This is a genomic window from Plantactinospora solaniradicis (assembly GCF_042658085.1).
Taxonomy (GTDB): domain Bacteria; phylum Actinomycetota; class Actinomycetes; order Mycobacteriales; family Micromonosporaceae; genus Plantactinospora; species Plantactinospora solaniradicis.
Window position 1 is genome coordinate 600789 of the sequence record NZ_JBHSPR010000001.1, and the last position, 56381, is coordinate 657169.

A 56381-nucleotide genomic window follows, 5' to 3' on the forward strand; every position below is an offset into this window, starting at 1 on the left:
CCCAAAGTCGTCCCGGCGGCCGGGGCGGTGGCACCCGGCCGGCGAGGAGGACGGTACCCGCGCGCCTGCGGCACCGCGTAGGGTCTCCAACCGATGAGCGCGTTGACGAGGCGGGGCCGGAGCATCCGGGTGGGCCTCACGGTGCTGGTCGGCGCGTTGGTGCTGGTCGGCACGCTGTGGGGCCAGGACGACCATTTCCCGTTCGGCCCCTTCCGGATGTACGCCGGTTCCAACCCGCCGAACGATCCGGCCCCGGACACCCGGGTCGAGGGAGTCGACACCACCGGCGCGGTCGTCGGACTGGGCGAGACGAGCACCGGCATCCGGCGGGCCGAGATCGAGGGCCAGCAGGGCCGCTACGTCGCCGACCCGACGCTGCTGCGCCAGGTCGCCGACGCGTACGCCGAACGGAATCCCGAAGCGCCCGCGCTGGTCGAGGTGCGCATCGTGATCCGCTGGTACGGCATCCGCAACGGGAGACCGACCGGCACCTCGGCCGACGAGACGGTGGTCCGGTGGCGAGCACCGTGACCGCGTTGAGAAGGGTGCTGGCCGCCGTGCCGCGCTGGCTGACCGAGCCGGTGCCCCGGGGACGGGTGGCCGCCTTCCGTACCCTGGTCTACCTCTTCGTCGCGGCGGACCTGCTGTTCTTCACTCCCTGGGTCCGCGACAAGGCCAGCATTCCGGGCGAGCTGTACCAGCCGCTCTTCGTCGGCCGGCTGCTGCCGTTGCCCACCCCGACGCCGCTGCTGGTCACCGTCATCTTCTGGGCGCTGCTGCTGCTCGCTCTGGCCGCCGCCACCGGGCGGGCGCCCCGGGCGCTGGGCTGGCCGGTCTTCCTGCTCTATTTCGAGTGGATGATCATCGCGATGAGCTACGGGAAGGTGGACCACGACCGGTTCGGCTTCCTGGTCGCGCTCGCTGTCCTGCCGACCGCCGGACGGGCCCGGCACGGCGACCGCGAGAAGACCGAGGCCGGCGGCTGGGCCCTGCGGGTCACCCAGATCGCCGTGGTCTGCACCTACTTCCTGGCCGCCTGGGCCAAGCTCCGGTTCGGCGGGATCGAGTGGACGACCGGATCGGTGCTGGCCCGGGCGATCATCCGACGCGGTACCGACCTGGCCGACCTGATCGCCCAGGTGCCGTACCTGCTGATCGCGGCGCAGTTCGGCATCATCGCGTTCGAGCTGCTCAGCCCGCTGGTGTTCGTGGTCTCCGCGCGCTGGCGGCAGGCGGTGGTCGCGTTCTTCTACTCGTTCCACCTGGTCACCATCGCCACCATCACGATCTCGTTCGCCCCGCACCTGGTGGCGATGACCAGCTTCCTGGAGCTGGAACGGCTCCGTCCGATCGAGCGGCTACGCCGGCTGGTCCGCCGACGCGGCGGGGACACCGGGCCGCCGGAGGAGCCAGCGGCGGCGCCGGAGACTCCGTCGGCTCAGCCGTCCCCCGCCGTGCCGTGAATCAGCCGTCCCCCGCCGTGCCGTAGAGCCGCTCCCGGGTCGCCTGGGGCAGCGAGCAGGCGGCGGTACCGCCCGGCAGCCGGTGCCGGTTGCGGGCCACCCAGCGGTACCCGGGCCAGGCAACCGCCCGGACCGGCGGCAGCCGCAGCGCGGCACCGAGCACCCGCCAGCCCGGCCGGCTGGCGCCGAGCAGCCGGGCTATCGCGTCCGGCCCGGCCGCGCGTACGCCGTCGGTGCCGATCCACCAGACGGCCTCCTCGCACTGGGCGACGGTCAGCCCGAGCGCGTCGAGGTCGGCGAACTGCCAGGGCACCACCTTGGCCCCGGTCGGGATCCGCCGGCCGATGAAGTCGGCGCACGTGGTGCAGAAGGCGCAGTCGCCGTCGTACACGAAGGTGGGCTGGTCCATGCGATCCATCCTCCCCCGTGCCGGGCGGTGCCGGCCAATCCCCGCTAGTCCACGTGGGCGAGATAACCGGCCAGGGTGCGTTCCAGGATCTCCGGGCCGGGCCGGGCCCAGACGTCGGCGTTGAAGACCTCGACCTCGATCGGACCCCGGTAACCGGCGGCCTCGACCGCCAGGCGGAACCGGCGCAGCTCCACGCAGCCGTCGCCGGGCAGCGCCCGACCCAGCAGGACCCCCTCGGGCAGCGGGGTGGCCCAGTCGGCGACCTGGAAGGAGGCGATCCGGTCCTCCCGGCCGGCCCGGGCGATCTGCGCCCAGACCTGGTCGTCCCACCAGATGTGGTAGGTGTCCACCACCACACCGACCGTGTCGCTCGGATACGGCGCGGCCAGGTCCAGCGCCTGACCGAGGCTGGACACCACACACCGGTCGGAGCAGAACATCGGGTGCAGCGGCTCGATCGCCAGCCGTACCCCGGCGGCACGGGCGTACGGCACGAGTGATCCGATCGCGTCACCGACGTGGGCCCGGGCCGCGTCCACGTCCCGACTGCCCTCGGGCAGCCCACCGGAGACCAGGACCAGCACCGGCGCCCCGAGGGTGGCGGCCTCGTCGATGGCGCGGCGGTTCTCGTCGTACCAGTCGGGGGTGTTGAAGAAGCCACCCCGGCACAGTGAGGTGACCGCGAGGCCGGCGTCGCGGACCAGCGCCGCCGTCTTGTCCAGGCCGTGTGCGGCGGTCTCCTCCCGCCACAGCCCGACGGCGGGCACCCCGGCCGCCACGCAGCCGGCGACCAGGTCCGGGATCGGCCAGTACTTGGCGGTGGCCTGGTTGAAGGAGAACCGCGCCGGAACTCCCGCCATCAGGCCGCCCCACCGTCGAGGTCGGGGATCTCGATCCGCCGGCCCTCGCGGGCGGAACGCAGGCCCAGCTCGGCGAGCTGCACGCCCCGGGCGCCGGCCCACAGGTCCCAGCTGTACGGCTCGTCGAGCACCACGTGCCGCAGGAACAGCTCCCACTGGGCCTTGAAGCCGTTGTCGAACTCCTCGTTGTCCGGCACCACCTGCCACTGGTTCCGGAAGTCCTCGGTCGCCGGCAGGTCCGGGTTCCACACCGGCTTCGGCGTGGTGGCGCGGTGCTGGATCCGGCAGTTGCGCAGCCCGGCCACGGCGCTGCCCTCGGTGCCGTCCACCTGGAACTCCACCAGCTCGTCCCGGTAGACCCGGACCGACCAGGACGAGTTGATCTGTGCCACGATCCGGCCGTCCTGCCCGGGTCGCTCGATTTCGAAGATGCCGTACGCGGCGTCGTCGGCGGTCGCGTCGTAGCGTTCGCCGGCCTCGTCCCACCGGTGCGGCACGTGCGTGGTGACGTGCGCGGCCACCGTCGCCACCCGGCCGAAGATCTGTTCGAGCACGTAGTGCCAGTGCGGGAACATGTCGACGGTGATGCCGCCGCCGTCGGCCGCCCGGTAGTTCCAGGACGGACGCTGTGCCGCCTGCCAGTCGCCCTCGAAGACCCAGTACCCGAACTCGCCGCGTACGGAGAGGATCCGGCCGAAGAAGCCGCCCCGGACCAGCCGGTCGAGTTTGCGCAGGCCGGGCAGGAAGAGCTTGTCCTGCACCACCCCGTGCTTGATGCCGGCCGCGTCGGCCAGCCGGGCCAGCTCGACCGCGCCGGCCAGGTCCTCGGCGGTCGGTTTCTCGGTGTAGATGTGCTTGCCGGCCTCGATCGCCAGCCGCAGCGCCTTCTCCCGCTGGGCGGTGACCTGGGAGTCGAAGTAGATCTGTACGTCCGGCCGGGCCAGCGCGGCGGGCAGGTCGGTGGTCCACTCGGTCAGCCCGTGCCGCTGCGCGATCTCCCGTAGCTTGGTCTCGCTCCGGCCGACCAGCACCGGCTCGGGCCAGAGCCGGCGCCCGTCGGGCAGCGGCAGTCCGCCCTGTTCACGGATGGCGAGCAGGGACCGGACCAGATGCTGCCGGTAGCCCATCCGGCCGGTCACGCCATTGAGCACGATGCCGATCGTGGTACGGGCCATACGTCGCCTCCTCAGGCTGGCTGATCCGCGGATGCCGCTCGTCGAGGCGGTACGCCGATCGTGCGTTGGGGTGGTCATGAGGCGCGATGGTGGAGGTGGAACACGCCGCACGCCGGTAAGCGCTTTCCCGATTACGCTACCGACTCGGTTCCGATTCCGGCAAGGCCCTCACCCCCTCCCGACGGTCGCCACCAGCGATCCATGCCGGTCTCGGCCCTGGAGTACCGCGCCGCGACGACGGCCGATGAAGCGCGGTACGGCACCGCGATATCCTCACCTGCAACCGACCACCGGGCGGTCGGGGAAGGACTTGAGGGAATGGCCACTCTGGCGGACGTCGCGCGACGGGCCGGTGTGTCACCCGCCACCGCGTCCCGGATCATCAACGGCAGCCCCAAACCCGTCACGGACGCGCTCCGGGAGCGGGTCCTGGCCGCCGTCGAGGAACTCCAGTACGTACCCAACGCGCACGCCCAGCAGCTCGCCCGCAACCATCGCAGCGCGGTCGGCGTCATCGTGCACGACGTCTCCGACCCGTACTTCGCGGAGATCACCCGAGGGCTGCAACGGGTCGCGACCGAGCACGGCCGGCTCGTCATCATCTGCAACACGTACCGGGATCCGGACAAGGAACTCGAGTACGTCGAACTGCTCCGGGCCAACCAGGCCGCCGCGATCATCCTCGCCGGCTCCGGCTACCACGACGAGCAGTTCACCCACACCCTGGACGCCAAACTGCGGGTGTACCAGGCCACCGGCGGGCACGTGGCGGTCATCGGCCGGCACGAACACACCGGGCACGCCGTGATCCCGGCGAACGAGGCGGGCGGCCACCTGGTCGGCGCCGAACTGTTCGGCCTCGGGCACACCAGGGTCGGCGTCGTCGCCGGTCCACGGCACCTCACCACCACCACGGACCGGCTCGCCGGGCTCCGCCGGGCCGCCCGCGAACACGGGCAGAAGTTCTCCGCCCGGCAGATCGTCTACGCCGACTTCGAGCGGGCCGGCGGTGCCGCCGCCACCGCGGCACTGCTCGACGCCCATCCGCAGCTCACCGCCATCGCCGCGCTGAACGACTCGATGGCGATCGGTGCGCTCGCCCTGCTCCGCGAACGCGGCATCGACGTTCCCGGACAGATCAGCGTGGTCGGCTTCGACGACATGCCGATCGCCGGTGACGTCATGCCCGCACTCACCACGATCCGACTGCCACTGGCCGACATGGGCGCCCGGGCCATGAGCCTCGCGCTACAACCGCCGGAGCCGCTGAACACCCCGCAGATCGAACACGTCGACGCCGTGCTGGTCCGGCGGGAGAGCAGCGGCCCGCCCCCGCCCGGCCCGTGACGATCGGGGTGTCCCGACCAACCGCCTGAGGCGTGGCGAGTTGCGCGAGCTATCGTACGCATGTTCGAATAGGCCCCATGCGCTGGGAAAACCTGTCGTCGGCTCCCCCCGACACCGGACCCCCTACCGGGGCGGCGCCAGCGGCTCCACCCCTGCCGCTGGCGCTTCCCGGCGCTGTCGTACGCACCTTCGACACGCCCGCGTTCGCCGGCATGACGTTCTACGAGGTGCAGGCCAAGTCGATCCTCAACCGGGTGCCGGGCGCCTCGCGGGTGCCGTTCGAGTGGACGATCAACCCCTACCGGGGATGCAGCCACGCCTGCGCGTACTGCCTGGCCGGGGAGACCGAGATCCTGCTCGCCGACGGCGGCACCCGACCGCTGGCGCGGTTGCGGATCGGCGACCAGATCTACGGGACCGTCGCGCAGGGCAACCACCGGCGCTACGTGCGTACCGAGGTGCTGGCGCACTGGTCGACGGTCAAGCCGGCGTACCGGATCACGTTGGAGGACGGCACCGAGCTGACCGCGAGCGGCGACCACCGGTTCCTCACCCCGCGCGGCTGGAAGCACGTCGTCGGCTCGCCACCCGGCGACGCGCCCCGGCCCTATCTCGCGCTCACCGACAGCCTGGTCGGCACCGGCCGGTCGGCGTCGACGCCCGACTCGCGCCCCGGCGGTCCGGGTGGCCGGCTCGACGGGACGATCCTCGGCAGCCGGGCGGCGGTGCGGATCCGTGGAATCGAGCCGCTGGAGCGCGAACTCCGGCTCTACGACATCACGACCGGGACCGGTGACTTCATCGCCAACGGGGTGGTGAGTCACAACTGTTTCGCCCGGAACACCCACACCTATCTCGACCTCGACGCGGGACGCGACTTCGACAGCAAGGTGATCGTCAAGGTCAACGCGGGCGAGTTGGTCCGCCGCGAGCTGGCGGCGCCGAAGTGGCGTGGCGATCACATCGCGATGGGCACCAATGTGGACTGCTACCAGCGAGCCGAGGGGCGTTACCGGCTGATGCCGCCGATCCTGACGGCGCTGCGCGACTTCGCCAACCCCTTCTCGATCCTGACCAAGGGCACGCTGATCCTGCGCGACCTGCCGCTGCTGCGCCAGGCCGCCACGGTGACCCGGGTCAGCATCTCGCTGTCGGTCGGCTTCGTGGACGAGCCGATGTGGCGCTCCGTCGAGTCGGGGACACCGAGCCCGCGCCGCCGGCTCGACGCCGTACGGGAGCTGACCGACGCCGGCTTCCAGGTCGGCGTACTGATGGCGCCGATCCTGCCCGGACTGACCGACACCGAAGAGTCGATCGAGGCGACGGTGGCCGCGATCGCCGCCGCCGGAGCGGTCAGCGTCACGCCGTTGCCACTGCACCTGCGTCCCGGCGCCAGGGAGTGGTACGCGGCCTGGCTGGGCCGGGAGTTTCCGCAGCTCGTCCCGCGCTACCGGGCACTCTTCGGCAAGGGCTCCTACCTGCCGCAGGCGTACCAGCGGGAGGTGACGGCCCGGGTCCGGATGGCAGCCCGCCGGCACGGCCTGCATCGCGCCGAGTCGGGCGAGGCCCGGCAGGTCACGCCGACGGACGTTCCGGCGCCCGTCGTCGAACAGCTCACCCTGTTGTGATCGTCGCCGCCGGATCGACAGAGCTACAGTCGCGTGGTGCGTAGTGCTCAGCAGATCCTGGCCGAGGCCGGCGTGATCGCCGTGGTCGGCGCCTCCCGTGACCCCCGGAAGCCGGCGCACAGCGTGCCGTTGCAGATGCAGCGGTACGGCTGGCGGATCATCCCGGTCAACCCGCAGGCGGACGAACTCTTCGGCGAGCCCGTCTACCGGTCGCTGGCCGAGATCCCGCATCCGGTCGACCTCGTCGACGTGTTCCGACCGGCCGAGGACGCCGCCGAGGTGGTCCGGGAGGCGGTGGCGATCGGTGCCCCGGCGGTCTGGTTGCAGCTCGGCATCGTCTCCGCGCAGGCTCGGCAGATCGCCCAGGAGGCCGGCATCGACTACGTCGAGGACCGCTGCCTCGCGGTCGAACGCGCCGTCGGAGGGCTGTCCCGCCGTCCCTCCTGAATCCGGAGGACTAGTTTCTCGGTGAATACCGGACTATTTTCTCGGTGAATAGTTGACGCGACTATTCGCTGAGTGAATAGTGAGGTGGTGTCCGCCTCATTCGTGCTGCTCGGCCTCCTGTCGTCCGGGCCCAAACACGGCTACGAGCTCAAACGCGCCTACGACCACAGCCTGCCCAGCGCGAAACCGCTGGCGTTCGGGCAGGTGTACTCGACGATCGGCCGGCTCGAACGCGACGGCCTCGTCGAACGCGCCGGCCAGGAGCGGGATGGCGGGCCCGACCGGGTCAGCTACGCGCTGACCGAGCTCGGCCGGCAGACCCTCGACGAGTGGCTCGGCACGGTGGAGCCACCAGCCCCGTACGTCAGCAGCGTGCTGCTGGCGAAGGTGGTCGTCGCCCTCCTCACCGCCGAGCCCGAGCGCGCCGGCAGCTACCTGGCCGACCAGCGCGCCGCCCACACCGCCCGGTTACGCGAACTGACCCGGTCGAAGCACGAGTCGACCGCCAACATCGGCGACATGATCACCGCCGACTTCGCCATCGCCCATCTCGACGCGGAGCTGCGCTGGCTACGGACCACGCTGGACCGCGTCGCCGAGATGCACCAGGAGACGCAGCCATGACGATCCTCCAGGCACGAGGGGTCGTGCGCTTCTACGGTCAGACACCCGCGCTGCGAGGGGTGACCCTCGACGTCCAGGAGGGCGAGATCCTCGCCGTCACCGGACCCAGCGGATGCGGCAAGTCGACGCTGCTGCACTGCCTCGCCGGCATCATGCGCCCGCAGGAGGGCGAGATCCACTATCGCGGCCAACGCATCGACACCGGGTCGGAGAGCATGCGGTCCAAGCTGCGCCGCACCGAGTTCGGCGTGCTCTTCCAGTTCGGGCAGCTCGTCATGGAGCTGACCGCGGCCGAGAACGTCGCATTGCCATTGCTGCTCGCCGGCACGGGGCGGCGGGAGGCACGGACGGCGGCCCTGACCTGGCTCGACCGGGTCGGGGTCGCCGACGTGGCGGACAGCCGGCCGGGCCAGATGTCCGGCGGCCAGCAGCAGCGGTGCGCCCTGGCCCGCGCTCTCGTCACCGAACCCCGGGTGCTGTTCGCCGACGAGCCGACGGGCGCGCTGGACACGTTGTCCGGAGAGCAGGTGCTCGGCCAACTCGTCCGGGTGGCGCACGAACAGCAGACCACGGTGGTGCTGGTGACCCACGAGCCACGCGTCGCCGGTTACGCCGACCGCGAGCTCACGATGCACGACGGCGTGCTGGACGAGACCGGCGCCGGCATCGCCGTCCCGTCCGGAAGGCACGGCCGATGAAGGTGACGACCGCGATCCGGCTCGCCCTGGTCGGGACCCGTGCCGACGCGGTCCGGGTCGTACTCACCGCGTGCAGTGCGGCGCTGGCGACGTTCGCGCTGCTCGCCGCGCTGACGGTGCTGGCGATCCGCACGCCGCCCGGCGCCGACTCCCGCTCCGCGTCGTGGTCCGAGCAGTACGGCAACGCCCTGCTCCGTGAGCCCGGGCTCCGGCCGGGCCTGACGCTCGCGCTGATCCTGCTCATGGTGCCGGTGCTGGCGTTGGCCGGCCAGTGCACCCGGCTCGGCGCCCCGGCCCGGGACCGCCGTCTCGCCGCGATCCGCCTCGCCGGGGCGACCCCGCGCCAGACCGCCGCCATCGCGGTCACCGAGACCGGTCTCGCCGCCGTCACCGGAACCGCCGTCGCCTTCGTCGGCTACTTCGTCGCGCACGACGTCCTGCACCGGCCGGGACCCGACGGCACGCTACCGCTGCCGACCGACGTCCTGCCGAGTGTGCCGGCCCTCGTCGCCGCCGCTATCGGCCTGCCGCTGCTCGCCGCGCTCGCCGCCGCGGTCGTACTGCGCCGCGTCACCATCAGCCCGTTCGGCCTCGTACGCCGCCAGGGGCGTAACCGCGCGCCATGGCCCTGGCCGGGCATCCTCATCGTGCTCGGGGTGCTGCTGTTCAGCGGCTTCGGACCACTGCTACGTGCCGAGATCGACCTGCCGGACTGGATCGGCCGGATGCCCAGCTGGCTGGCCCTGATTCCGCTCTTCGGGGGCGCGTTCCTCACCTCGGTCGGCGTGGTGCTCGGCGCGGGCTGGATCTCGTACACCACCGGGCGGCTCCTGCGCCGGTTCGCGCGCCGGCCGGCGGCCCTGCTCGCCGGTAGCCGGCTGATGGCCGACCCCTGGGCCGGCAGTCGCAACCTGGCCGCCCTGCTGGCCTGTGTGCTGTTCGCCGCCGGCGCGGCGGGAGTGCGTTCCTGGTTCACGGCGCAGGACGCGCTACAGGCCGAGGCGGACCGGCTGACGGGTGGTCCCGGGGCGTTCGTCGAACCCTCCGGTGACTCGTTCTACCTCCAGACGATGGACCTGGTGAACCTGGCCGTCCTCGTGGCGCTCGTCATCGCCGCCGGTGGGCTCGTCGTCGCGATCGTCGAGGGCATCGTCACCAATCGCCGCACGTACGCGGCCCTCGTCGCGACCGGCGTTCCCCGACCGGTGCTCGGCCGGGCCATCCTGTGGCAGTCCCTGGCTCCGGCGGTGCCGGCGATCCTGCTCGCCGTGACCGTCGGCGTGCTGCTGCCCCGGAGCCTGCAGTCGGAGGCGAGCACGGGCGACAGCAGTTGGGCGGTCTGCGACGCGAGCCAGGCGCTGTGCGACGATCCCGCCACCCGGGAGCAGTACACCCGGATCGTCGAGGAGCCGGGCCTCGTCCGGTCGATCCCGGTGCCGTTCGACGAGCTCGCGCTCGCCGCCGGGGTCGGCCTCGCCGCGGTACTCGCCACCGTCGCGATCGGCCTGCTCTTCCTGCGTTCCAGCACCGACCTCGAGGAACTGCGCGTCGGCTGACCGCCGGTCGTCCTCCGCTCGCCGGAAGCGCGCAACACTCCCGCCCGCGAAGGCGAACTATCCCGACATTCACTCAGATAGCGGCGCCGACCGGTACGTTTCTGGGTGAGGAGGGCGAAAGCATGAGCTACCCAGGGCCGGGCCAGTACGGCCAACCCGGCCAGTACGGCCAACCGTCCGGCGGCCTGAACGTGATGGCGATCCTGTCGCTCGTCTTCGCCTTCGTCTTCGCTCCGGCCGGCATCGTGCTCGGCCACCTGGCCCGGCGACAGATCAGCCGCACCGGCGAGCAGGGCGGCCAGTTGGCTCTCTGGGGGCTGATCCTCAGCTACCTCTTCACCGCGCTGTACGTGATCGGCTGCTGCGGCTGGCTGGCCCTGGTCAGCTGGGCCGGGTCGGAGGGCAGCGGTGGCGCCTACTGAGACGGCAGGAAAGCGCCACCGCCGCCACTGCGGAAGACCGTGGAAACCAGGTTCTAGCGGAACTCCGCCTCGCGCACGCTGTTGCCACCGTCGACCACGAGCATCTGCCCGGTGATGTACGACGCGGCCGGAGAGCAGAGGAAGGCGATCGCGGCGGCCACCTCGTCCGGCGTACCGGGCCGACCGACCGGGGTACCCAGACCCTGCTTCAGCTCCGCCATCGTCGATGCCGCGGTGTAGATCGTTCCTGGCGCCACCGCGTTGACGGTCACCCCGTCGGCGATCATCTCCATCGCGAGCGCCCGGGTCAGCCCGACCACGCCGGCCTTCGCCGCGGCGTACGCCGCCTCGGTGGGCAGTGCGTTGACCGGACCCGCGGTGGCGGAGAGGTTGACGATCCGACCCCAGCCCCGCTCGGCCATGCCGCCGATGAACGCCCGGCTACACAGGAAGGCGGTGCTCAGGTTCCGCTCGATCTCCCGGTGCCACTCGTCGTAGCTGAGCTGCACCACCGGGCGAAGCACCTCGGGACTCGCCCGACTCGCCAGCCCCGCGTTGTTGACCAGCACCTCGACCTCGCCGAGCTGCTCGACGATGGCGTCCGCCAGCGCCCCCACCTCGGCCTCGTCGGTCAGGTCCGCCACGAAGCCCGTCACGCCCAGTTCGGTCGCCCGCTCGTGGATCCGCCGGGTGGTCGAGACGATCGCCACCCGGGCGCCCAGTCCGCAGAGCCGGCGCGCGGTGGCATACCCGATCCCGTCCGGGCTACCGGCCCCGGTGACCAACGCCACCCTTCCGTCGAGGCGCATCGTCACCGGCTCGGCGTCACCACCCGGCGCACCACTTCGGGCCGGGTCGATGCTCTGCGAGACGGTGCCCTGCGAGCCGGAACGGGTCCGGCGGGCCAATGTGGGGCGCGTAGCGTCCCGGCGGGGCCGGTTACCGGCTCTGTCCCCGGCGCGCGCGTCGAATACCATGCCGCGATCCTGCCCCGTCCGGACGATACGGGCAACGGCGCACCGCCGTAGCGCGCCGCCGAAGGCTGTGCTGGCGGCCGGGCCGGGCGAAACCAGGGACCCCAATCTGGCGGGCGCCGACTACCCTGGCGGGGCGCCCCGGACAGATGGAGTGAGAGACCCAGATGAGCGACCCCCAGCAGAGCGGCTACTCCAGCGACCCGTCGTGGCAGGCGCAGCCGCCGCCGCAACCACCGGCACAGCCGACCTACCAGGATCCGACCTACCAACCCACCCTCTCCGACCAGGGCTACCAGGCCGGCTATCCGGATCCGACGCAACAGCAGGGTTATCCGGCCGAGCAGGCGTACCCGGCCGCGGCCTACCCGACGAGCGCGGATCCGTACGGCCAGCCGCCTGCGGCGGCGGGCTACCCTCCGCCCGGCTACCCCGTCATCGTCGCCGCGCCACCGGTCAACGGACTGTCGATCGCCGCCCTGGTGGTCTCGATCGTCGGCGTGCTCGGCCTGTGCGGCTACGGCCTCGGCGGTTACATCGGCATCGTCGGCGCGATCCTCGGACACGTGTCGCGCAAGCAGATCCGCGAGCGGGGCGAGGGCGGCGCGGGAATGGCCACCGCCGGAATCATCGTCGGCTGGATCGCCGGTGCCATCGCGGTGCTCGCCACCATCGCCATCGTCGGGCTCATCATCTGGGCGGCGCAGCAACCGTCCGGCTACGACAGCGGATACTGAGCCGTTCCAGACACCAGGAGCCGTCGTGAACCCAGCTACTCCTGACACCCCATCCGAGCCGGGCGGAACTGGCCTGAACCCGTACGACGCCGAGGCCGGTCAGCAGTCCGCACCCCCCGTCGGTGGTCCACAACCGGCCTGGGCGCCCGGTTACCCCGGATACCCCGGCTACCAGATACGCCGGCCGACGAACAGCATGGCGATAGCCGCGATGATCACCGGGATCGTGTCGCTGTTCAGTTGCCAACTGATCGGCGTGGTCGCCGTCTATCTCGCCAAGCGCGCCCGCGAGGAGATCCAGGCCAGTGGCGAGGAAGGTGCCGGCTTCGCCACCGCCGGCCTGGTCCTCGGCTGGATCGCCGTCGGGCTGGCCGCGCTGACCATCGTCGCCATGCTCGCCTACTTCGGCCTGATCGGGCTGATCTTCGCGACCAATTCGAACACCTCCTGACGTCCCGCCACGCCAGGAAGGCGGCCCGGCCGGTCGTGACCCCGGCCGGGCCTGCCACCCGTTCGCGCTAGCTGGCCGTCGGCAGCCCTGTCGGCGCCGGACGCAGCGGCCGGCCATGAAGTTCGGTCTCGCCCGCGAGACCCCACCACAGTCGGTTGTCGACGGTCAGGTACGGAACCCGGCGTCTGACCTCGCCACCGCTCGCGAGCACCTCGGCGGTCTCCGCCAGATAGGCCCCGAGCGACGGCCACGCGCCGTCGAACGTGCCCCGGTCGTCGTGGATCGCCCAGCCGAGCCGTCCGTAACCCGGCCCGGGCCGCAGGTCGATCACCTGTGAGTCACCGTCGGACTCCGCGAACGGCAGCCACAGCTCGTGCCACCACGGCTCGTCGTCCCTCTCCTCCGGCGGAAACCCGGCTTCGGCAAACGCCTCGTCGTCGTCGTCGAATTCGTCGATCTCCATGCACATCTGCCGATGTTCGACGATGCGGGCGACGGAGAGCGGGACCCGCTCGGGGAACATGTTGGCCCACTCGACGAGACCGTTGTGCCGGCGCAGCGACTCGACCAGCTCCGGCGGAAAGGACAACCCGAGCGTCGCCTCGGCGGCGACGATCTCGGCCGGGTCCGCGGGCGGGGCGAGGAGCGCCGCATCGTCGGGCGCGTATCGCGCCAACCAGCCGTCGATACGTCGCCACGACTCGGTCACGGTGGTCACGCCGGCAGCCTAGTCGCCGAACGGTACGGCCGCCGATGTCCGCGGCACCACCCTGCTCGGGCGCACCGGTCAGTCGAACCGGTGCGTACCGTCACCCAGCGGGCCGGACCGCGACACCGGACCGGGCTGCGGCAGTGGACCGGGCTGCGGCAGTGGACCGGCCTCCGGCGGCGCCGGTACCGGATCCGCTCGGGCATTCCGCCCGGCCCGGGTACGCCGGCCGGCGCGGGCCTCCGCGTGCAGTACGACGGCGACTCCGGCCAGCAGCAGCGCCAACCCGGGCAGGGCCGTCGACCGGGGCACCTGGTCCAGCCAGGCCCAGGCGATCAACGCGGCGCCGGGCGCTTCGAGCAGGAAGAGCACGCTGATCGTGGTAGCCGAGATCCGGCGTAGCGCGTAGTTGAACATCGAGTGGCCGAGCAGTTGGGCGCCCGCCACCAGCCCGAGTACGGCGAGCCAGGTCGCGGTGTCGAAGCCGGTGATCGGTACGCCCCCGACCAGGCACACCACCAGCAACGCGCCCGCGCAGACCCCGTAGCAGATGGTGGTGTAGGTGACGGTGCTGGTCGTCGTCCTGGCCCGCTCGCCCAGCGCGGTGTAGACGGCCGCCGCCATGCCACCGGCGACCGCGAGCAGGTCACCGGCCACGGCCCGGCCGGACACCCCGAAGTCGGCACCCACCGCCCAGATCGCGCCGAGCACGGTCAACCCGATCCCGACCCAGGCGGCGACGGGCAGTCGACGGCCCTGCCCGTGGGCGATCAGTCCCTGCCAGACCGGTTGGGTGACCACCAGCGCGGTGGCCGCGGCCACCGAGGTCAGTTGGGCGCTGGGCATCCAGGTCGCGAAGTGCACGGCGAGGGCGAGGCCAGCCAGCGCGCAGTATCCGGCCTCCCGGCGCCCGGCGCCCCGGACCAGCGCCCGGACCTCGGCCCGGCGGCGGGCCAGCGCGAACGGCCCGAGCACCCCGACCGCGAGGATGTTGCGCCAGAACGCGATCGCCAGGGCTGGCGCGGCAGCGAACGCGATCAACGGCGCGGACGACGACACCGCCGCGACGGCGACGACGACGGCGCCGATGCTCAGTGGGTCGATCGAGCTCCGGGGTGGCGGAACGGCGGAAGACACGGAAAAATCCTCACATGTCACTCCTGGCCACCACCTGATCGACAAACGGTTAACATCGCCCTCCCCCGTCTCGCCCCACCTGGTCCTGGAGGCTGCTCTCCCGTGCCCACATACCGGTCCCCCTCCCCCGCAGACCGGTCCCATCCCCCCACAGACCAGTCCCCTTCCCCCACAAACCGGTCCCAGGCAACCGCAGGCCAAGCAGGCCAGGCACCCGCACCCGCACCCGTGACCCAGCCCCGGCCTGCCGCGTACCAGGCCGTGCTCTTCGACTTCTTCGGCACCCTCACCTGCGCCGTCCGGCGTGGCCCGCAGCACGCCGCCGTCGCCGCCCTGCTCGGCTGCGCGGTGGAGCCGCTGGTCGACGTCCTCGACCGGTCCTTCTACCTCCGGGCCAGCGGGGCGCTCGGCGACGCCACCGACACCCTGCGCTGGGTCGGCGAGCAGGCCGGCGGCCGACCGTCCGCCGCCGGCCTCCGCGCTGCGGTCACGGCCAGGATCGAGGCGGTACGGGCGGACACCCGGTTGCGCCCCGAGGCGGTGACGGTGCTGCGTGCCCTACGGCACCGGGGCGCACGCATCGCACTGGTCAGTGACTGTACCCACGAACTGCCCGCCTTCCTGCCACAACTACCGGTCGCGCCGCTGCTCGACGTACGGGTGTTCTCCGTGGAGGTGGGCCGCTGCAAACCCGACCCGGCGATCTACCTGGCCGCCTGCCGAGGGCTGGGCGTGGCCCCGGTCGACTGCCTGTACGTCGGCGACGGCGGCAGCCAGGAACTCACCGGCGCGGTCCGGGCCGGGATGAGCGCCGTCCGGCTGGCCGCCGCCGACCTCGACGGCCACCTCGCCTTCGACAGCGAGCCCAACTGGACCGGCCCCGCCCTCACCTCCCTCACCCAACTCCCCGCCCTACTCGACGCCCCCATGTAAGGAAGGGCCCCTTCTTATCGCTTTTTGTATAAGAAGGGCCCCTTCCTAACACTCGCCGGCCCGGCGCGGGTACCGGGTCGGTGCCGGGTGCGGCAGTATGCGGGATGTGACCGACGAGGTGGACGACCGTGCCGTGTCGCCGTTGGTGACCGAGGCGATGAAGAAGGCCGCCGTGGCATGGGTGGCCGTCGAGGACCAACCGGCCGTCGCGCTGTGGTGTGTACCGCTCGACGGCGGCCTGTACGTGGTGAGTGGTCCCGGCGAGCAGTCCGCGCCCGGCCTCGCCGAGGCCCGTACCGCGGTGGTGACGCTGCGCGGCGACCACGGCGGACGGATCGTCAGCTGGCCAGCCGAGGTCAGCCGGGTGGCGCCGGACAGCGAGGAGTGGGCGACGGTGGCGCCCCAGGTGGCTGCCAAGCGGCTCAACGCCTCCGGGGGTCCGGCCGAGTTGGCCGTCCGCTGGGCGTCCACGTGCGTACTCACCCGGCTGACGCCGAGCGGTGGGCCGACGGCGGCCGGTGCGACGCTGCCCGACGGCTCCCTCGCCGCCCCGCCCCGGGAAACCACCGCCGTCCGGCAGACCCGCAAGCCGTTCCGGCTGCACCGGGTACGCCGCCGCTGACGACAGGGGCCACGCCGCGAAGCGGACAGAACCTGCCGGTTGACGCGACACCCCGACAAAAAGCGCCGCGCGCCTCAAGGGGCTAGGCGCGCGGCGAGTCTCAACGATCGTCGCACCCGGACGGGTACGGCGTCTACCCGTCAAATCGGCAATTTCACCATCCGGCGCCGAAGAACCGACTTGTCCCGCTACGCCGCGCCGGTTCGCTCACACCCGATCCCCAGGTATGCCTGGCCAGTCGGATCGCCCGGCGACGTAGCATTGCGGACATGTCTGCACCCGCCGTCCCCGGCCATGAGGCTGCCGCATCCGCCGCCGACCGCGAGGCCCCGCCGATGACCGCCGCCGAGGAGGCGATCCACGCCGCGCTGGCCACCGTCGACGACCCCGAGATCCGCCGGCCGATCACCGACCTCGGCATGGTGCGCTCCGCCGTGCTCGGCGCCGACGGCACCGTACGGGTGGAACTGCTGCTCACGGTCGCCGGTTGTCCGCTCAAGGACAAGCTCCGGTCCGACATCACCCGGGCGGTCGGCGCGGTGCCCGGGGTGACCGGGGTGACCATCGAGTTCGGCGTGATGAGCACGGAGCAACGGCAGTCCCTGCAGTCCCGGCTGCGCGGCGGCGGGGCGACCCAGGAGCCGGTGATCCCGTTCGCCCAACCCGGTTCGCGTACCCGGGTCTATGCGGTGGCCAGTGGGAAGGGCGGCGTCGGCAAGTCCAGCGTGACGGTCAACCTGGCCGCGGCGCTGGCCGCCAAGGGGCTGTCGGTGGGGGTCGTGGACGCGGACATCTACGGGCACTCGGTTCCCCGGATGCTCGGCACCACCGCCCGGCCGACCCGGGTCGAAGACATGATCATGCCGCCCCAGGCACACGGGGTGAAGGTGATCTCGATCGGCATGTTCGTCGACGGCAACGCGGCGGTCGTCTGGCGGGGACCGATGCTGCACCGGGCGTTGCAGCAGTTCCTCGCCGACGTCTACTGGGGCGACCTGGACGTGCTGCTGCTGGATCTGCCGCCGGGCACCGGCGACGTGGCCATCTCGCTGGCCCAACTGCTGCCCAACGCGGAGATCCTGGTGGTGACCACGCCACAGACCGCAGCGGCCGAGGTGGCCGAGCGGGCCGGCGGGATCGCCCTGCAGACCCACCAGCGCCTGGTCGGTGTGGTGGAGAACATGTCGTGGCTGGACCTGCCCGACGGCTCCCGGATGGAGGTCTTCGGGTCCGGCGGCGGCGCGATGGTCGCCGACTCGCTGACCAAGATCATCGGCGCTCAGGTGCCGCTGCTGGGGCAGATCCCGCTGGACCCCCGGGTCCGGGAGGCGGGCGACGCGGGTGATCCGATCGTCCTGGCCGACCCGGAGGCACCCGCCGCCCGGGCGCTGGCCGCGGTCGCGGACCGGCTCGCGGTCCGGCGCGAGACGCTGCTCGGTAAGTCGCTCGGCCTACGCCCCGTCGGCCGCTGACGACGCCTCGGCCGGTGACCCCCGGCGGCCGCTGAGGACGCCTCGGCCGATGACCTGCGGCGGCCGCTGACGACGCCTCGGCCGCTGACCCGCGGCGGCCGGTGATCTCCGGCGGTCGCCGGCGGGCGGGACTGACGCTCAGGTGGCGTCGATGTCGAAGCTTCGACGCTGCGGGGCCACCACATCGGTGCCGGAACCCGATGTCGAGGCGGCGCCGGCAGTACCCGTCGACCCGCTCGACGATCGGATGTCCGCCGCCGAGGCCACGTCGTCGATCTCACGGTGCACGTCGGTCAGATCGGAGCGCAGCTTGTCGTACGCCCCCTGCAGGGGCTGACGAATCGCCTGCTCGTCTTCCTCGCTCAGCAGGTGCTTGCGGATGAACGCCTTCGGGTGCAGGTCCTCGAGCTGGATGTCGGTGCCCAGTTCCCGGCTCAGGTCGCCGGTGGCGTTCCTGGCCATGTTCCGCAGGTTGCGCAGCATCCGGAGCCCGTCACTGATCACCTGCGGCAGCCGGTCACCGAAAATCAGCAGTGCGACCAGCAACAGCGCACCGATCTCCCACCAGTTCAGGTTCTCGAACACGCGTGCCTCCTCATGCCGCCCCCTGGCACCCGCAAGAGTACGCACGTCACCACGGCCGGCGGGAGGGGGAGCCGCTGGCTACTTGGCATCCGCGGCGAGGGTCACCGAGGCCGACTGGCGTTCTGAGCCGCGTCGGTACTCGAGGCTCACCACCGAGCCGGGTGCGTACTTGCGGACCAGCGCGATCAGGTCGCTCGGCTCCTCCAGTGGCTTGCCGTCGAGCTTGAGCACCACGTCACCGGCCTGGAGCCCGGCTTCGTCGGCGGGTCCGGCCGGCTCGACCGAGGAGAGTCGCACTCCGCCCGACCCGCCCGACCGGGTACCGCCGACCCCGGCGCCGATCACGGTCCGGCGCGCCTTTCCGGTGTCGATGATCTCCTGCGCGAGCCGCTTGGCCTGGTTGATCGGAATCGCGAAGGCCAGGCCGACGTTGCCGGCCGTCTCCTCGTCGACGGCCGGCGTCTGGATCACCGAGTTCACCCCGATCACCCGACCGGCCCCGTCGACCAGCGGGCCGCCGGAGTTGCCCCGGTTGACCGCCGCGTCGGTCTGGATGGCCGCGTAGTAGCGCACCTGTCCGCCCGGCTCGCCGTTGCGGAACGTCCGGTCCAGCGCGCTGACGATGCCCGAGGTGACCGTGTTGGCCAGGGACAGGGGTGTGCCGAAGGCGAGCACCGGGTCGCCGACCGCCACGGCGTCGGAGTCACCGAACTCGATCGGCTTCAGACCCGTCCGGGCCACCTTGATGACGGCGATGTCCGCCTCGGGATCCTTGCCGACCACCTCGGCCGGGGCGGTGGTGCCGTCGTTGAACTCGACCGTCGCGGTGTCCGCACCGGCACCGACCACGTGGTCATTGGTGATCACGTAGCCGTCCTGGGTGACGACGAATCCCGAGCCGAGCCCGACGCCGCCGTTCCCGCTGACCCGTACCGTGACGACGCTGGGCAGCAGCCGCTCCGCGACGCCGGCCAGCGACTCGGGCGGTCGTCGAGCCGAGGCCGGCGGCTCCCCACCGGTCGAACCGAGCGCCGTCACCCCGCCGACGCCGCCCCGGACCGCGAAGGCGTACCCGAGTGCCCCGCCGAGCGCACCGGCCAGCAGCGCGGTGATCAGCGAGACCAGGAACACCGGAGCCAGGCCCCGGCGCCCGACGGCGTCCGGGTCGGTGACCGGCTCGGGCGAGCCGGCCTCCGCCGAACCCGGTGACGCCTGCACCACGACTGCCGCCGGAGTCCCCGGGTTGCGCCACGGGTCGTGCAGCGCGTCGGACCACCACGGGGACGATGCCGGGTCCGGTGCGCCTGCGGGCACCGCCCGGGCGCCGACTGTCGGGGGCGCGGGCGACGGGGCGTACCCCGGCGTCGCGGTCCCATCGGGCTGGCGCCAGTTCCAGCCGTCCGTCACGTTCGCTGCCTCCCAGTCCGTCCCTGAAGCCGGGCGCCGCGCGGGCGCGGGCGACCGCTTCCGGCCGCAGCGTCCGGGTTCCGCATCCAGGATCGCACGGATGACTGGATACCGGTCATCGGTTGTCCGAGGCATCGCCGCCATCGGAGGCACGCGACTGCCGATCACGTACCGCCACCCTTAGGCTCATACCCGCAACCCCGCCCGGTCCACTTCCCCCGCAGCCCCACCAAGCGCCATGCCCAGCCTCGCCGCCCCGCCATCCCTGCCGCCCGGAGGTGCCCCATCGCCACGGTCGCCCGGTCAGTCAGCACGACGACCGCCCAAGCACTCCAGTTCGCCGAAGCGTACGTCGCCGAGGATCTGGTCCTGCGCACCGCTCGCAGTCTGGCCACCGAGGTCGGTCTCGGCGCAGTCACCCCCGGGACGGGCGCGACGCTGCGGTTGCTGGCCGCCGCCGGCAGCGCGCGGGCGGTGGTGGAGATCGGTACCGGGACCGGGGTGAGCGGCCTCTGGTTGCTGCGAGGGATGCGCGCCGACGGCATCCTCACCACGATCGACGTGGAGACCGAGCACCAGCGGATCGCCCGGCGGATCTTCCAGGAGGCGGGCTTCGCCTCGGGGCGTACCCGGATCATCACCGGCCGGGCGTTGGATGTGCTGCCCCGGCTCGCCGACGGGGTCTACGACCTGATCTTCGTCGACTCGGAGGTCGCCGAGTACAGCGCCTGCGTCGAGGCGGCGACCCGGCTGCTGCGGCCCGGCGGGGTCCTCGCGCTGCACGGCGCACTGGCCGCCGGCCGGATCGGCGACCCGGCGGCGCGGGACGTCGAGACGGTGACCGTGCGGGAGGTGGCCAAGGCGATCCGCGAGTCGGAGGAGTGGATCCCGGCGCTGCTGCCCACCGGCGAAGGTCTGCTGGCCGCCGTCAAGCGCTGACCGCACGCCGGGCGGCTCCGCGCCGCGCGGCTACGCGACCGCGCAGGCGGCGCGGCTACGCCGTCCGACGGCTCGGGCGGCCGGCCCTACCCGGGCTGGGTGGCCAGCCAGCGCAGCAGTGTGCGTACGCCCCAGCCGGTCGCGCCCTTGACCAGTTCGCCGTCGTTCCCCTCCGCCCACGATGGCGCGGACATGTCCAGGTGCAGCCAGCGGTCGCGCAGGTCACCGGTGAACTCGCGCAGGTACATGGCGGCGACGACGGATCCGGCGCCCTGGGTCGGTGCGCTGTACAGATCGGCGATCTCGCTGCCGAGGTACTCCGCGTAGTCCACCGGCAACGGCATCCGCCAGGCCCGTTCGCCGGCGGCTCCGGCCGCCGCCAGCACCGCGTCGGCGAGTTCGTCGCTGTCGCTGTAGAGCGCGGCGGTCCGCTTGCCCAGCGCGACCGAGTTGGCTCCGGTGAGGGTGGCCAGGTCGATCAGCAGATCCGGCTCCAGCCGGTCCACGGCGTACGCGAGCGCGTCCGCGAGCACCAACCGGCCCTCGGCGTCGGTGTTGGTGCTCTCGCTGGTCAGTCCGCCGTAGTGCCGCACCACGTCGCCCGGCCGGTACGCCGAGCCGCTCGGCATGTTCTCGGCGAGCGGCGCGAGTGCGGTCACCCGGACCGGTAGGCCGAGCGCGGCGGCGCCGACGGTGGCCGCGATCACCGCGGCCGCCCCGCCCATGTCCTTGCGCATCAGTTTCATGCCGTCGCGCGGCTTGATCGAGACGCCGCCGGTGTCGAAGGTGATGCCCTTGCCGACCAGCACCACGTGGGTCCGCGCGTCGGCGGGCCGCCAGCTCAACTCGACCAGTCGGGGTTCCTGGGCCGAGCCGCCGCCGACGGCGAGGATGCCGCCGAAGCCCTCGGCGGTGAGCCGGTCCGGCTCCCGGACGTCGACGGTCAGTCCGGCGTGCCCGGCCGCCGCCGCGATCACCTGGTCGGCGAACCAGGCGGGTGTCTTGCGCGAAGACGGCATGTTCGTCAGGTCCCGGGCGAACCGGGTCGACTCGGCGACCACCCGGGCGGTGTCGAGGGCCGCCCGGTAGGGCTCCGGGTCGGCGACCGCGAGCAGCACCTCGGCGAGCGCGGGCGGGCCGGCGGGACCATCGTCCGAGGCGGCCATCCGGAACCGGTACGACGCCAACCAGAGCCCTTCGGCGAGCCCGCGTACGGCCTCCGGACGAGCATCGATCGGCATCGCTATAGTGATCGAACTCTCACGTACGGCGGCTCGGGCGACGCCCGCGCCGGCGGAACGCCAGCCGGCCTCGTCGCCGTCACCCACCCCGACCAGCAGGAGCCGGGCGGGGGTGAGCAGCGGCCGGATCGACCGGTGCACCGTGCCCGCCGCGCCGGGCTGATCGAGGTACGGCAGCAGCGCGGTCGCCTCGGCGGTCAGGTCGGTGGGCAGGTCCAGGCAGGTGGGTACGAGCGTGCCCGGCGCCTCGGTGGGCCCGGTCGCCCCGTCGGCGGGCTGAGCCGGCCCCTCGGCGGGCCGGACCGGCAGCACCAGGGTGTCGACCTCGGTGGGATCGACTACCAGACGGATCGACAGCACGCCGACGCTACCTCCAGACGATCGTGGATCAGGACAGGGCGGCGACCACGCGGCCGTACCCCGGGACCGGGCATCACGACCCTGGGCCACCGGCAGCGCCGGTGGCCCAGGGCTGATGGACTCCGCCGGGTGCCAAGCGGCACCCGGCGGAGTCGTCGTTTCTCTTAGCCGGCGGCGGCCTTCAGCGCGTCACCGAGCGCGTTGGCCTCGTCGGGAGTCATCTCGACGACGAGCCGGCCACCACCCTCCAGCGGAACCCGCATGACGATGCCCCGGCCCTCCTTGGTGACTTCCAGCGGACCGTCGCCCGTCCGCGGCTTCATCGCCGCCATGTTGTCTCCCCTCAGACCTTCACCAGGGTCGGTGGGTTGCCCCACATCCATTTGGTCAGCATCACCGCGCTCAAGGCCGCGGTGCCGACCAACGATTTTCCCTGATGAACACCGCCGAGCCCAAACCGAACCAGCACTGATGTAACAGCATCTAGCATATCTTGAGAAGGGGTGTCACAATGTGCGGTCATGCAGGCACGGTCGGCACTCTTCGACCTGTATGGCGACTACCTCCGTTCCCGGGGCGGTCGCGCACCGGTTTCCGCGCTGGTCAAACTACTCTCCCCGCTGGGGATCGCCGCACCGGCGGTCCGTACGGCGGTTTCGCGGATGGTTCGTCAGGGTTGGCTGCACCCGCTCCGACTCAGCGCTGGACCGGGTTATCTGCTCACTCCAAGAGCCGCCCGGAGATTGGACGAGGCCGCTGCCAGAATCTACCGAACCACCAAAATCGGGTGGGACGGGCGGTTCGACATGATCGTGCTCGAAACAGCGACAAATCGCCGCGACCGCCAGCGCCTCGCCGCCAACCTGAGTTACCTGGGTTACGGCATGCTCGACGAGCAGAACTGGGTCGCCACCCGCCCCGGTGAGGACGTGGACGGCCTGCTCACCGAGGCCGGAGTGCGGTACGAACGGTTCACCGCCGCACACACCGCCGGCACTCCCGGTGCGATGGGGGTGGTCCGACGGGCCTGGGACCTCGACGAGATCGCCAACGCGTACCAGGAATTCGTCTCCGGCCAGCGCCCACTGCTCGCCTCGGTGACCGTACGCAGCTGCGACGAGGACGCGTACGCCGCCCGGTTCAGGCTGGTGCACGCATGGCGTACCTTCCTCTTCCGGGACCCGCAACTGCCCCCCGCGCTGCTGCCCGAGCGGTGGCCGGGGACCAGCGCGGCGGCGTTCTTCGACCGGCACGCCGCCCGGCTCCGCCCGGCTGCCGACCGATTCGTCGAGCAGTGCCTCGACAGCTCCAGCCGGATCGCCCGACAGAAGGGTCCACGACCGTGACCGAATCGTTGCTCATCGACCGCTCCGATTCGGTGGTGACGCTGACCCTCAACCGTCCAACCGCGATGAACGCACTGGACGTCTCGCTGAAGGAGGCGCTCCGCGACACCCTCGCCGAACTGGAGCACGACCGGTCCTGCCGGGCGGTGGTGCTCGCCGGTGCCGGAGCGGCCTTCTGCGCCGGTCAGGACCTGCGGGAACACGCGGCGACGCTGGAGTCCGGCAACACCGATCCGCTGGGTACCGTCCGGATCCACTACAACCCGATCGCGGCCCGGCTGGCCAGCCTGCCCAAACCGGTGATCGCGGCGGTACGCGGCATGGCCGCCGGAGCCGGCGCGTCGCTGGCCTTCCTCGCCGACTTCCGGATCGGCGGTCCCAGGACGAGCTTCCTGCTCGCCTTCGCCAAGGTCGGCCTGGCCGGCGACACGGGCGCCTCCTGGTCGCTGCCCCGCCTCGTCGGCCACGCCAAGGCGGTCGAGCTGCTGATGCTCGCCGAGCCGGTCGGTGCCGACGAGGCGCACCGACTCGGCCTGCTCAACCGGTTGGTGGACGACGAACTGGTGCTCCCCACCGCGCAGGAGCTGGCCGCCCGGCTCGCGGCGGGGCCGACGGTGGCGTACGGGGCGATCAAGCGGCAGCTCTCGGTCGGCGACGCGGGCACCCTGTCGGAGGCGTTGGCCGCCGAGGCGCAGGCGCAGGCGATCTGTGGCGCCACCGCCGACCACCGGGCCGCCACCGCCGCGTTCGTGGCCAAGCGCCGGGCGGCGTTCGAGGGCCGCTGACCGGGCCGGGCCTGAGGCAGGACCGAGGGCCGGGGACGAGGCAGACCCGGCCCGATCCTGATCTTTACGAGCCTCGTACATCGGTGTCCTATGGTTCGCGGCATGGTCGATCGGGACGCTGTCGCACACCTGCTGCGCCGCGCCACCTTCGGGCCCACGGCCGCCGAGGTGGACGCGGCCGAACGGGACGGGGTGGCGGCGACGCTGGACAGGCTGCTCTCCCCGACCGGGCGTGACGCCGGTGCGGCGGCCACCCCGGCACCCCGGCTGGGCGCCGACCCCTTCGCCGGCATCGACAAGAAGCCCAGCCGGGAGCAGCGCCAGCAGGCGCAGCGGGAGCGGGCCGAACAGGCCCGGCGGTTGGCCGACTGGTGGCTGGACCGGATGGTCGCCGCCGACCACCAGTTGACCGAGAAGCTGGTCTTCTTCTGGCACGGACACTGGGCGACCAGCGTCCGCAAGGTCAAGTCCGCCCAGCTCATGCTCGGTCAGCTCGACACGTTCCGGGCGCACGGCCGGGACGGATTCGAGACGCTGGTCCGGGCGATGGTCCGGGACCCGGCCCTGATCCTGTGGTTGGACGGTCAGAAGAACACCCGGGCCGCCCCGAACGAGAACCTGGCCCGGGAGCTGATGGAGCTGTTCACCCTCGGCATCGGCAACTACACCGAGGCGGACGTGAAGGCCGGAGCGCGGGCGCTGACCGGCTGGCAGGTCGACCGGGGCGCGGCGAAGGCCAGATTCGTGCCCCGCCGGCACGATCCCGGCGAGAAGACGATCCTCGGGCAGACCGCCGCGTTCGACGCCGACTCGTACGCCCGGCTGCTGGCCGCCCGACCCGAGGCCGGTGCCTTCGTCGCGGCCCGGCTCTGGTTCCGGTTCGCCGGCAAGGACACCGCACCGCCGGACTCGTTGGCCGCCGCCGCGACCGGCGGCACCACCGGGACCCTGCGGGCGATCTTCACCTCTCCGGCCTTCGCCCAGACCCGCGGCCAACTGGTCAAACAGCCGGTGGAGTGGATCGTCGGCGCGATGCGTCAGCTCGGGGTCCGGCCCAGCAGGCTGGCCGAGAAGGAACGCAAGGAGCTGTCCAACCGGCTGGCCGGGATGGACCAGGTGCCGCTGCGCCCGCCGAGCGTCGGCGGCTGGCCGGCCGGCGAAGCCTGGCTGACCACCTCGTCGTTGCAGGCCCGGATGCGCCTGGCCACCCTGCTCGCCGGGGCGGCGACACCGGCCGTCGTCCAGGGACTCTCCGCCGCGCCCCAGGCCGGACGCCCGGACGCGCTGGCCCGGCTGCTCGTGGTGGACCGCTGGACCGCCCGTACCCGTACCGCCCTGGCCGCCCTGGCCGACAACCCGGAGCGACTGCTCGCCGCCGGGTTGATCAGCCCCGAGTACACCGTCTGCTGACCGGGAGGCGACGAACGAATGGACATCCTGACCCGGCGCAAATTCCTGATCGCCAGCGGCGTGACGGGAGCGGGCGCGCTCGCGGCCGGCGCCACGGCGTACGGCCTGTCCGACCTGTTCGACACGGCCGGTGACCGCGACCAGGACAGCCGTACGCTGGTTCTGGTCACCCTGTACGGCGGCAACGACGGCCTCAACACCGTCGTCCCGTACGCCGACCCGGCCTACCACGACGCCCGCCCCGAGCTGGCGTACTCGGCCGAGGAGGTGAAGCGGCTGGACGACCAGGTCGGGCTGAACCCGGCGCTGACCGGATTGCACGGGCTGTTCACCGCCGGCCGGCTCGCGATCGTCCGGGGTGTCGGCTATCCGACACCCGACCGCAGCCACTTCCGCTCGATGGACATCTGGCAGACCGCCCGACCCGACCGACCCGAGCACACCGGCTGGCTCGGCCGCTGGCTGGACGGGGCGGGCGGGGACCCTCGGCTCGCGGTGTCCTTCGAGCCGACCCTGCCCCCGCTGCTGGCCGGTGCCCGCAGCGCCGGAGCGGCCGTACCGGTCACCGGGCGGCAGGCCCGCCGCCCGTTCGGCGACAAGACGCTGGCCTCGCTCGCGGCGGCGGAACCGGGCGAACCGGCTGGCCAGGCCCGGGCGGCGGCCTGCTTCGCCGACCTGCGCGCCGTGGACGAAATGATCACCGAGGTACGCGAGGCCGCGGCCGAGGAGGCCGAGAACGCCGACGCCGAGGAACAGCCGGCGGCAACCGCCACCGGCGGTGCGCGTAGTTCGCTCCAGGCCCAACTGGACCTGGTCGCGCAGTGTGTCGAGGTGGGCGTGTCGAGCCGGGTCTTCTCGGTCTCACTGGGCGGCTTCGACACCCACGCCGACGAGAAGCAGCTCCAGGCCGTACTGCTCGGTCAGGTGGACCGGGCGCTGTCCGGCTTCCTCGACCGGATGGCCCGCACCGACGCCGGCCGCAAGGTGGTGGTGGCGGTCTACTCGGAGTTCGGTCGGCGGGTCCGGGCCAACGCCTCGGACGGTACCGACCACGGCACCGCCTCGGACGTCTTCCTGATGGGTGCCGGAGTGCGCGGCGGCCTGTACGGGGAGGCACCGAACCTGACCGAGCTGGACGACGGCGACCTGCGCTTCACCACCGACTTCCGGGACGTCTACGCGACGCTGCTGGAACGGGTGCTCGACACCGACCCGGGCCAGGTGCTGGGCCGCTGGCCGGGCCGACTGCCCGACGTACTGGCCTGACTGGGCTCCCCACCAGTCGGCCTGGCGGCCGCCCGAGGCGCCGACCCTGGCGGTCGCCCTCGGGCTGCCGGCCGGGTCCGAGCCGAGCCAGCCGGGTCCGAGCCGGCCGAAGACCGCTCAGTCCTCCTCTTCGGGATCCTGGTTGGCCTCGACGCCGAGCACGAACGCCTGCATCGCGAGTTCGTCGTCGACCGGGGCGACGAAGGCGGGCAGCTCCCGTGGCCCCAACTCCTGCACGTACGCCCAGAACAGCCGGACCGCCTCGGCCGGTGACGCCGCCTCGATCGGGATGTCGAGGCTGACCAGCCAGCCCCGGCGATCCGGCGCCGGTCCGATCCGTCCGGCCAGTTCGTGGTAGACCGCCGGGTCGATCCGGGTCACCGGGCCGTCGAGGGCGAGCCGGTCGGCCGGCACCGGCGCCTCGAACACCTGCCGGGTGTACGTCACCGCCAGCGCGGCGCCCTCCTCCGGCCCGGACTGCGGATCGTCCGGATCCCGCTCCTGGATCCCGTCGGCCGCCACCACCCGGCCGAGCGCCACCACGGAGGGCGGCTGCTCGTCGCGTACGACCAGCACGGGGTCGCCCGGACCGGGCCGGACTCCGCCGCCCAGGCCGGTCAGCTCCAGGGTGTCGTGGTGGAACAGCCGCTCGGCCTCGTACCGCTCACCGGGGATGACCACCGCCCACGCTCCGGCCGGGCCAGCCTCGCTCATGCCGGCACTCCGCCGCGCTCCGACCCGCCCCGCGGCTCCTGCCCGCCGAGCCGGTCGGTCCGCTCATCCCACTGCCTCATCCGGTTATCCCATCACGGCGGCGGCCGGCGGCTTCACGTGGCAACCGTCGAGATGGTCGTCCACCATTCCGGTGGCCTGCATCAGCGCGTAGGCGGTGGTGGGTCCGACAAAACGGAAACCCCGCTTCTTGAGCGCCTTCGCCATGGCGGTCGACTCGGTGGTGATGGCCGGCACCGAGGCGAAGGACCGTGGCCGGGTCGGCCGGGCGGCGGGGGCGAAGGACCAGAGCAGCGTCGCCAGCCCGTCCGGAAGCTCCAGTGCGGCCCGAGCGTTGGCGATCGCCGCTTCGATCTTGGCCCGGTTCCGTACGATCCCGACGTCGTTCATCAGCCGGGCGACGTCCGTGTCGTCGTACCGGGCGACGGTCGCCAACTGGAATCCGTGGAAGGCGGCCCGGAAGGCCGGTCGTTTCCGCAGGATGGTGAGCCAGGAGAGGCCAGACTGGAACGCTTCCAGGCTCAGCCGCTCGTAGAGGGCGTCGTCGCCGTGCAGCGGCCTGCCCCACTCCTCGTCGTGGTAGGCGGCGTAGTCGGGCGTGCTGGCGCCCCAGCCGCAGCGGGCCAGGCCGTCGACGCCGGTCACCAGATCAGTCACGGCAACAACGGTAGGTCAGGGCCCCGACAACCTGCCGCCGACCAGGCACCCCGGGGACGGCGGTAGGGAAACCGGTCAGGGCAGCCGGCCCTGCTCCACCAGTCGGGCGAACCGCTTCAGCGCCTGGGTGAGACCGACCTTGGAGCCGGGCCAGAGCACCGGCCAGGCCAGCCGGGCGGCCGGACCGCCGGGCAGGTGGAACCACTCGTGCCAGACCACCTGGGTCCGGTCCCGGTCCATCTGGGTGCAGCGCAGTACCCCGGGGCCGCGCAACAGGCGCCCGCAGTGCACCACCCGTACCTCGTACGGCGGGTCCATCCGGACCACCCGCATCTCGTCGCGGAGCACGGCCGGCCCGACCGACGTGACCGCCTCGACGAGGCTGCCCTCGCCGCCGTCGCCCTCGACCAACCGGACCCGGGTGAACGGAATCCAGTCGCCCTGGCGCTCCCAGGCGGTCAGGGCGGCGAACACCCGGGGCGCCGGGGCGGCGACGATGACGGTCGCGGTGACCTCGCCGGCACCGGGCTGGGCCGCCGCCCGCAGTCCCTCCGCCCCGTCCGGGTCCGCGCCGGACGCCGGAACCGCTCCACCGTTCGGATCCCAGCCCTCGCCGGGACCCGAGCCGCCGCCGGGACCCGAACCGTTCGCCTCCGGACCGCTCTGCCCGCCTGGCCCGCCTGGCCCGCCTCGGCCGCCTGGCCCGCCTGGCCCGCTGGGGCCCATGGCGCTCACTTTCGCTCCGACTGCTCCGCCGGTCCGCTCGGCTCCGCTGGCCCGGACGCCCGCATCGGTCGCCGGACCGGCTTCGTCGCGGCGTTCTCGTCCCCGGTCCCGTCCTCGGCCGTCGCCCCGGCCGGCCCCGGTGCCCCGGACGACTGCATCGGTCGGGTCAGCACCGTAGCGGTGTCGTCGTCGGCCTCGACCTCGGTGGCCGGCCCGGTCGCCGCCGTCTCCGACCCCGCGGCCGCGCCGGCACCCGGTCGCACCACCTGGGTCGGCGCCGCCAGCTCGCCGTCCTCGGTCTCGATCACCGATCCGCCGGACCGGATCGGTCGGGTCGCCGCCGCGGCGTCGCCGTCCTCGTCCGGCCGCTCGTCCCCGGCACGGTCGGCCGCCCCGGTACGGTCCACCGGCCCGCCGCGATCGGCCGGTTCGACACGATCGGCCGGTTCGAGCGGACCGGGTGCGGCGGGGCCGGGCCCGGCGGTGACGGCCGTGTCAGTGGCGGTGGTGGCGGCGTAGGCCGACGGGGCGCCACCGGTCGGCTCGTCGTCCACCGGTCCGGGTCCCGTTCCGAGGGGCCGGGCGCCGGCGGCCGGCGCGGCGGCGGACACCCCGGCCGGCGCCAGGGCTGCCTCACGGGCCCGGCGTAGCGCCTCGGCGTCGGGGAGGCGCCCCTCACGCAGCGCGGTGACCTCCGCCTGAAGAACCCCGATCAACTCGTCCTTGTAGCCGATGTCGTACGCCGCCCGGCGCAGCGCCTGGTCAACCTGGCCCATCCGGTAACCCCGGACGGCCGTGTCGAACCGGACCTGCCCGACGTCGGTCTCCAGCAACGGCCGGTTGCCGGGCAGTGGCACCGCCCGACCATCGGGCTCGGCGGTCCCCAGCCCCTGATCAGAGCCGGTAACCAGCACCGTTACGCCGAAGACCACCGCCGCGACGGTCAACGCCACGACCAAGAGGAGCAGAACCTGACCCATCCGCCGATGGTGGCATGGCGAGGCGGGCGGGGCGACCCCGCCACCCCGCTGAATATTCGCCGGACGTGAACCCGGCCCACTACCCGGGACATCGACCGGGCCGCCCTGACCGGTACGACGGTACGTCGCCGACTAGCGTCAGCAGCGCGGGAAAATCGACAGGAGGACCGGATGGCGAACGGGCTTCGGCTGGGGCGGCGCACGTTCGCGCCCGGGGAACTCGCCGTGATGGCGATCGTGAACCGCACTCCGGACTCGTTCTTCGATCGCGGCATGACCTTCGCCGCCGACAGTGCGCTGCGCGCCGTCGAGCAGGCCGTGGCCGAGGGCGCGGAGATCATCGACATCGGTGGGGTGAAGGCGGGGCCGGGAAACGAGGTCGACGTACCGGAGGAGATCCGCCGGACCGTGGGCACCATCGCCGCGGTCCGGGCCGAGTTTCCCGAGCTGGTGATCTCGATCGACACCTGGCGGGCCGAGGTCGCGGTCGAGGCGGTCGCCGCCGGAGCGGACCTGCTCAACGACACCTGGTCCGGCGCCGACCCGGCGCTCGCCGAGGTCGCCGCCGCGACCGGGGTGGGTCTGGTCTGCTCGCACGCCGGCGGGTTGAGCCCGCGTACCCGCCCGCACCGGGCGGCGTTCGACGACGTGATGACCGACGTCCTCCAGACCGTGACCGGGCTCGCCGACCGGGCCGTCCGGCTCGGGGTACGCCCCGACGGCATCCTGATCGATCCCGCGCACGACTTCGGCAAGAACACCCGGCACTCCCTGGAGATCACCCGGCGCCTGGCCGAGATGTCCGACACCGGCTGGCCCGTACTGGTGGCCCTGTCCAGCAAGGACTTCATCGGGGAGACCCTGGACCTGCCGGTCGACCAGCGGCTGGAGGGCACCCTGGCGGCGACCGCGGTGTCGGCCTGGCTGGGCGCCCGGGTGTTCCGGGCCCACCAGGTCCGGCCGACCCGGCGACTGCTCGACATGGTCGCGTCGATCCGGGGCGACCGACCGCCGACCGTGTCCCGGCGCGGGCTGGCCTGACCGGCGGCGGGCCCGGGCCGCACCGTCGGCCGGGTCAGATCGGCGTCACTGGGTCCAGCGGAGGATGTTCTTGCGCCAGGCGTAGAGGATGCCGAGGGCGAGCACCCCGACGAAGACGGCCATCTCGACGACCGTGGTGACGCCGAAGCCGGGCCGGTCGAACACCACGGCCCAGGGAAAGAGGAACACCGCCTCGACGGCGAAGAGGACGTACAGGTAGGCGTAGACGTAGTAGCGGATCTGCATCTGCGCCCAGTCGCTACCGACCGGATCGAGTCCGCACTCGTAGCTGGTCCGCTTGCCGACCGGGTCGGCGGGGCGGGCCGGTCGGAGCACCCGGTTGGCGGAGAACGCCCCGACGAAGACCAGTACGCTGGCGAGCAGCAGCAGCCCCAGCGTCGCGTACGACCCCAGGTATCCGGTCATGCCCGGCAGCTTACCGGCCCCTGGGGCCACGTCGGGTTCCCGCGGATTCCCGGTCCAGTTTCCGCCCCGCAGAATTCGGCGTCCGAAATTCGGTGATCTGGATAACGACACAGGTTTCCGGGTGGGGCGAAAGCACGCTAATACTCCCATCACAGCGTCCCATACGACGGACCTTGGGCAAGGATCACCTAACGATCGACGTAGGCTCTGCAATGAAGGACTGGAGCGGGCCCGGCCCCTCACCACCGCCAACCCGCCACCGGCGCTCAAGGAGGACACGTGGCCGAGCAAGGCGAGGTCACCCCTGAGCTCAGCCTGTCCCACCGGGCTGAGCGAAGCGAGGTGCAGCTGTGAGCAAGCAGGTCCAACAACTGGATCGGGTGGTCATCCGGTTCGCCGGGGACTCCGGCGACGGTATGCAGCTCACGGGCGACCGATTCACCTCGGAAACCGCACAACTGGGCAACGACATCTCGACGCTACCCAACTTCCCCGCGGAGATCCGCGCCCCCGCCGGCACGCTGCCCGGGGTGTCGAGCTTCCAGGTGCACTTCGCGGACTACGACATCCTGACCCCCGGCGACGCGCCGAACGTCCTGGTCGCGATGAACCCGGCCGCGCTGAAGGCCAACCTGGCCGACCTGCCCCGCGGCGCCGACATCATCGTGAACACCGACGAGTTCACCAAGCGCAACCTCGCCAAGGTGGGTTACCAGGCCAGTCCGCTCGACGACGGCTCGCTGGACGGCTACGCGCTGCACCCGGTCGCGCTCACCTCGATGACCGTACGGGCGCTGGCCGAGCACGACGTCTCGAAGAAGGACGCCGAGCGGGCTAAGAACATGTTCGCGCTCGGCCTGCTCTCCTGGATGTACTCCCGTCCGTACGCCTCGACGATCCGGTTCCTGGAGCGCAAGTTCGCGGCCCGGCCGGAGCTGGTCGCGGCCAACACGGCGGCGTTCAAGGCCGGCTGGAACTTCGGCGAGACCACCGAGGACTTCGGCGTCCGGTACGAGGTCAAGCCGGCCAAGATGAACCCGGGCACCTACCGGAACATCACCGGCAACGCCGCGCTCTCGCTGGGCCTGGTCGCCGCCGGTGTCCGGTCCGGGCTGCCGGTGTTCCTCGGCGCCTATCCGATCACCCCGGCCTCGGACATCCTGCACGAACTGAGCAAGCACAAGCGGTTCGGCGTCACCACGATGCAGGCCGAGGACGAGATCGCGGCCATCGGGGCGGCGCTCGGCGCGTCGTACGGCGGGGCGCTCGGCGTCACCACCACCTCCGGCCCCGGTGTGGCGCTCAAGGGCGAGACGATCTCCCTCGCCGTGGCGCTGGAGCTGCCGCTGGTGATCGTCGACGTGCAGCGGGCCGGACCGTCCACCGGCATGCCGACCAAGACCGAGCAGGCCGACCTGAACATGGCGCTGTACGGCCGGCACGGCGAGGCGCCGATCGCGGTGATCGCCCCGCGCTCGCCGTCCGACTGCTTCTTCGCGGCTCTCGAGGCGGCCCGGATCGCGTTGACCCACCGGACCCCGGTGATCCTGCTGTCCGACAACTACGTGGCCAACGGCTCCGAGCCGTGGCTGCTGCCGGACGTGGACTCGCTGCCGGACCTGCGGGTGGAGTTCGCCACCGAGCCGAACGGCGAGGACGGCAAGACCTTCCTTCCGTACCTGCGCGACCCGGCGACGCTGGCCCGGCCGTGGGCGATTCCCGGCACGCCGGGCCTGGAACACCGGATCGGCGGCCTGGAGAAGGCCGACAAGACCGGCGACATCTCGTACGACCCGGCGAACCACGACTTCATGGTCCGGACCCGGGCGGCCCGGATCGAGGCGATCAAGGTGCCGGACGTCGAGGTGGAGGATCCGGACTCGGACGCACGGGTGCTGGTGCTCGGCTGGGGATCGACGTACGGGCCGATTGGCGCGGCCTGCCGTGCGCTGCGCCAGCGCGGCCTGCCGGTGGCCCAGGCGCATCTGCGACACCTGGCCCCGCTGCCGGCCAACCTCGGCGAGGTGCTGGGCCGGTACGAGCGGGTGGTGATCCCGGAGATGAACCTCGGTCAGCTGGCCCACGTGATCCGGGCCCGTTACCTGGTCGACGCGATTCCCTACAACCAGGTCCGAGGACTGCCGTTCACCTCCACCGAGCTGGAGAGCATGCTGGAGGAGGTCGTTAAGAATGCCTGAGCCTGTCGCCCTCAAGCTCACCACGAAGGACTTCAAGTCCGACCAGGAGGTGCGCTGGTGCCCCGGCTGCGGGGACTACGCGATCCTGGCCGCGGTCCAGTCGTTCATGCCCGAGCTCCAGATTCCCCGGGAGCGGACGGTCTTCGTCTCCGGCATCGGCTGCTCGTCCCGGTTCCCGTACTACATGAACACCTACGGCATGCACTCGATCCACGGCCGGGCACCGGCGATCGCCACCGGGCTGTCGGTGTCCCGTCCGGACCTGTCGGTCTGGGTGGTGACCGGTGACGGCGACGCGCTGTCGATCGGTGGCAACCACCTGATCCACGCGCTGCGCCGGAACGTCAACCTCAAGATCCTGCTCTTCAACAACCGGATCTACGGGCTGACCAAGGGGCAGTACTCCCCGACGTCCGAGGTCGGCAAGGTCACCAAGTCGACCCCGGTCGGCTCGGCGGACTCGCCGTTCAACCCGCTGTCGCTGGCCCTGGGCGCCGAGGCGACCTTCGTGGCCCGGACCATCGACTCGGACCGCAAGCACCTTCAGTCGGTGCTCCGCGCCGCCGCCGAGCACGAGGGGTCGGCGTTCGTGGAGATCTACCAGAACTGCAACATCTTCAACGACGGCGCGTTCGACGAGTTGAAGGACCCGGGTACCCGGGACGACTACCTGATCCGGTTGGAGCACGGTCAGCCGATCACGTTCGGCAAGGACGGCCAGTTCTGTGTCGTACACCCGCCGGGCGCGTTCGGGCTGGAGGTACGGGAGACGGCCGGTGTGCCGACGGACGAGATCGTCGTGCACGACGCGACGGTGGACGAGCCGGCGTACGCCTTCGCGCTCTCCCGGCTGCCCGGCTTCGACCTGCGGAACACCCCGATCGGGATCTTCCGGGACGTGCGTCGTCCCTCCTACGACAGCATCGTCCAGACCCAGGTCGCCTCGGCCCGGGCCAAGGCCACCGGTACGCCGGAGGAGCAGCTCGCCGGCCTGCTGAGCAGCGGCGACACCTGGACGATCCTCTAGAGCACCCGCTGGCCCGACCGAACCCCGACCCGCTGACCGGCGCACTCGCCGGTCAGCGGTTCCGGTCAGCGGGCCCCTCGGTCAGCGGTTCTGGTCCGAGCCCCGGTCGGCCGCGCGGTCGGTGTGCCCGTTGCCGGAACTGGGCCGGTCGTCCCGGACGTACACCAACATGTCGCCGGTCTCGATGGCGGTCGCGGCCTGGTCCGCCAGTGAGACCACCTTGCCGCGCCGAACCAGGGCGATGACCAGTGCCTCCAGCTTCCGTGGCGAGACGCCGACCTCGTCCCGGCTGGCCGAGCGCATGGCCAGCGCCATGCCCTGGCCCGGGGTGAGCAGGTCCTCCACCACGTCGATCAGCGGCGGGGCGGAGGTGGAGACGCCGAGCAGTCGACCGGCGGTCGCCGACGAGACGATGACGTGGTGCGCCCCGCTCTGCCGGAGCAGCGGGGCGTTCTCCGCCTCCCGGGCGGCGGCGATGATCCTGACCTGCCCGGCGGTGAGCTGGCGTACGGTCAGGGTGACCAGCACCGAGACCTCGTCGCTGTCGGTCGCGATGATCACGGATTTCGCGTTCTTGACGTGTGCCTCGTTCAGCACCGACGACCGGGTGGCGTTCCCCTCCACCACCACCAGTCCGGCCGAGGTGGCCTGTCGGACCGCCGCGGAACCGCGCTCGACGACGATGAGCCGCTGCTTGTCGAAGCCGGTTTCGAGCAGTGCGGAGATGGCGCTACGGCCCTTGGTGCCGTAGCCGCAGATGATGACGTGGTCCTTCACGGTCCTCCTCCACCGCGTCAAGCGGAGGCTGGTGCGGTACTGCTCGGTCAGGACTTCCAGGGTGGTGCCGACCAGGATGATCAGGAACAGCACCCGGGCCGGGGTGACAACCAGCACGTTGACCAGCCGGGCGCCTCTCGTCACCGGCGTGATGTCGCCGTATCCGGTGGTCGAGAGGGAGACCACCGCATAGTAGAAGGAGTCGAGCAGGGTCAGCCCGTCCTCGTTGACGTCGCGGTAGCCGTCCCGGTCGAGGTAGACGACGCCGACGATCAACAGTACGAGACCGAGCGCGGCGAGCAGCCGAACACTCAACGCCCGTAGTGGCCCCCGGCGTACGGCCGGAAAGTGGATCACGACGCACCCTGCCTCATCGCCGCCCCCGCCCGCACGCCCACAACATAGCCCGGATCATTCCACCGCGATCGCCCTCGTCCCGGATCGGGTCCCATCGGGGTGGCACGGCTTTCCGGCTTGCCATGCATACGGGTGAAATTTTGGTTAGATAGATTGCGCTGGGTACCGCTGGATATGCACTCTGTGACGTCAGATGCGGTCATACCCGGCCCCATCCACCGCGCCCACCACATCTCCCACGCCGCCTGGAGGTGCCGTGACCACGCTGCCCACAGTTCCCGACCTGGCCACCGGGACAGTACTTCAGCTCGACAAGGAAGACTGGCGGTACGGCGGTCGTCCACTCCGGTTGCGGGTCGATCGGGTCCTGCACGACATCTCGCACTACTACCAGGACGAGTGGGTCTGGATCGTCGGCGAGCAGCTCGACCACGAGGGGGCGGCGCAGGGCCGGATCGAGGCGTTGGTCCGGGTCACGGCACTGCGGGGACGCGATTGATGGTCGTACGTCGTCCGTCCACGGTCCATTGAGGGCTTGCGCGCGACGCGAGCGGTGTGAAAATTTCCTTCCAGCGGCATAAACGCATCGGCACAAACCGCCGAGGGCGGGGCCGCCGTGCCCACCCGTCACCGGGAGCCCAACGAAGGGACGCACCGCATGAAGCCATATCGGCTCAGAGCCGCCGGGCTGGCCGTAGCGCTGCTCGGCTCGCTCGCCGCCGTCGCCGCGCCCGCGACCGCCGCGCCAATAGCTGACACCGCCACCGCCACCGGAGCCGTCACGACCGGCACGGCCGGTTGCTCGACCGACCCCGCGACACCCAAGCGGCAGTTCCGGGCCATGTGGATCGCCAGCGTTGTCAACATCGACTGGCCCACCAAGGCGTCCTACACCGCCCCGGACCGGATCGCCGCACAGAAGGCCGAGTACGCCGGGTGGCTCGACCTGGCCGAACGGCTCAACCACAACGCCGTGATCGTGCAGGTTCGACCGACCGCCGACGCGTTCTGGCCGTCCCCGCACGAGCCGTGGTCGGAGTACCTGACCGGGGTACGCGGACAGGACCCGGGTTGGGACCCGCTGGCGTACCTGGTCACCGAGTCGCACAAGCGCAACCTCGAATTCCACGCCTGGTTCAACCCGTACCGGATCTCCATGCCGGACGGCGCCGGCGCCGACGTCAACAAGCTGGCACCGGGACACCCGGCCCGGAACAACCCGGACTGGGCCGTCGCCTACCCGGTCAACGCGGCCGGCTCGCGGCTCTACTACAACCCGGGCATCCCCGAGGTACGCCAGTTCGTCCAGACCGCCATGCTGGACGCGGTCAAGCGGTACGACATCGACGGCGTGCACTTCGACGACTACTTCTACCCGTACCCGGTGGCCGGGCAGGACTTCGCCGACCAGGCCACCTTCGAACGGTACGGCGCCGGCTTCGCCAGCAAGGCGGACTGGCGGCGGAACAACATCGACCTGCTGGTGCGGGAGATGGGCCAGCGGATCAAGGCGGTCAAGCCGTGGGTGAAGTTCGGGGTCAGTCCGTTCGGCATCTGGCGTAACAAGGCGGCCGACCCGCTCGGCTCGGAGACCAACGGCACCCAGTCGTACGACGCCAACTTCGCCGACACCCGCAAGTGGGTCAAGGAGGAGTGGATCGACTACATCGTGCCGCAGGTCTACTGGAACATCGGGTTCACCGTGGCCGACTACGCCAAGCTGGTGCCCTGGTGGTCGGAGGTGGTGGCCGGCACCCGGGTGCAGCTCTACGTCGGGCAGGCCGACTACAAGATCGCCGACCCGGCCCAGCCGGCGCCGTGGCAGGACCCCACCGAGATGTCCCGGCACCTGACCTTCAACCGGGACTACCCGCAGGTGGCGGGGAACGTCCACTTCAGCGCGGTCCAGGTCCGGGCCAACCGGCTCGGCGCCACCGACGTCTACGCCGCCGCACACTACTCCCGGCCCGCCCTGATCCCGACCATGTCGCACCTGCCGGCAAAGCCCCTCATGTTCCCGGTGCTGACCGGCGCCGCCCGGCAGGACGACGGGGTCAGGCTGCGCTGGTGGCAGCCGGCCAACGGGCTCGGGCCGTTCGGCACCGCGACGTCGTACGCGATCTACCGGTTCGACGGGCTGAGCCTGGCAGGTACGTGTGGTTTCGCCGACGCCGGCCACCTTGTCGGCACCGTCCGGGCGACCGGTGGATCGACCCAGTCCTACCTGGACGACACCGCCGAGCCCGGCCGGCGGTACAGCTACTACGTGACCGCGCTCGACCGGCTGGCGGGCGAGAGCCAGCCCAGCCCACCGTGGTTCGTCACACGCTGACCTGGGCTTACCGGGCCTGACAGGCGAATGCTCCGGGGTTCGACACCCGGAGCATTCGCCTGTTCTGGCGCCTGTCAACGAAAATAAAGCTTGCGTAGAGATCGGCGGGCAACGATTCCTCCAGACTGTCATTCATCTAGATCACCCGATCGGTGACAGTCCGTCCCCGCTCCGGGCACCCTCACGAGGGGTGCCCCTCGTACCGGAGGTAACTCATGCCCCGTCGCCTGCTCACCACCCTGGCGGCCAGTACGTTGGCCGTACTGGCGATCCTCGGTTTCGCCTCGCCCGCCGCCGCCGTCACCCTGGAGCAGAAGCTCTCCGTCCTGTCGAACTGGACCCAGACCAGCGTCGGCAGCTACAACGCCTGGAACTCGGCCCGGACCAATCAGGGCGCGTGGGCCGAATACGCGTTCAACTGGACCACCGACTACTGCTCGTCCAGCCCGGACAACCCGCTCGGATTCAACTTCGAGCTCTCCTGCTACCGGCACGACTTCGGATACCGCAACTACAAATCCGTGGGTCAGTTCGACCCGAACAAGGCCCGGCTGGACAGCGCCTTCTACGAGGATCTGCGGCGGTCCTGCGCGACGTACAACGCTTTCGTCCGGCCAGCCTGCTACAGCCTCGCCTGGACCTACTACCAGGCCGTACGAGTATTCGGCTCCGTGATCATCGCCCAGTCGGAGCTGGACAAGGCGGCGAAGCTCAAGGCCGAGGGCGAGCGGCAGGCCGCGGCGGCAGCAGCGGCCTCGGCTCGCTGACCTCCGTACCGAACGCCTGATTCGCTTGGGACCGGCGCCGGTTGCCGTCGGCGCCGGTCCCAAGCTGGTTACGGATAATGTCGAGGCGCGGTTTCCGCCCGGCCCAGGCACCGCGCGTACTTCTCCGCCGGGACCCCTCCCGGCGCCGGGCCGATTCGATCCCGATCGGCGACCGCCGCCACCCGGCGTCCCGGGCAGGCGTCGGTCATCGGGTCATGGCGCGGCGCTCGGATCCCGGACCGTCCTGACGGAGGTGGCCGGGTCGACCCGGGCCGGAAGATGACCGGTGGAGTCGTCCCACGCATACCGCTGGTTTCTGGTCCGCACGCGGGCCGGCCGGGCGGGGGCCACCTGCGCATCGGCGGGCCGTGCCTCCGGAGCCGGAGCCGGAGCCAGCGCCGCCACAGCCTCCCAGTTGGGGCACCCCCACCGGAGACCACACCGGCAGTACCGCCACAGTCGTCGCCAGTCCCGGCGGTGCCGATCCGGTGTATCTCGTAGCCAGCTCATTTCGCGACCCCCTCTTCGCCACGTGATCTGGGAAGCGGGGGACCGCCCGCATGGTGCCCGCCCCGGGCGGTCCCCCCGGCGGTTCCGCCCGTCCCACTCGACCCCGAGCGGTTCCGCTGATGACAGTCTTGTGTGGATGGATTTAATGTCGCTAGACAACCGGCCTGTTTGCGCAGTTCGAAACTCTGATGTGCGTAGTCGCGAGTGGGCTGAGGAGTTGCTGACACATTTCGAGTGGAGGACGCGTAGATGGGCGCTGCGGTGGACCTTCTGGTCGAGGAGTTGATCGAGGCACGAACATCCCGGTCCATGACCCAAGAGGAGTGGGCGCACCGAGTCAGATTCTCTCCGACGCACGTCAGCTCGGTGGAAACACGGCACCGGCCACCCACTGGCGATTACGTCGCCGCCGTGGACAAGGCGTTCCAGACGGGCGGGGCGTACACCCGGCTATTGGTTAAGCTCGCCAGTTTTGATACCGCGCCAATCTGGCTGCGCGACTGGCTTGAGATCGAACGGGAAGCGGTGCTGCTGCGCTGGTTCGAGCCGGCCTACGTACCGGGGCTGCTGCAGACCGAGGCGTACGCACGGGCGACCCTGGCGGGCGGCCGGTTCACCGCCGAGGAGATCGACCGGCACGTCGCCTCGCGGCTGGCTCGGCAGGCGATCCTCAATCAGGAGGTGCCACCGCAGCTCATCTCGGTCGTCGACGAGGCGGTGCTGCACCGACCGGTGCCCGACCAGGCCGGGCTGATGCGCGAGCAGGTCGAGCGGATCATCGAGCTGGCCGCGCTGGACCACATCCAGATCCAGGTGGTCCCGGCGACGACAGGCATGTATCTCGGGCTGGCTGGGCAGTTCATCATCGCGGAAATGCCGGACGACAAACGAGTTGGATATGCCGACAACCAACTCAAAGCTCAGATAGTGGACGAGGCGGGCGAAATTGCTAGACTAGCTCGGATGTGGGAGGTCGTCCGAAATTATGCCCTTCCCGTCAAACAATCGCTCGAGCTGATCAAGGAAGTGTCAAGGATATGGACTTAAGCGGTGCCAGCTGGCGCAAGTCGACCCGCTCCGGCGGTAACGGCGGTGCCTGCGTAGAGGTGGCGGACAACCTGTCGGACGTGGTCGGGGTCCGGGACAGCAAGGACCCCGGTGGACCCGTCCTCACGTTTGACACCCGGGCGTGGCGCTCGTTCGTCGGCCTCGCCAAGCAACACTGATTACCGCTACCCCGATGCTCCCGTACCCGACCGGGGTACGGGGGCATCGCCGTCTCCGACACCGGTCGCACGAATAGCACATGTCTCGGTTGTTACGACGTGCTTCAGCCGGAAATTAACCCGAACAGCGCGAAGAGGCGACGGAAGCGGGGCGCCACCATACCGGACGACGCTCTTATCAAGATCAGATATCGGTCCCCGATTCCGAGCACAATGAAAAGACGGAAGCCCTTCCCGCACGAATGCCTCAGCCGCCTTCGTGCGGAGCGTCGAGAGGTTCCCGGGGGCGCGGACGCGGGGCCGGAGTCTCGACGTTGGCGAACCGGATCGAGCCGTCGGCCAGATCGGGATGGTCGACCTCGAGAGCCACCGCCGCCGCCTCTTCGAGGGTCAGTTCCGCACCGGCGGCGTACGCCGTGTCGAACGCCGTATCCCCCATCACCGCCCGCAGCGTGGACTGCTCCTGGATCCAGTACGCCCCGAAGGTGCCGGGAGTGCAGCGCATCGCCGACCGGGTCAACTGGGCCGCGCCGAACAGCCGGGCCGCCGCCCTCGGATCTCCACCGCCCGCGCAGCGCACCGCGATCGCGTTCACCGTGTCGCAGGCCCGGGCGAGGTAGCCGTAGCTCATCCGCGACCGCAGGGCGACGACCAGGTGGTCATGGGCGGCGACCAGGTCACCCCGGGCCAGCGCCACCATGCCGAGAAGCATGTCGACGGAGCGCTTGCCCCGATCGGTCGGCCGGGCCGCCTCCACCGGCCGGGCCGCCCCGAGCAGGTCGGCCGCCTCGTCCAACGCCCCCCGGCGCCACAGCAGCTCGGCCAGGCTGTAGACGGCGAGCAGCGCCTCCCCGGCCACGCTCTCGGCATCGGCCTGGGCGATCACCTCCCGGCACACCCGCTCGGCCTCGGCGAACCGTCCCATGTCGATCAGCGGCGCGGCCCGGCCGGCGAGGACCCGGACGAGCAGGCCGATGTCGCCGGCCTGCCGGGCGGCCGACTCGGCCCGCTGCGAGAAGCGCAGCTCCTCGGCGAACTCGCCGTCCGCGCCGGCATGCTGGGAGTGCATGTGGTACGCCGCCGCGAGTTCCGCCTCCGGAATCTGCTCACCGGTCTCGGCGATCCGACCGTAGAGGCGGAACAGCCACAATCGCCCCTCGCGGGCGAGCCCCCGCTCCCGCCACCACTCGTCGAGCCCACTGGCCAGTTGCAGTCCCTGCCGGGCGCTGCCTCCGGTGACCGTCCAGCGCAGTCCGGCGCGCATCTCGTCGGCGAGCGGATCCAGCGCGTACAGGGACAGGGTGACCGGCCGGTCGTCCGGGCCGAGGTAGGCCCGCTGCAACGCGTGCAGGGCCCAGGCGACGTGCCGGTCCCGGGCGGTCTGTTCCTCCCCCGCGTCGACCAGCCGGCGCGCCGCGTACGCCCGGATCGGGTCGAGCATCCGGTACGTGCTGCCGGAGACGTTCGGCTCGGCCTGGATCATCGACTTGTCGACCAGCACCGACAGCGGATCGAGCGGATCGTCGTCGAGCAGCCACTCCACCGTTGCCAGGTCCACCGGGCCGGAGAAGACCGCCAGCCAACGCAGCAGCCGGGCCGCCCGGGGCCCGAGGGTGCGGTACGACCAGGTGACCGTCGCCTGCATCGTCACGTGCCGTTGGGTTGCCGACCGCTGTACCGCCCGCGCCGCCGGGGGTGGCGCCACGCCTCGGGCCGCCGCCGCCAGGTCGACCGTGTCCTGCTGGTTGGCGACCCAACTCCGGCTCGCCGCCGGGGTGGGTTCGACGTCGTCCCGCCCCGCGTCGAGCGCGCCGAGCACGTCGTCCAGCCGTTCCGCGAGTTGGCTGGCGGAGAGCACCCGGAGTCGGGCCGCGGCCAGTTCGATCGCCAGCGGCAGCCCGTCCAGCCGGGTCACCACCCGTTGCAGGTCGGCCGACTCGGCCGGTCCCGCCCGACGCCCGCCCCGGGCGGCGGCGGTACGGTCGAGCAGTAGCGTGACCGCCTCGCTCGGGCCACCGCCGGGTGCCGGGTCGACCGACAGTGGCGGGATCCGCCAGATGACCTCGCCGGGCAGGCCGAGCGATTCCCGGCTGGTGGCCAGCACCCGTACGCCGCTGCCACCGGCGAGCAACCGCGAGATCACGTCGGCGCAGGCGGCCGGCTGGGCGTCGCAGGTGTCCAGCACCACCAGCATCCGGCGGGACGCGGCGAACTCCACCAGGGTCTCCAGCATCGGCCGACCCGGCTCCGGCCGCAGGCCGAGCACGGCGGCGACCGCGAAGGCGACCAGACCCGGGTCGGTCACCGTGGCGATGTCGACGAACCAGACTCCGTCCGGGTAGGACTCGACCACGCCACCGGCCAGCTCGACCGCCAGCCGGGTCTTGCCGGCCCCGCCCGCACCGACCACGGTCACCAGCCGGTGGTCGTCGATCAGGTGGTCGAGCTCGGCCCGCTCCACCTTCCGGCCCACGAACGAGGTGACCTGGGTCGGCAGGTTGTGCGGGATCGCGTCGGCGGTCCGAGGGCGCGGGAACTGGCGCTCCAGGCCCGGAGCGATCAGTTGGAACAGCCGCTCCCGGTCGTCGAACCCGCGCAACCGGTGCAACCCGAGGTCGAGCAGGGACGCCCCGGGCGGCAACGGTGCGGCGTACCGCGCGGTCGCGCCGGAGCAGAGCACCTGGCCGCCGTGCGCGGCGGCGGCGATCCGGGCGGCCCGGTGCACCTCCGCGCTGGCGTACTCCCCGGCGAGCGGTTCGGCGTGGCCGGTGTGCAGCCCCATCCGGACCCGTGGGGTGGCCTCCGGGGTCGGCCACTCGTGGCTGTTCAGCGCCCGTTGGGCGGCCAGCGAGGCGTCGAGCGCGGCCGACGCGTCGGCGAACGCGACGAAGAACGAGTCGCCCTCGGTGAAGAGTTCCGTCCCGTCACTGGCGGCCAGGGTCGCCCGGAGCAGGCGCCGGTGTTCGCTGAGTACCGGGCGGTAGCCGGAACCGAGCATCTGGGCCAGCCGCGTGGAGCCCTCGATGTCGGTGAACATGAACGTCACCAGCCCGCTCGGCAGGTGGATCCGTGCTGACATGCGTGGAACCTCCCGCCCCCTGGAAGTCGCGTTCATGCTGCCGCATATTCATGCTCTGGCCCATCGTAGGAACGGACGGGCGACGCCGTACCAAGGTGCTAACCGGGGACTGTGCCACGAAACCGACATCACGGTCGCGAGTCGTCCTCACCGTCCGGTAGGGAGGGGGCCCGGCCCGGACGGTCGACCGGTGGTGTCAGCAGCCGCAACCGCCGCCGCAGCAACCGCCGCCCGTGGGGGCGCTCGGAGCCGCGCCCGCCGAGCCACCGCGACCGGTCACGGCGACCGTCGACAGTAGCTTGACCGTGTCGTCGTGTCCCTGGGGACAGGACGCTGGCGCCGAGGCCGAGGCCATCGGCCGGTTGATCTCGAAGGTGTCGCCGCAGGCGCGGCAACGGAACTCGTACCGGGGCATGTGAACAGCGTACGGCCAGACCTGACGTTCTCCGGCCGATGGGTAATACTCGACGGGTGGCGGACCGCGAGGAGACATCGACGACGCGACCCCTGAGGCCTGCCGTCCCCTTCTACGACGGGCCGTTGGCCAGTTCGGGTGCCGCTCCTGATCCGGAGCCCGCTCCCGATCCGGCGCCCGCCACCGTGCCGCGGCCCCGGGCCGAATCCGAGCCTGTCGCCGAGCCCGATCCGGAGCCCACCGCCACGTCCGGGCCGGAGTCCACGCCGACGTCGTCCCCGGCGACCGCTGACATCCCGATCAAGGAGCCCTCGACCTCGGGATCCGGCACGGCCACCACCACCACCGCCGCCGGGTCCGGGGCGACCACCACCGCCGCCGAGGCAGCGGCCACGACCACCGCTCCCGCGACCGAGGCGGCGGCCACGACCACCGCCGCCGCGACCGAGGCCGGGGCGAGCAGGCCGGCAACCGAGCCGGGCACCGAGCCGGAGCCGGCGACCGAGCCGGGCGCGACCCCGGCAACCGAGGCGGGACCGAAGTCGACCACCGAGGCGGGCGCGACGCCGAGCACCGCCCCGGAGACGAAACCGGCGACCGAGCCGGGCACGACGCCGGCGACCAAGGCCGACGGGAAGCCTGCGGAGACGGTCATCGACCTCGATGTGCGGGCCGTCGGGCAGGCCGGGGTGAACCGCCGGATCCGAGTGCCGTTCGCGCACGCGGTCCGCCGCTGGCCGTCACCCCGCGCGGCCGCGGTCGCCGGGACACGGTCGGTACGGGCCTGGTCCCGGCGCCCCAGCGGCCGGCTCACCCTGCCCGCACTGCTGCTGTTCGCCCTGGTCGCCGGGACCGGCGCCGCGGGCGCCTTCCTGATTCCGGCGACCGCACGGGCTCCCCGACCGGTCGATGCGGCAGCCACGTCGAGCACCCCGCTACCGGAGCTGGGCGGGCCCGGCTTCCCCACCGGTCCGGATGGCCTGCCCTCGGGCCTGCCGACCGGGCCGCCGCTGGGCACCCCGACCGTGCCGGCGCCGCCCTGGAACGCGGTCGGCGGGCGCCCGTCCGACGTCCTGGCCGGTTGGGCGAGTCAGGTGGGCAGCAAGGTCGGCGTTCCGGCGGTGGCCATGCAGGCGTACGGCTACGCCGAGCTGCGCCTCAGCCAGTCGATGCCCGGTTGTGTACTGCGCTGGACCACGCTGGCGGCGATCGGGAAGGTCGAGTCCGGTCACGGAAGTGCCAACGGGGCCGTTCTGGGGGCGAACGGGGTGGCGGCTCCGGAGATCATCGGACTGCCGCTGGACGGCAACGGCGGCCGAATGCGGATCATGGACACCGAGGACGGCGATCTGGACCAGGACACCACGTACGACCGGGCGGTCGGTCCGATGCAGTTCATCCCGACCACCTGGGCCCAGGACGGGGCCGACGCCGACGGCGACGGCGTGAAGAACCCGCACAGCATCGACGACGCGGCCTTGGCGGCCGGTAACTATCTGTGCAAGGGCGGCCGCAACCTGTCGGTCGCCTCGGACTGGTGGAACGCCATCCTTTCCTACAATGACGTGCGGCCATATGCCCAATCCGTCTTCGACACGGCCAACAAGTACGGCACGGACAGCAGAACTTAGCGTAATGGCCCCAGTACATTGAAGAACTGGGCACTTTCGCCAGGCTGCGGTTAACGGCAAGCTAGACGGGTGATGGTGCGCGAGTGGGATCCCCGGACCGCCCCGGCCGCCGAGATCGAGTCGTTCCTGGACGCGATCAATGCGGTTTTCGCGGCCGACCTTCCGGAGGATCCGCTGTGGGAGAACGGTCTGCTCCGGGAATACCTCTGCGAGGTGATGCCCGGCGAACGCCGCATCTCGTGGGTCATCCAGGAGGACCCCTCGGCCGACGGGCAGCCGGGCCGCATCCTCGGGCACACCCACGTACTGCTCCTGGGTGACATCGGCGTGCTGGAGGTGCTGGTGCATCCGGCCGCCCGACGCCGGGGCCTGGGCCGCAAGTTGATCGCCACGGCGGCCCGGCGGACGTACCAGGAGGGCTTCCGGCTGATGGGCGTCGAGGTCATCGGCGGCACTCCGGCGGTGGCCTTCTACGAGAGCCTCGGCTTCGCCCAGGAGTACGTCGAGGCGCGCAGCGTCCTGCGGTTGTCCACGGTGGACTGGGACGCCCTCGGCGACATGGCCCAGGGCATCGGCACGGGATACCGGCTGGAGTTCTGCCCGGGCGGGCCACCGGAGGACCTGATCGAGGCGTACGCGATGGCCAAGGCCGAGGTACGCGACATCGACGACGGTGACCTGGACCTGCGACCGAGTTCGTACGATCCGCAGCGGCTGCGGGACAGCCTGGGCTGCCTGCACCGGCGGGGCATGAAGCCGTACATCGTGCTGGCGATCGAGGAGAAGACCGGCGTCGTCGCCGGTCTCACCGAGGTCGTCGTGCCGGCCCAGCACCCGACCCGGGCCGACCAGTACGACACCATCGTCGGCCAGGAACACCGGGGCTACGGCATCGACCGGGCGATGAAGGCGCGGATGCTCTTCGAGCTGCGCTCGGCCGAGCCGAAGCTCTCCGAGGTGCAGACCTGGAACGCCCAGACCAACGAGTCGATGCGGGCGGTCAACGCCGACCTCGGGTTCCAGGCCGACCGGGAGTGGTACGAGTACGGCGTGGACGTGGCCGAGTTGGTCCACCGGCTGGACGCCTCCGGCTGAACCCGCTCCGCCGGAGCGTCACCGCCCGCTGGGCCGGAATTCCGACTGCCGGCGGGAACGGATCGACACGCCCTCGCGTGTACCGAGTATGGAACTAGTAGCCGCCGAGCCCCTCGCCGGCTCGGCCGACGCCGTCGCGGCCGAGCCGTTCGACGCGTTCTACCGGGCGAACAGTGACCGGGTGTACCGGGCGTTGGCGCTGACCCTGGGCAATCCCGACCTCGCTCGGGAGGCCGCCGACGAGGCGATGGCCCGGGCCTACGCCCGCTGGGAGCGGGTCCGCACGATGGAGAACCCGGCCGGCTGGGCGTACCGGGTCGGCCTGAACTGGGCGACCTCCTGGTGGCGCAAGCTGCACCGGGAACGCCCACCGGCCGACGAGGAGCGGCACCCTTCTGCCCGGGGGCCCGATCCGGTGGCCCTGGCCGCCCGGGCCACGCTCGATCAACTACCGCTCGCCCAGCGCGCCGTCGTGGTGTGCCGGGTCCTGCTGGACATGTCCACCGCAGAGACCGCGTCCGCGCTCGGCGTCGCCGAGGGCACCGTCAAGAGTCGACTGGCCCGAGCCCTGACCGCGCTGCGGGACGGCCTTACCGAGGAGGACTGAACCATGCACGACGTACCAGAGGATCTGGCCTTGGCGGTGCGGCGGGCCGCAACGACGGCGCCGGCCCACGGCGGTGATCTCGACGCGGTACGCCGCCGCTGGCGGTCCCGGCGTCGCCGTCGAGCCGCCGTGACGGCCGGTTCGGTGGCCTGCCTGGTCGTGCTCACCGCGGCCGGCGTGCCGTTGGTGACCGACCGACTCAACCCAGCCGACCGCTCGGCGGCCACGGTCCGACCCTCCACGCCTGCCGAGCGGCTGCTATTCGGCCCGGCAAGTGGTTTGGTGTCTTATGAAAACGGCCGGAAGGTCGGTCTTGTTGGCACCCCGCTCGTGGTCACCGAGATTAACCTCGACGGCTCGGTGGTCAGACATCCCCTCTCGGAGCACCTGGTACGCATTCGCGGGTTGTCCGACGGCCGGCTGGTAGGCCTGACCCAACCGCCGTGGAGGTTGATGGTGCTCCGCCCGGACGGCAGCATCGAACACAGCCGCGATCTGGGACCCGACGACACCCCGCTCGAGCTGCTGGATGTGACGGCACGGGAGGCGTACCTGCTGCGGAACGGCGACACGATCGTGGCGCACGACCTGGCCACCGGACGCGAGCGAACGGTAATGCCGGCTGGCACGTTCGCGGGTCGGCCCAGGCAGGTGCCACCCCTCCCGCCGGACCAGGCCGCCTTCCTGGCGGTGGCCGCCGGCCCCGGACTCCTCAGCACCTGGGAGCGGCAGAGCCCGGACGGCACCCCGCCGGGCACCTCCGTACCGGCCGACCAGAGCCGGTGTGGCATCCACGTTGCCGGCCTGGGCGATCAGCGGCAACAGGAAAACTGGTCCATCCCGAGTTGCAGCTTGGTGGTGGACGCCCGGTCCTCCCCCGATGGCCGCCTGTTGGCCGTGATCCACGACCGGACATCGTCCGACGGGCCGGACGGGAAGGCATCGACGAGGGTAACGGTCTTCGACGTGGCGACCGGCGAGGTCCGCGTCAGCCAACAGATCGGCAGGACCCTCGTCCGGGTCACCCGTGACGAAGGGGCTCAGGTATACATATGGGAGGACGTGATGGCGTGGGCCGACAACCACACGCTTCGGATCGGCCATACGACCCAGACCCCGGAGGATCCCGACGACCGGTTCTACCGGGTCGATGATCTGCTGCCGCTGAAGGTCTCCACCCTGACCGTTCAGTAGCGGTCGCGGAGCATCCGGGCGGCCTCGACCGCCCAGTAGGTGAGGATGATCTGGGCGCCGGCCCGGCGGATCGAGGTCAGGGTCTCCAGCACGGCGCGGTCGCGGTCGATCCAGCCATTGGCCGCGGCCGCCTCGACCATCGAGTATTCGCCGGAGATCTGGTAGGCGGCGACCGGTACGTCGACCTCGGCCCGCACCGCGGCGAGCACGTCGAGGTAGGGCAGGGCCGGCTTGACCATCACCAGGTCGGCCCCCTCGGCGACGTCGAGGCGTACCTCCCGGAGGGACTCGCGCAGGTTGGCCGGGTCCTGCTGGTACGTGCGCCGGTCGCCCTCCAACGACGACTCCACCGCCTCCCGGAACGGCCCGTAGAAGGACGAGGCGTACTTCACCGCGTACGCCAGGATGGCGGTGTCGGGGTGGCCGGCGGCGTCCAGCGCCCGACGGACCACGCCGACCTGCCCGTCCATCATCCCGGACGTGCCGACCATGTGTGCCCCGGCCTCGGCCTGAGCGATCCCCATCTGGGCGTACGCGGCCAGGGTGGCGTCGTTGTCCACCGTGCCGTCCGGGGCGAGCAGTCCGCAGTGCCCGTGCGAGGTGAACTCGTCCAGGCACAGGTCGCTCATCACCACCGTGGCGTCGCCCACCTCGGCGATCACGTCCCGGATCGCGACGTTGAGGATGCCGTCCGGGTCGGTCCCGCCGGAGCCGGTCTCGTCCTTGGCGGTCGGCACCCCGAACAGCATGATGCCGCCGATCCCGGCGTGTACCGCCTCGGCCGCCGCCTTACGCAGCGACTCCCGGGAGTGCTGCACCACGCCCGGCATCGAGGCGATCGGCCTCGGCTCGGCGAGCCCTTCCTTGACGAACATCGGCAGTACCAGCTCCGCCGGGGCGACCCGGGTCTCCTCGACCAGTCGGCGGACCGCCGGGGACCGCCGCAGTCGACGCGGACGGACGTCTGGGTAGGACATGATCACTCCTTCTGACGGGCCGCTGATGCCGACCGTCAACCGATTGCCGCACGTCCAAGCATGCCGCACGCCGGCCGGCGGCGGCGCCCGACTACCGGAAGCGCAGCGCGGTCGGGCCCTGCACCTTCGAGCCCCGGCGCTGCTTGGCCGGCATTGCTGCCAACTTCTCCCGCAGTTCGACGGCGTACGACGCCAGCGCCTCCACCAGGTCCGGCACGGAGGCGTGCGCCGGCTGGGCGTCCACCCGCAGACCGAACTCGGTGGCGGTTTCCGCCGTCTTCGGGCCGATCACCGCGACCACGGTACGGGCGTGCGGCTTGCCGGCGATGCCGACCAGGTTCCGGACGGTCGAGGAGGAGGTGAAGAGGACGGCGTCGAAGCCGCCCGACTTGATCGCGTCCCGGATGTCGGCCGGCGGCGGCGCCGCCCGGACGGTCCGGTAGGCGGTCACGTCGTCGACCTCCCAGCCCCGCTCGGTCAGCCCGGCGGCCAGCGTCTCGGTGGCGATGTCGGCGCGGGGCAGCAGCACCCGGCCGACCGGGTCGAGGATCTCGTCGTGCGGCGAGAACTCGGCCAGCAGGCCCTCCGAGGACTGCTCACCGGCCGGGATCAGCTCCGGCTGGATGCCGAACGCGCGTACCGCGTCGGCGGTCGCCTCACCGATGCAGGCGATCTTGACGCCACCGAAGTGCCGGGCGTCCAGGCCGTGCTCGCCGAACTTCTCCCAGACCGCGCGGACGGCGTTCACCGAGGTGAAGATCACCCAGGCGTACCTGCCGTCGACCAGGCCCTTCACGGCCCGCTCCATCTGGGCCGGGGTACGCGGCGGCTCGACCGCGATGGTCGGCACCTCGCACGGGATCGCCCCGTACTCGCGCAGTCGGGCGCTCATCACCCCGGCCTGCTCCTTGGTACGCGGCACGAGCACCTTCCACCCGTACAGCGGGCGGTTCTCCCACCAGCTCAGCTTGTCCCGGTGGGTGACCCCGGTGCCCAGGGTGAGCACCACCCGGCCGGTGAAGCCGAGCGCGGCCGCGACGAAGCTGTCCACGGTCGAGGTGGTGGTGTACTGCGTCTCGCCGGTGCCGTCACCGGTCACCGCGACCGCGGTCGAGCCGTCCACCCCGACCGCCAGCAGCCCGTCCCGGACCGCCGCCAGGTCACCGGCGTCGACCGCCAGGGCCAGCGAACCACGGTTGACGGCGGCGGCGAGCGCCTCGAAGTCCATCGCGGTGACGTCGTCGACGTCGGCGGCGGTCCGTACCCCGGCCAGCGGTACGCCGGCGTAGGTGGCCACCCCCTCGGCCTGCCCGACCCCCGGCACCACCTCGAAGTGCACGGCGGTACGCGCCACCGCCTGCACCTCCTTGACGACGGCCTCGTGGCCGAACGGGTCGCCGGCCACCAGGTGCACGGCGCTCAGGCCGGACCGGGCCGCCGAGAGCAGCACCTTGGCCACGTCACCCGGCGCCCCCTCGGCCGGGCTGAACTGCGCGTCGTCCTTCGCCTCGGCGCGGACGACGTTGAGCAGCGCCTCGGGGACGCTGCGGTCGTACACGACCTGGTCCGCGTCGACCAGCGCGTCATGCGCCCGACGGGTCAGCAGACCCGGGTCGCCGGGTCCAGCCCCGACGAACGCGATCCGGCCTGCGGGCTTACGGGTGCCGATCATTCTGTAGCTCCAAGATGCTGGGTCCTCGCGCCGGATTCCGTAGGCGTGCCGAGGATCGAGTCGGCGCCGAGATCGAGGAGTTCGGCGGCGAGTGCCTTACCGATCTCCGTCGCCTCGGCGGGCGTACCGGTGCGGGACAGCCGGATGTCACGGGAACCGTCCGGGCTGATCACCGCCCCGCGCAGATAGATCTCATCGCCGTCGTCGCCCTCGGCGAGTTCGGCGTACCCGGCGACCGGCGCACTGCACCCGGCCTCCAGGGTGGCGAGGAACGCCCGTTCCGCGGTGATCGCGGCCCGGGTCGGTGCATGATCGAGTACGGAGAGCAGCTCGACCAGGTCAGAATCGTCGGCCCGGCACTCCACCGCGAGCGCGCCCTGGGCCGGCGCGGGCAGCATCAGCATCGGGTCGATGGTTTCGGTGATCTCGTCGGCCCGACCCAGTCGGACCAGCCCGGCCCGGGCCAGCACCACCGCGTCGAGATCCGCCTCCGGCCCGAGCACCCGCTTGACGCGGCTGTCGACGTTGCCCCGGATCGGGACGACCGTGAGCTGGAGCCCGAGCGCGTGCAACTGGGCGATCCGGCGCAGCGCACCGGTGCCGACCGTGGCCTCGGGCGGCAGTTCGGCCAGGGTACGGCCGTCCCGGGCGACCAGCGCGTCCCGCGGATCCTCCCGGGGCGGCACGGCGGCGATGTGCAGCCCCGCCTGACCGGCCGTGGGCAGGTCCTTGTACGAGTGGACCGCGAAGTCGATCTCGTTGGCGGCCAGCGCGTCCCGCAACGCCGAGACGAACACTCCGACGCCCAGCCGGTGCACCGGGGCGCTCGACCGGTCGCCGGCCGTCACCACCTCCACCAACTCGACCTCGCGGCCGGTGGCCGCCCGGAGCGCGTCGGCGATTCCCCGGGACTGCGCGAGCGCCAGGGCACTCCCCCGAGTGCCGAGACGTAGTGCGGTCACGAGTCCACCCCGCTCCACCTGATGATTCGCTCGCTGCGCTCGCTCACCGTTCTCCTCCCGATTGCTGTCGGGGCACCGGGGCGCGCAGCGCGGGGCCGCCAGGGTCTCCCTGGCCGCCCAGGCCCGGCAGCTCACCGAGGCCGGGCAGGCCGGCGAGACCGGACATCCGGTTGTTGCCGGGCACCGCGGCCAGTTCGGCGGCGGCCAGATCCGGCACGGTGTCGGCCTGCGAGGTGACCGGCACCTCAAGATCAAATAGCTCGCGGAGCAGCGCGGCGTACTGGTCGCCGCCCGGCTCGGCGGCGAGCTGGCGTACCCGCACGGTCGGCGAGTGCAGCAGGCGCTGCACCACCCGGTGCACCGTGTGGCTCACCTCGGCGCGCTGGTCGTCGGTCAGGTCCGGCCGGCGCTGGGACAGCCGGCGCAGCTCGGCGGTGACCACCTCGTCGGCGCGGGCCCGCAACGCGGCCACCGTCGGCGCGACGTCCGCACCGCGCAGCCAGGTCAGGAACGCCTCCACCTCGGCACCGACGATCCGGGTGACGGCGGCGGTGTCGGTGGCGGCCGGGCCGATCGGCTGGGCAGCGGCCAGTGCGTCCATGTCGATCACCACCACGCCGGGCAGTTCCGCGATGCTCGGCTCGATGTCCCGGGGAACCGCGAGGTCGAGCAGGACGAGCGGATCCGGCCGCTCGGACGCGCGTTGTCGCAGCGCCCGGGTGACCGTCTCCCGGGTGAGTACCGGCTCGATCGACGCGGTCGCGGCGACTACTATGTCCACTGTGGAAAGAGCGCTGGGAAGTTCGGCGATCGGCACCGCCGTCGCGCCGTACGCCTCGGCCAGCCGCAGGGCACGATCGGCGCCCCGGTTGCTCACCCCCACCGGCCCGGCGCCCCGCCGGGACAGCGTGGCCACGGCCAGCGCGCCCATCGAGCCGGCCCCGACCACCAGCACGGGACGCCCCTCGATACCGCCACCGAGGTGCGTGGCGGCCAGGTCGAGCGCGGCGGTGACGACGCTCTGGCCCGCCCGGTCGATGTCGGTCTCGGCGTGCGCCCGCTTCCCGACCCGGAGGGCCTGCTGCATCAACTCGTGCAGCAGCCGGCCGGGCGCGTCCGCCTCGCCCGCGACGTGGTAGGCGTCCCGGATCTGGCCGAGGATCTGCGCCTCGCCGACCACCATCGAGTCGAGCCCGGCGGCGACCCGGAAGGCGTGCTCGACCGCCGCGCCGTCGTAGTGCACGTAGAGATGGTTGGCCAACTCGGCCGGGGCACAGCCGGCGTGGCTGGCGAGCACCGCGCAGATGTCCCCCAGCCCGCCGTGGAAACCGGTGACGGCGGCGTACACCTCGACCCGGTTGCAGGACGACACCACGACGGCCTCGCCGACGTACGGCTGGGCGAGCAGGCGTTCGAGGAACTCCGGCAGTTCGGTGCTGGCGACGACCAGCCGTTCCAGCGTGGCGACCGGGGCGGTGCGATGCGATGCACCGACGACGAGCAGGTTCATGATCCGACCGCCTCCGCATTCGTCGACCGGAGCGATCCGGTGGGCGCGGGCTCGGTGGTGCCGGTGGCCGCGAGTCCACCGGGCAGGGCCGTCAGACCCGCTCCCGCCGAGCCGCCGAGCGCGCCGTTCGGCGCCGCCAGTCCGCCACCGGTGGGTGGAAGCCCCGGCCCGGAGGCGGGTGGCAGGCCGGTCAGCGCCGCCTTGCGATGCTCGTGGAACGAGAGGATCTGCAGTTCGATGGCGAGGTCGACCTTGCGCACGTCGACCCCGTCGGGCACCGCGAGTACGCACGGCGCGAAGTTGAGGATGCTGGTGACCCCGGCGGCGACGAGTTGATCCGCGACGCTCTGCGCGGCGGTCGCCGGAGTGGCGATCACCCCGATCGCGATGCGCTCCTCGGCGGCCACCCGGGGCAACTCGTCGATGTGCTGGACGACCAGGCCGTTGATCTCCTCGCCCACCCGGGCGGGATCGGCGTCGAACAGCGCGGCGATCCGGAATCCCCGGCTGACGAAGCCCGCGTAGCCGGCCAGGGCGTGACCGAGATTACCCACTCCGACCAGGGCGACGGCCCGGCGTTGGGTGAGCCCGAGCACGAACTCGATCTGGTCGATCAGCAGCGCGACGTCGTAGCCGACGCCCCGGGTGCCGTACGAGCCCAGTTGGGAGAGGTCCTTGCGCAGCTTGGCCGAGTTGACGCCGGCCGCCGCGGCCAACTCCTCGCTGGAAACCGTGTCGTTCCCGGTTTCGGCGAGATTGTGCAGGGCACGAAGGTATTCCGGGAGCCTGGCGACCGTCGCCTCGGGAAGATCCGGAAGCGCCGGCACCGCACCGGCTCGGCCGGGCGTGCCTACGGGGCGGTGCTGACTCATGCGACTCCGTGCCATGCGATCCTCGACCAACCGGATCGGCGGGTCATTTCGGGACACCCGCTCGCGACCGCTGTGACCGGCTGTGCTAGCAGGGCTCGTCGGAGTAACAGAGTAGGCGCTTGTGAAGACACGCACAAATCGCGATCTTGATAGATCGCGATAACGCCTCACCTGGGCCTCCACTTACAAGATCAGTGAGCGACCCATCCGGAGTCGTCACGGCGATTATTGCCCAAGTCCGACTTATCTAGCCAACTCGCCGCTGACACGCCGCCGCTCGGCCGCACACTTCCGCCAGGCCAGCATTCTCGGCGCGGCACGGATTTCGTTTGGGCCGGTCATCTTTCGTCAGCGACAATCGGAACCGGCCACCGAATTCCCGCCCCGGATTCCGGCCGCCGGACCGGCACGGCATCCGGCCCGGACCGCCGCCGGCGGACCGCCGACGACGAGGGCGAGGACTCCTCCCCTGGTGGGGACAGCCCTACCCGAAAGAGGCCAGCCGATGGGATGGGGACCAACCGCGTAGATGCCTAGCGTCGAGAACATGACCACCACCGCCACCGCCGTGGGCGCAGGCGCCGAGCCGGGCGTCGGCGCCAGCCGCAGCGTCCTGCGCCAACTCGCCATCGACTCCGGCTACATACTCCTCGGCTTCCCCCTCGCCCTGGCCAGCTTCATCGTGCTGATCGTCGGGTTCTCCCTCAGCGCCGGCATGATGGTCACGGTCACCGGGCTGCCGATCCTCGCCGGGACCCTCTACGCGGCCCGCAGCTTCGCCGACATCGAACGGCTACGGATGCCGGCGGTGCTCCGGCAGCCCCGGGTACGCCCGAACTACCGCACCGTCGAGCCGGGCGCCAGCGCGTGGCGGCGGATCTTCGTACCGATCACCGACGCCCAGTCCTGGCTCGACCTGGCTCACGGCGTCCTCAAGGTGATCATCGCCGTCGGCACGTTCGTGATCACCGTCGTCTGGTGGGCCGGCGCCATCGGCGGTTCCCTCTACTGGGCGTACGACTGGACCCTGCCGACCGGCCCGAACGACGAGGGGCTGCACGAGCTGCTCGGGCTCGGCGACACCCCGGTCGCCCGGATCGGGCTGAACACCGCGCTCGGGCTGTTCTTCCTGATCACCCTGCCGCTGGTGGTGCGGGGCTGCGCCATGATGCAGGCCTCGTTCGGCCGGGCGCTGCTCACCGGGGTCGCGGAGATGCGCAACCGGATCACCGTACTGGAGGAGCAGAAGCGGGCCGCCGTCTCCGCGGAGGCCACCGCACTGCGCCGGCTGGAGCGGGACATCCACGACGGGCCGCAGCAGCGGCTGGTCCGGCTCGCCATGGACCTCAGCCGGGCCCAGCAGCAGCTCGCCTCGGATCCGGACGCGGCCCGGAGGACCCTCGACGAGGCCCTCACCCAGACCCGGGACACCCTCGCCGAGCTGCGCGCTCTCTCCCGGGGCATCGCGCCACCGATCCTGGTCGACCGGGGGCTGCCCAGCGCCCTCGCGGCCCTCGCCGGCCGTGGGTTGATCCCGATCGACCTCACCGTCGACCCGCAACTCGGAACCCGGGACGGCCGCCCCGACCCGGCGGTGGAGAGCACTGC

General features: G+C 71.7%; 52 protein-coding genes and 4 pseudogenes (1 of these 56 only partly in view). 32 read left to right on the forward strand and 24 right to left on the reverse strand.

Annotated elements, in window-relative coordinates:
* Positions 1 to 93 precede the first annotated feature (93 nt).
* Together ACFP2T_RS02725 and ACFP2T_RS02730 are read left to right on the forward strand one after the other, a co-directional pair.
* Entirely contained in the window at positions 94 to 531 is a 438-nt protein-coding gene (locus ACFP2T_RS02725) for a hypothetical protein (RefSeq protein ID WP_377416849.1), read from the forward strand.
* Positions 516 to 1463 (forward strand): MFS transporter permease, encoded by a 948-nt coding sequence (locus tag ACFP2T_RS02730; protein ID WP_377416851.1) that lies wholly within the window; start codon positions 516 to 518, stop codon positions 1461 to 1463. Before ACFP2T_RS02725 ends, ACFP2T_RS02730 begins: the two co-directional genes overlap by 16 nt.
* A 1-nt stretch (position 1464) precedes the next feature.
* Here the strand turns inward: ACFP2T_RS02730 and ACFP2T_RS02735 are convergent, their stop codons facing one another.
* Genes ACFP2T_RS02735 through ACFP2T_RS02745 form a run of 3 tightly spaced genes read right to left on the reverse strand, consistent with a single transcriptional unit; the run spans position 1465 to position 3907 of the window.
* Positions 1465 to 1872 carry a thiol-disulfide oxidoreductase DCC family protein gene (locus ACFP2T_RS02735; RefSeq protein ID WP_377416853.1) on the reverse strand — a complete coding sequence of 136 codons (408 nt, stop codon included), beginning with the start codon at positions 1870 to 1872 and terminating at the stop codon, positions 1465 to 1467.
* 44 nt (positions 1873 to 1916) lie between these two features.
* Positions 1917 to 2732, reverse strand: coding sequence for a sugar phosphate isomerase/epimerase family protein (locus ACFP2T_RS02740; protein WP_377416855.1), 816 nt, complete (start codon positions 2730 to 2732; stop codon positions 1917 to 1919).
* On the reverse strand, positions 2732 to 3907 hold the full coding sequence (locus ACFP2T_RS02745; RefSeq protein ID WP_377416857.1) for a Gfo/Idh/MocA family protein: 1176 nt from the start codon (positions 3905 to 3907) through the stop codon (positions 2732 to 2734). The genes ACFP2T_RS02740 and ACFP2T_RS02745 overlap by 1 nt, the downstream gene beginning before the upstream one ends.
* Positions 3908 to 4225: 318 nt before the next feature.
* Between ACFP2T_RS02745 and ACFP2T_RS02750 the strand changes: the two genes are divergently transcribed.
* The 7 genes from ACFP2T_RS02750 (at position 4226) to ACFP2T_RS02780 (ending at position 10629) form a co-directional block, all read left to right on the forward strand.
* Positions 4226 to 5254 (forward strand): LacI family DNA-binding transcriptional regulator, encoded by a 1029-nt coding sequence (locus ACFP2T_RS02750; protein ID WP_377416859.1) that lies wholly within the window; start codon positions 4226 to 4228, stop codon positions 5252 to 5254.
* A 77-nt stretch (positions 5255 to 5331) separates the two neighbouring features.
* Positions 5332 to 6882: an Rv2578c family radical SAM protein gene (locus tag ACFP2T_RS02755; protein ID WP_377416861.1), complete on the forward strand. Its 1551-nt coding sequence runs from the start codon at positions 5332 to 5334 to the stop codon at positions 6880 to 6882.
* A gap of 36 nt (positions 6883 to 6918) precedes the next feature.
* Entirely contained in the window at positions 6919 to 7329 is a 411-nt protein-coding gene (locus ACFP2T_RS02760) for a CoA-binding protein (protein WP_377416863.1), read from the forward strand.
* Between the two features lie 87 nt (positions 7330 to 7416).
* On the forward strand, positions 7417 to 7953 hold the full coding sequence (locus ACFP2T_RS02765; RefSeq protein ID WP_377416865.1) for a PadR family transcriptional regulator: 537 nt from the start codon (positions 7417 to 7419) through the stop codon (positions 7951 to 7953).
* Positions 7950 to 8651 carry an ABC transporter ATP-binding protein gene (locus tag ACFP2T_RS02770; protein ID WP_377416867.1) on the forward strand — a complete coding sequence of 234 codons (702 nt, stop codon included), beginning with the start codon at positions 7950 to 7952 and terminating at the stop codon, positions 8649 to 8651. The genes ACFP2T_RS02765 and ACFP2T_RS02770 overlap by 4 nt, the downstream gene beginning before the upstream one ends.
* The gene (locus tag ACFP2T_RS02775) at positions 8648 to 10207 is read left to right on the forward strand and encodes an FtsX-like permease family protein (protein ID WP_377416869.1); all 1560 of its coding nucleotides are present in this window, start codon (positions 8648 to 8650) and stop codon (positions 10205 to 10207) included. The genes ACFP2T_RS02770 and ACFP2T_RS02775 overlap by 4 nt, the downstream gene beginning before the upstream one ends.
* A gap of 122 nt (positions 10208 to 10329) precedes the next feature.
* Entirely contained in the window at positions 10330 to 10629 is a 300-nt protein-coding gene (locus tag ACFP2T_RS02780) for a DUF4190 domain-containing protein (RefSeq protein ID WP_377416871.1), read from the forward strand.
* 53 nt (positions 10630 to 10682) lie between these two features.
* On the opposite strand, the gene ACFP2T_RS02785 is transcribed toward ACFP2T_RS02780, so the two are convergent.
* The gene (locus ACFP2T_RS02785; RefSeq protein ID WP_377416873.1) at positions 10683 to 11537 is read right to left on the reverse strand and encodes an SDR family NAD(P)-dependent oxidoreductase; all 855 of its coding nucleotides are present in this window, start codon (positions 11535 to 11537) and stop codon (positions 10683 to 10685) included.
* Positions 11538 to 11770: 233 nt separating this feature from the next.
* Here ACFP2T_RS02785 and ACFP2T_RS02790 point away from each other — a divergent pair, with 233 nt between their 5' ends.
* Positions 11771 to 12340: a DUF4190 domain-containing protein gene (locus tag ACFP2T_RS02790; protein ID WP_377416875.1), complete on the forward strand. Its 570-nt coding sequence runs from the start codon at positions 11771 to 11773 to the stop codon at positions 12338 to 12340.
* A gap of 25 nt (positions 12341 to 12365) precedes the next feature.
* A complete protein-coding gene (locus ACFP2T_RS02795; protein WP_377416877.1) occupies positions 12366 to 12791 on the forward strand; it encodes a DUF4190 domain-containing protein in 426 nt (141 codons plus the stop codon).
* Positions 12792 to 12858: 67 nt separating this feature from the next.
* Here the strand turns inward: ACFP2T_RS02795 and ACFP2T_RS02800 are convergent, their stop codons facing one another.
* Both ACFP2T_RS02800 and ACFP2T_RS02805 read right to left on the reverse strand, forming a co-directional pair.
* A complete protein-coding gene (locus ACFP2T_RS02800; RefSeq protein ID WP_377416879.1) occupies positions 12859 to 13509 on the reverse strand; it encodes an SMI1/KNR4 family protein in 651 nt (216 codons plus the stop codon).
* Positions 13510 to 13680: 171 nt separating this feature from the next.
* Positions 13681 to 14637, reverse strand: a pseudogene (locus ACFP2T_RS02805) (DMT family transporter); the annotation flags it as partial.
* Between the two features lie 228 nt (positions 14638 to 14865).
* Between ACFP2T_RS02805 and ACFP2T_RS02810 the strand changes: the two are divergent.
* From ACFP2T_RS02810 to ACFP2T_RS02820, 3 genes are all read left to right on the forward strand, one after another.
* A complete protein-coding gene (locus ACFP2T_RS02810; RefSeq protein WP_377416881.1) occupies positions 14866 to 15570 on the forward strand; it encodes an HAD family hydrolase in 705 nt (234 codons plus the stop codon).
* Between the two features lie 97 nt (positions 15571 to 15667).
* A complete protein-coding gene (locus ACFP2T_RS02815; RefSeq protein ID WP_377416883.1) occupies positions 15668 to 16192 on the forward strand; it encodes a hypothetical protein in 525 nt (174 codons plus the stop codon).
* Positions 16193 to 16527: 335 nt separating this feature from the next.
* Entirely contained in the window at positions 16528 to 17664 is a 1137-nt protein-coding gene (locus ACFP2T_RS02820) for an Mrp/NBP35 family ATP-binding protein (RefSeq protein ID WP_377417859.1), read from the forward strand.
* A 138-nt stretch (positions 17665 to 17802) separates the two neighbouring features.
* Here ACFP2T_RS02820 and ACFP2T_RS02825 read toward each other — a convergent pair whose 3' ends face one another.
* Together ACFP2T_RS02825 and ACFP2T_RS02830 are read right to left on the reverse strand one after the other, a co-directional pair.
* Positions 17803 to 18249: a twin-arginine translocase TatA/TatE family subunit gene (locus ACFP2T_RS02825; RefSeq protein WP_377416885.1), complete on the reverse strand. Its 447-nt coding sequence runs from the start codon at positions 18247 to 18249 to the stop codon at positions 17803 to 17805.
* Positions 18250 to 18327: 78 nt separating this feature from the next.
* Positions 18328 to 19656: a S1C family serine protease gene (locus ACFP2T_RS02830; RefSeq protein WP_377416887.1), complete on the reverse strand. Its 1329-nt coding sequence runs from the start codon at positions 19654 to 19656 to the stop codon at positions 18328 to 18330.
* A 363-nt stretch (positions 19657 to 20019) separates the two neighbouring features.
* On the opposite strand from ACFP2T_RS02830, the gene ACFP2T_RS02835 reads away from it, so the two are divergent.
* Positions 20020 to 20595 carry an O-methyltransferase gene (locus ACFP2T_RS02835; RefSeq protein WP_377417861.1) on the forward strand — a complete coding sequence of 192 codons (576 nt, stop codon included), beginning with the start codon at positions 20020 to 20022 and terminating at the stop codon, positions 20593 to 20595.
* Between the two features lie 86 nt (positions 20596 to 20681).
* Here the strand turns inward: ACFP2T_RS02835 and ACFP2T_RS02840 are convergent, their stop codons facing one another.
* From ACFP2T_RS02840 to ACFP2T_RS02850, 3 genes are all read right to left on the reverse strand, one after another.
* Positions 20682 to 22196 (reverse strand): leucyl aminopeptidase, encoded by a 1515-nt coding sequence (locus tag ACFP2T_RS02840; RefSeq protein WP_377416889.1) that lies wholly within the window; start codon positions 22194 to 22196, stop codon positions 20682 to 20684.
* 164 nt (positions 22197 to 22360) lie between these two features.
* On the reverse strand, positions 22361 to 22528 hold the full coding sequence (locus ACFP2T_RS02845; protein WP_007455245.1) for a DUF3117 domain-containing protein: 168 nt from the start codon (positions 22526 to 22528) through the stop codon (positions 22361 to 22363).
* 11 nt (positions 22529 to 22539) lie between these two features.
* Entirely contained in the window at positions 22540 to 22719 is a 180-nt protein-coding gene (locus tag ACFP2T_RS02850; RefSeq protein ID WP_377416891.1) for a hypothetical protein, read from the reverse strand.
* Between ACFP2T_RS02850 and ACFP2T_RS02855 the strand changes: the two genes are divergently transcribed.
* The 4 genes from ACFP2T_RS02855 to ACFP2T_RS02870 all read left to right on the forward strand — a co-directional run bounded on the left by ACFP2T_RS02855 (position 22718) and on the right by ACFP2T_RS02870 (position 27003).
* On the forward strand, positions 22718 to 23542 hold the full coding sequence (locus ACFP2T_RS02855) for a PaaX family transcriptional regulator (protein WP_377416893.1): 825 nt from the start codon (positions 22718 to 22720) through the stop codon (positions 23540 to 23542). The genes ACFP2T_RS02850 and ACFP2T_RS02855 overlap by 2 nt on opposite strands.
* On the forward strand, positions 23539 to 24327 hold the full coding sequence (locus ACFP2T_RS02860; RefSeq protein WP_377416895.1) for an enoyl-CoA hydratase-related protein: 789 nt from the start codon (positions 23539 to 23541) through the stop codon (positions 24325 to 24327). Before ACFP2T_RS02855 ends, ACFP2T_RS02860 begins: the two co-directional genes overlap by 4 nt.
* Positions 24328 to 24429: 102 nt before the next feature.
* Positions 24430 to 25737 carry a DUF1800 domain-containing protein gene (locus ACFP2T_RS02865; protein WP_377416897.1) on the forward strand — a complete coding sequence of 436 codons (1308 nt, stop codon included), beginning with the start codon at positions 24430 to 24432 and terminating at the stop codon, positions 25735 to 25737.
* Between the two features lie 18 nt (positions 25738 to 25755).
* A complete protein-coding gene (locus tag ACFP2T_RS02870; RefSeq protein ID WP_377416899.1) occupies positions 25756 to 27003 on the forward strand; it encodes a DUF1501 domain-containing protein in 1248 nt (415 codons plus the stop codon).
* A gap of 117 nt (positions 27004 to 27120) precedes the next feature.
* Here ACFP2T_RS02870 and ACFP2T_RS02875 read toward each other — a convergent pair whose 3' ends face one another.
* The 4 genes and pseudogenes from ACFP2T_RS02875 to ACFP2T_RS48095 all read right to left on the reverse strand — a co-directional run.
* A complete protein-coding gene (locus ACFP2T_RS02875; protein WP_377416901.1) occupies positions 27121 to 27717 on the reverse strand; it encodes a hypothetical protein in 597 nt (198 codons plus the stop codon).
* A gap of 84 nt (positions 27718 to 27801) precedes the next feature.
* Positions 27802 to 28392 (reverse strand): DNA-3-methyladenine glycosylase I, encoded by a 591-nt coding sequence (locus tag ACFP2T_RS02880; protein WP_377416903.1) that lies wholly within the window; start codon positions 28390 to 28392, stop codon positions 27802 to 27804.
* A 75-nt stretch (positions 28393 to 28467) separates the two neighbouring features.
* Positions 28468 to 28938: an SRPBCC family protein gene (locus ACFP2T_RS02885; RefSeq protein WP_377417863.1), complete on the reverse strand. Its 471-nt coding sequence runs from the start codon at positions 28936 to 28938 to the stop codon at positions 28468 to 28470.
* 802 nt (positions 28939 to 29740) lie between these two features.
* Positions 29741 to 30098: pseudogene (locus ACFP2T_RS48095) on the reverse strand (DivIVA domain-containing protein); the annotation flags it as partial.
* A 171-nt stretch (positions 30099 to 30269) separates the two neighbouring features.
* Here ACFP2T_RS48095 and folP point away from each other — a divergent pair.
* Positions 30270 to 31139 carry a dihydropteroate synthase gene (folP, locus tag ACFP2T_RS02895; protein WP_377416905.1) on the forward strand — a complete coding sequence of 290 codons (870 nt, stop codon included), beginning with the start codon at positions 30270 to 30272 and terminating at the stop codon, positions 31137 to 31139.
* A 45-nt stretch (positions 31140 to 31184) separates the two neighbouring features.
* Here the strand turns inward: folP and ndhC are convergent, their stop codons facing one another.
* Positions 31185 to 31565 (reverse strand): NADH-quinone oxidoreductase subunit A, encoded by a 381-nt coding sequence (gene ndhC, locus ACFP2T_RS02900; RefSeq protein WP_196200289.1) that lies wholly within the window; start codon positions 31563 to 31565, stop codon positions 31185 to 31187.
* Positions 31566 to 31915: 350 nt separating this feature from the next.
* On the opposite strand from ndhC, the gene ACFP2T_RS02905 reads away from it, so the two are divergent.
* On the forward strand, positions 31916 to 33763 hold the full coding sequence (locus tag ACFP2T_RS02905) for a 2-oxoacid:acceptor oxidoreductase subunit alpha (RefSeq protein WP_377416907.1): 1848 nt from the start codon (positions 31916 to 31918) through the stop codon (positions 33761 to 33763).
* On the forward strand, positions 33756 to 34790 hold the full coding sequence (locus ACFP2T_RS02910) for a 2-oxoacid:ferredoxin oxidoreductase subunit beta (protein WP_377416909.1): 1035 nt from the start codon (positions 33756 to 33758) through the stop codon (positions 34788 to 34790). Before ACFP2T_RS02905 ends, ACFP2T_RS02910 begins: the two co-directional genes overlap by 8 nt.
* Before the next feature lie 81 nt (positions 34791 to 34871).
* Here ACFP2T_RS02910 and ACFP2T_RS02915 read toward each other — a convergent pair whose 3' ends face one another.
* Positions 34872 to 35924, reverse strand: a complete 1053-nt coding sequence (locus tag ACFP2T_RS02915) for a potassium channel family protein (RefSeq protein ID WP_377416911.1) — start codon at positions 35922 to 35924, stop codon at positions 34872 to 34874.
* Between the two features lie 256 nt (positions 35925 to 36180).
* Here ACFP2T_RS02915 and ACFP2T_RS02920 point away from each other — a divergent pair, with 256 nt between their 5' ends.
* From ACFP2T_RS02920 to ACFP2T_RS02940, 5 genes are all read left to right on the forward strand, one after another.
* On the forward strand, positions 36181 to 36423 hold the full coding sequence (locus ACFP2T_RS02920) for a hypothetical protein (protein WP_377416913.1): 243 nt from the start codon (positions 36181 to 36183) through the stop codon (positions 36421 to 36423).
* 159 nt (positions 36424 to 36582) lie between these two features.
* The gene (locus ACFP2T_RS02925) at positions 36583 to 38256 is read left to right on the forward strand and encodes a glycoside hydrolase family 10-like protein (protein WP_377416915.1); all 1674 of its coding nucleotides are present in this window, start codon (positions 36583 to 36585) and stop codon (positions 38254 to 38256) included.
* A gap of 215 nt (positions 38257 to 38471) precedes the next feature.
* Complete coding sequence (locus tag ACFP2T_RS02930) at positions 38472 to 39023, forward strand: phospholipase (protein WP_377416917.1); 552 nt, start codon at positions 38472 to 38474, stop codon at positions 39021 to 39023.
* Positions 39024 to 39782: 759 nt separating this feature from the next.
* Positions 39783 to 40580, forward strand: coding sequence for a helix-turn-helix domain-containing protein (locus ACFP2T_RS02935; RefSeq protein ID WP_377416919.1), 798 nt, complete (start codon positions 39783 to 39785; stop codon positions 40578 to 40580).
* Positions 40571 to 40759: a DUF397 domain-containing protein gene (locus ACFP2T_RS02940; protein ID WP_377416921.1), complete on the forward strand. Its 189-nt coding sequence runs from the start codon at positions 40571 to 40573 to the stop codon at positions 40757 to 40759. Before ACFP2T_RS02935 ends, ACFP2T_RS02940 begins: the two co-directional genes overlap by 10 nt.
* A gap of 247 nt (positions 40760 to 41006) precedes the next feature.
* Here the strand turns inward: ACFP2T_RS02940 and ACFP2T_RS02945 are convergent, their stop codons facing one another.
* On the reverse strand, positions 41007 to 43838 hold the full coding sequence (locus ACFP2T_RS02945) for an adenylate/guanylate cyclase domain-containing protein (protein ID WP_377416923.1): 2832 nt from the start codon (positions 43836 to 43838) through the stop codon (positions 41007 to 41009).
* Positions 43839 to 44034: 196 nt separating this feature from the next.
* On the reverse strand, positions 44035 to 44253 hold the full coding sequence (locus tag ACFP2T_RS02950) for an FmdB family zinc ribbon protein (RefSeq protein WP_377416925.1): 219 nt from the start codon (positions 44251 to 44253) through the stop codon (positions 44035 to 44037).
* 404 nt (positions 44254 to 44657) lie between these two features.
* Here ACFP2T_RS02950 and ACFP2T_RS02955 point away from each other — a divergent pair.
* From ACFP2T_RS02955 to ACFP2T_RS02970, 4 genes and pseudogenes are all read left to right on the forward strand, one after another.
* A pseudogene (locus ACFP2T_RS02955) lies at positions 44658 to 45884 on the forward strand (lytic transglycosylase domain-containing protein); the annotation flags it as partial.
* A gap of 72 nt (positions 45885 to 45956) precedes the next feature.
* Complete coding sequence (locus ACFP2T_RS02960) at positions 45957 to 46979, forward strand: GNAT family N-acetyltransferase (RefSeq protein WP_377417865.1); 1023 nt, start codon at positions 45957 to 45959, stop codon at positions 46977 to 46979.
* An 88-nt stretch (positions 46980 to 47067) separates the two neighbouring features.
* On the forward strand, positions 47068 to 47586 hold the full coding sequence (locus ACFP2T_RS02965) for an RNA polymerase sigma factor (protein ID WP_377416929.1): 519 nt from the start codon (positions 47068 to 47070) through the stop codon (positions 47584 to 47586).
* Positions 47587 to 47589: 3 nt separating this feature from the next.
* Complete coding sequence (locus ACFP2T_RS02970; RefSeq protein ID WP_377416931.1) at positions 47590 to 48780, forward strand: hypothetical protein; 1191 nt, start codon at positions 47590 to 47592, stop codon at positions 48778 to 48780.
* Here the strand turns inward: ACFP2T_RS02970 and hemB are convergent.
* The 5 genes and pseudogenes from hemB to ACFP2T_RS02995 form a co-directional block, all read right to left on the reverse strand.
* Complete coding sequence (gene hemB / locus ACFP2T_RS02975) at positions 48774 to 49757, reverse strand: porphobilinogen synthase (RefSeq protein ID WP_377416933.1); 984 nt, start codon at positions 49755 to 49757, stop codon at positions 48774 to 48776. The genes ACFP2T_RS02970 and hemB overlap by 7 nt on opposite strands.
* Before the next feature lie 91 nt (positions 49758 to 49848).
* A complete protein-coding gene (locus ACFP2T_RS02980; protein ID WP_377416935.1) occupies positions 49849 to 51429 on the reverse strand; it encodes a bifunctional uroporphyrinogen-III C-methyltransferase/uroporphyrinogen-III synthase in 1581 nt (526 codons plus the stop codon).
* On the reverse strand, positions 51426 to 52391 hold the full coding sequence (hemC, locus tag ACFP2T_RS02985) for a hydroxymethylbilane synthase (RefSeq protein ID WP_377416937.1): 966 nt from the start codon (positions 52389 to 52391) through the stop codon (positions 51426 to 51428). The genes ACFP2T_RS02980 and hemC overlap by 4 nt, the downstream gene beginning before the upstream one ends.
* A 190-nt stretch (positions 52392 to 52581) precedes the next feature.
* Positions 52582 to 53901 (reverse strand): annotated as a pseudogene (locus ACFP2T_RS02990) (glutamyl-tRNA reductase); the annotation flags it as partial.
* Complete coding sequence (locus tag ACFP2T_RS02995; protein WP_377416939.1) at positions 53898 to 54773, reverse strand: redox-sensing transcriptional repressor Rex; 876 nt, start codon at positions 54771 to 54773, stop codon at positions 53898 to 53900. The gene ACFP2T_RS02995 and the pseudogene ACFP2T_RS02990, both read right to left, overlap by 4 nt.
* Positions 54774 to 55320: 547 nt before the next feature.
* Between ACFP2T_RS02995 and ACFP2T_RS03000 the strand changes: the two genes are divergently transcribed.
* Positions 55321 to 56381, forward strand: partial view of a sensor histidine kinase gene (locus ACFP2T_RS03000; RefSeq protein ID WP_377416941.1) — the 5' portion only. The gene runs 253 nt beyond the window's last position; 1061 of the gene's 1314 nt are visible here — the first part of the coding sequence; it begins with the start codon at positions 55321 to 55323; its stop codon lies beyond the right edge, outside the window.

Excerpts from the sequence above, each read along its gene's own strand:
- ACFP2T_RS02725 (WP_377416849.1), top strand. The coding sequence starts at position 94 with ATGAGCGCGTTGACGAGGCGGGGCCGGAGCATCCGGGTGGGCCTCACG.
- ACFP2T_RS02735 (WP_377416853.1), bottom strand. The coding sequence starts at position 1,872 with ATGGACCAGCCCACCTTCGTGTACGACGGCGACTGCGCCTTCTGCACC.
- ACFP2T_RS02740 (WP_377416855.1), bottom strand. The coding sequence starts at position 2,732 with ATGGCGGGAGTTCCGGCGCGGTTCTCCTTCAACCAGGCCACCGCCAAG.
- ACFP2T_RS02745 (WP_377416857.1), bottom strand. The coding sequence starts at position 3,907 with ATGGCCCGTACCACGATCGGCATCGTGCTCAATGGCGTGACCGGCCGG.
- ACFP2T_RS02750 (WP_377416859.1), top strand. The coding sequence starts at position 4,226 with ATGGCCACTCTGGCGGACGTCGCGCGACGGGCCGGTGTGTCACCCGCC.
- ACFP2T_RS02755 (WP_377416861.1), top strand. The coding sequence starts at position 5,332 with ATGCGCTGGGAAAACCTGTCGTCGGCTCCCCCCGACACCGGACCCCCT.
- ACFP2T_RS02770 (WP_377416867.1), top strand. The coding sequence starts at position 7,950 with ATGACGATCCTCCAGGCACGAGGGGTCGTGCGCTTCTACGGTCAGACA.
- ACFP2T_RS02775 (WP_377416869.1), top strand. The coding sequence starts at position 8,648 with ATGAAGGTGACGACCGCGATCCGGCTCGCCCTGGTCGGGACCCGTGCC.
- ACFP2T_RS02780 (WP_377416871.1), top strand. The coding sequence starts at position 10,330 with ATGAGCTACCCAGGGCCGGGCCAGTACGGCCAACCCGGCCAGTACGGC.
- ACFP2T_RS02790 (WP_377416875.1), top strand. The coding sequence starts at position 11,771 with ATGAGCGACCCCCAGCAGAGCGGCTACTCCAGCGACCCGTCGTGGCAG.
- ACFP2T_RS02815 (WP_377416883.1), top strand. The coding sequence starts at position 15,668 with ATGCGGGATGTGACCGACGAGGTGGACGACCGTGCCGTGTCGCCGTTG.
- ACFP2T_RS02820 (WP_377417859.1), top strand. The coding sequence starts at position 16,528 with ATGACCGCCGCCGAGGAGGCGATCCACGCCGCGCTGGCCACCGTCGAC.
- ACFP2T_RS02845 (WP_007455245.1), bottom strand. The coding sequence starts at position 22,528 with ATGGCGGCGATGAAGCCGCGGACGGGCGACGGTCCGCTGGAAGTCACC.
- ACFP2T_RS02855 (WP_377416893.1), top strand. The coding sequence starts at position 22,718 with ATGCAGGCACGGTCGGCACTCTTCGACCTGTATGGCGACTACCTCCGT.
- ACFP2T_RS02850 (WP_377416891.1), bottom strand. The coding sequence starts at position 22,719 with ATGACCGCACATTGTGACACCCCTTCTCAAGATATGCTAGATGCTGTT.
- ACFP2T_RS02865 (WP_377416897.1), top strand. The coding sequence starts at position 24,430 with ATGGTCGATCGGGACGCTGTCGCACACCTGCTGCGCCGCGCCACCTTC.
- ACFP2T_RS02870 (WP_377416899.1), top strand. The coding sequence starts at position 25,756 with ATGGACATCCTGACCCGGCGCAAATTCCTGATCGCCAGCGGCGTGACG.
- ACFP2T_RS02875 (WP_377416901.1), bottom strand. The coding sequence starts at position 27,717 with ATGAGCGAGGCTGGCCCGGCCGGAGCGTGGGCGGTGGTCATCCCCGGT.
- folP (WP_377416905.1), top strand. The coding sequence starts at position 30,270 with ATGGCGAACGGGCTTCGGCTGGGGCGGCGCACGTTCGCGCCCGGGGAA.
- ndhC (WP_196200289.1), bottom strand. The coding sequence starts at position 31,565 with ATGACCGGATACCTGGGGTCGTACGCGACGCTGGGGCTGCTGCTGCTC.
- ACFP2T_RS02910 (WP_377416909.1), top strand. The coding sequence starts at position 33,756 with ATGCCTGAGCCTGTCGCCCTCAAGCTCACCACGAAGGACTTCAAGTCC.
- ACFP2T_RS02925 (WP_377416915.1), top strand. The coding sequence starts at position 36,583 with ATGAAGCCATATCGGCTCAGAGCCGCCGGGCTGGCCGTAGCGCTGCTC.
- ACFP2T_RS02930 (WP_377416917.1), top strand. The coding sequence starts at position 38,472 with ATGCCCCGTCGCCTGCTCACCACCCTGGCGGCCAGTACGTTGGCCGTA.
- ACFP2T_RS02935 (WP_377416919.1), top strand. The coding sequence starts at position 39,783 with ATGGGCGCTGCGGTGGACCTTCTGGTCGAGGAGTTGATCGAGGCACGA.
- ACFP2T_RS02940 (WP_377416921.1), top strand. The coding sequence starts at position 40,571 with ATGGACTTAAGCGGTGCCAGCTGGCGCAAGTCGACCCGCTCCGGCGGT.
- ACFP2T_RS02945 (WP_377416923.1), bottom strand. The coding sequence starts at position 43,838 with ATGTCAGCACGGATCCACCTGCCGAGCGGGCTGGTGACGTTCATGTTC.
- ACFP2T_RS02950 (WP_377416925.1), bottom strand. The coding sequence starts at position 44,253 with ATGCCCCGGTACGAGTTCCGTTGCCGCGCCTGCGGCGACACCTTCGAG.
- ACFP2T_RS02960 (WP_377417865.1), top strand. The coding sequence starts at position 45,957 with ATGGTGCGCGAGTGGGATCCCCGGACCGCCCCGGCCGCCGAGATCGAG.
- ACFP2T_RS02965 (WP_377416929.1), top strand. The coding sequence starts at position 47,068 with ATGGAACTAGTAGCCGCCGAGCCCCTCGCCGGCTCGGCCGACGCCGTC.
- ACFP2T_RS02970 (WP_377416931.1), top strand. The coding sequence starts at position 47,590 with ATGCACGACGTACCAGAGGATCTGGCCTTGGCGGTGCGGCGGGCCGCA.
- hemB (WP_377416933.1), bottom strand. The coding sequence starts at position 49,757 with ATGTCCTACCCAGACGTCCGTCCGCGTCGACTGCGGCGGTCCCCGGCG.
- ACFP2T_RS02980 (WP_377416935.1), bottom strand. The coding sequence starts at position 51,429 with ATGATCGGCACCCGTAAGCCCGCAGGCCGGATCGCGTTCGTCGGGGCT.
- ACFP2T_RS02995 (WP_377416939.1), bottom strand. The coding sequence starts at position 54,773 with ATGAGTCAGCACCGCCCCGTAGGCACGCCCGGCCGAGCCGGTGCGGTG.